This window comes from Corallococcus exiguus (assembly GCF_009909105.1).
Taxonomy (GTDB): domain Bacteria; phylum Myxococcota; class Myxococcia; order Myxococcales; family Myxococcaceae; genus Corallococcus; species Corallococcus exiguus.
Genome location: NZ_JAAAPK010000020.1, coordinates 1 through 55,708 on the forward strand (window position 1 = coordinate 1; position 55,708 = coordinate 55,708).

The following is a 55,708-nucleotide window of genomic DNA, read 5'->3' on the forward strand; positions in this document are numbered from 1 at the left end:
GGCCGGGTGATGATCACGAGCGGCAAGACGACGTTTGCCCGGCTCGACACGCCCTTTCGCGACATGCAGCTCGTCGATTTGCGGAAGTTCCTGATGGACTTCGTCCGGATGGTCTACCGCGTGCCACCCGAGATCGTCGGCGACGTGACGAGCAGTAACAAGGCGACGAGCTTCGCGGCACGCGAGCACCTGGCAGAGCAGGCGACGAAGCCGCGCGCCGAGGTCTTTCTCGCCGCGATCCAGAAGCACCTTGCACCCCGCTTCGACGACGACGTGATCCTTTCCTACGACTCGCCCGTTCCCGCCGACCGGGAGCACCGGCTGCGTGTGATGGGCACGCTTCCGAGCGCGTTCAGCTTCGACGAGTGGCGCACCGAAGCCGGGTTCAAGCCTCACCCCGAGCGTCAGGGCTTCGCCGAGCTGTTGCCTGGACAGAAGCCAAACGAGCCGCAGGACACGCCGACGCCGGCTGCGGGCAGCTCGGCCGAAGCGAACGCCGAAGCCATCAGCGGCGACTGAGCCACGCGCGAAATCCGCACCCATTTACCGGGTGCGATGCCGAACCCGCTCACACGCTCTCTTCAGCTCGCCGCCGTTCGGAAGGATGCGACCGCGCTGACCGCCGTCGAGGCCGGTAGCGATCGGCGCGTCTACACGTTCCGGGCGAGCGACGGCGACTTCGATCGCTACTCCGACCGGCTGAACGTCAGGGGTTGGAGGATCGACGGGTACAACGCGAACGGCGTCGTTCTCTTCAATCACGACGACGGCGCGCAGGCTGCACTCACGGGAGCTGAGCCGCCGCTTCCCATCGGCAAGGGGCGCGTCTACGTCGAGAACGACGCGCTGATGATCGACGTCGAATTCGACGACGAGGACGACTTCGCGCGCAAGGTCGAGCGCAAGGTCGCGAAGGGCATCCTCAACGCTGTCTCAGTCCGTTACCTGATGCTTCCGGGCCAGTACCGCGCGAACGATCGCGGCGGCTTCGATTGCGACGCTCAAGAGCTGCTCGAAGTCTCGGTCGTGACGATCCCGGGGAACGCTCGCGCTTTGCGCGCGAAGTCGCTCGACGGTGAAGGTGAAGACCTCGTCGAGCGTATCGCGAAGCGTGTCGTCGAGCTGCTCGAAGAGCGAGAGAGCGACGAGAACGACAAGCCTGACGCGAGCGACGAGCAGGGCGAAAAGCCAAACACTGGCGACGAGCCCGCCGCCCCGAACGAGAGCAAGCCCGATACGGGCGAGCCGCCGTCTGCCGATGCGCCAAAGGCAGACGACGAGGACGACAAGGCGAAGAGTCTCGACGCCGCCCAAGCCGCGAAGGTCTTCGTCGAGGCGTTCAAGGGCTACATCCGAGGGAGTGACAAGGAATGACTCGCAAGCAGATCGCGGAGATGGTGAAGGCACTCGGCCCCGAGGTTGCGCGTGAGCTGATCGACGCGGCGGCCCGAAGCGCCCCCGGCCGCGTGGTTACAGACAGGGCGACGCGCGAGAGCGGCGTCTACGCGAGCGCTGCAAACTTCGGCGCGTTCACGAAGAGCGTCATCGCCTTGGGTCGCCGCACGAGTGCAACCGAGCTGATCGACGCCGCGAAGCGCTTCGGCAATGCCGACGTGCAGAAGGCGGTTCAGCTCAGCAAGTTCGACTCGGCGGGCGTGCTCGTGCCCATCCAGCAGAGCGGCGAAGTGATCGAGTTCCTGCGGCCCGACGCGGCCCTGCTCAAGCTCGGCGTGCGAACCCAGGCGTTTCGCGGCGAGCTGCACATGGGCACGCAGACGGGGACTTCGGTCTTCAAGTGGGTTGGCGAGGGGGAGACCGTCCCGAGGAGCGCGCCGAAGTACGGAAAGATCGTGCTCAAGGCGCACAAGGGCATGGTGCTGACGGACATCAGCAACGACCTGCTGCGCACGCCGGGCGTGGGAGACGCGAGCGTCGGAGAGGACATCCGCGCCACCGCGGCCGATGGTCTCGACGATGCCGGGTTCAACGGTGACGGCACAGGCGCCGCGCCGAAGGGGCTCTTCGTGCAGCTCGACCCCGCGCACTCGTTCGCATCGACGGGCACGACCGCTGCCGCCTACCTCGCCGACATCGACAAGGCGGTAGAGCTGCCGCTGACCGCTCACGTCCGCATGGGGGCTGCGGCCTGGGTCATCCACCCGACGCGGGCAACCGCGCTGATGCAGCTCCAGGAGTCTGGCCTCTTCCTCTTCCGTGGGGAGATGCTCGACAAGGGGACGATCCGGGGTTTCCCGTTCGTGATGACCACGCGCGTCCCCGTGTCGCGGATCACGTTCTCGTGCGACTGGCGTCAATTCCTCTACGGGATCGACGAGGACTTGATCCTGTCCGAGCACGACACCCGCGCCGAGCACGACGAGACGACCATCCGCGCGATCGTAAAGGGCGACTTCAGGCTGCGCCAGCCGAAGGCGTTCAGCTCGATCACCTACTAACCCGACAGCGTGAAACCGCGAAGGTCGCCGACGAGTGGGGAACCCCGGGCTTAACGGTCGCCTTCGAGCACTCCCTCCGGCCTGGCATGCACGTAAGGGCGGGCCGCGAGGGCAACTGTCGGGCGATCGCTGTTGGCGCGGGGCGCACCCTGGATCCTGACTGGATGAAGGGGCGTCCGGGCGGCTGGGAGAACGAGCTGCTCGGCGCGTACCTTCTACCGACAAGGCATGTCGCTGCCTACAGCATGCCGCTTGTCAATGGGGCGTTCGTCTGGGGTGGAAATGTCTAGCGATAGCCACGAATTCTAGCGAGCTTTTGAGGTTGTCAGACCCGACTGGTATGTGGCGGATCGCTGCCGAAGCTGGCGGCTGAACCTGGGGGCCACATGAGAGCTTTCGCAATAGCCGTGCTGATGCTGCTGACGGCCGGATGCGCTACGACTCGGGTCGTCAACCTCAACACGGGATACGGCAAGACAATCAGCTACACGCCCCTCGAGTCCGACCCTGTCGAGATAGGGCGGGATGCCTTCAAGGAAGCGGTCACGCAGCTTGTGCTCGACATGAAATTAGATGTCGCGTTCAAGGAAGCTGAACGGGATGACAGTCGCTCCCTGCTCGCGTCGAGTGGCGGAGTCGTTGACGGTGCTCAGGGGCGAGCTGTCCCGTCGGCCTACGAGCGAATCTGCCAGCGACAGGACGACCCCAACGGCTGCATGGGCATGTTGGCGGGTGGGCTCACGTTCGGGCCGATGGAACGCCGCATGATGGCGCTCTACTTCGCGCTCGATACGGTCTGGGAAGGCGTCGAGGATGCCATCCGAGACATGGTGAACGGGGCTGCTTTACGGGCCATGGTGACGACGATGATTGGGACGGCGCTTGTGATGCTCGTCGCGCCTGAGCCGATTACGAAGGTCATTGCAGTTGCGCTAACTGCATCGTTGATTGCCTATCTCGGCACAGGTCCGGTGTGGAATCTCGGGCGGGGGTTCCTGCGCCTTATGGACGAATCGAGGGACGCCGCGAACGTTTCGGAGCTGGAACGCGCTGGGCATCGCTTCGGAAAGATCCTTGGAGACAACGGCGCTCGGGTGCTCGTGATCGTCGCCCTGTCGGCGCTCGGCGGTAAGAACGCGATGGCGGCTCAGGGGCCGAGAATGCCGGGCTTCGCTCAGGCGGCGGTCAGGGCAGAGGCAGAAGGGGGCTTCGTGCTTGCTGGCGCGCTGTCGGGAGGGGTCCAGTCGATCTCGATCTCGGCTGCTGGGGTCCTCAACATTGCGCTTGCTCCTACTGCTGTTGCCGCGGTCGCCATGGGCCCCGGTGCTGGTGTGGGGACTCGACCTGCCGGGGGCGTTGGGGGAGTAATTCAAGGCGATCCCGACGGCGACGTTCATCACATTTGCACGGACAAGAACGCCGTTTCCGATGCGAACGGTGGGCCTTGGACGCCGCTATTTGAGGAGGTCTTCAGTCGGGCAAGGATGAGCCTTGACGATATTGCGAACAAGGTGCGAATCAGGGGGCATAGAGGCCCACACCCTCGGCAGTACCACGAAGAGATTTATAACCGGATAGACGGAGCAACAAAGGGATGTCGAGAGCCCGCGCAATGCCGAGCGGAATTAGTCAAGGAGCTTGCTAGGATTGCGCATGATATTTTGACGGAGGGAACGAAGCTGCGGAAGTTGATCACGAAGGACTCTGGGATGTGAATTATGGCGCGACGATTCTATAACCTGACGATTGATGTTTACGTGCCCGGCCGGTGGTATCTTGGGGTTCCTATAGACACTGCTTCCGAAAGGATGATCGACGATCCCTGGATGTTCAGTGATGGTCGAGCTGTGGATTTTCATGGGGGCCTCCGCATTTCGATATATCGTCCCGGAGTTCCGCTTGACTTTGCTACGGCCGGGGTGGGGAGGGCCCCAGTTGTGAGCGATCGGATCGCGTCTGTGTTCCGCGAAATGGCGCCCAACGATGTGCAGCTTTTTAAGGCTGCGGTTGATGGACAGCCAGATCCCTATTACGTGCTCAATGTGGCTCGACAGATCCGCTGCATTGACGATGCCGCATGCGAAGAGGTCCAAATCCGTACTGCGGGCGAGTACACAGAGCGCATAGGCGAGTACAGTTCTGTCTCGGGGTTGCGAATCGACAAATCGAAAGTAGGCGACGTGCGTGTGTTCCGAACGTGGGGATGGCACTCACCCCTCATTGTCGACGACGAGATCAAGGATGCGCTGGAGGCGACTGGGATCGCTGGCGGGAAGTTCGAGGAGGTCTGAGCGGCCCCCCCGCAGTCGCTGGACGCGGCTCGGCGGCTTGCGTCGGAGCGAGATGCTCGTTGGTGGGGCGTTCCTCTGGGTTGAGCGCCGCGCTGTTCCTGCCAGTGGCCGGGGGAAATGGCCCCACTGCGCGGGCGTCCGCGATGGTAGCCTTCCCCCTCGGGAGGTCATGCACCATTGCTCCAACCGTTCAGATTGGCCCTAGCGCTCGCGCTCGTCTCGGGAGCTGCTGCGGGGGCTGAGCCCGCACCGGGGGCGCGCGTTGACCGTAAGCGCCCTGTGACCGTCGCCAGCACGCCCTCCGAACCGCTTCCCGTTGTCCATGTCGCGGCGGACACGCCGACGGTGTTCCTCTTCTCTTCGCCGATTCAGCGGAAGACCCTCACCTTCGACGAGTCCCGGATCCGCGTCCTGGATGCAGGCGAGCGCTCAATCATCGTTCAGCCCGTGGCCAATCTCGGCGACGGCGAGCGTCAGGAGATCGGGGTCTTCTTCGCCGACGGCCGAGCGCCCGCCCGCGCCGCCTTCGTGCTCGTGACCGACCCGGCCGAAGTGGACTTGCGGATCGACGTGCAGCGTCCAGCGCCGCCGAACGACGCCTGTCCGACGGACGCTCACGCCCCGGTGCCGAAGCCCGAAGACTTCGTGTTGCTCGGCTACCTAGATGGGAAAGGGGTCACAACAGCCAGCATCAAAGGCAAGCATGATTCTGCTCGGGGTTTCGAGTCAACCAGCACTTTTTCTTATCGGGGCAAAGGCTGGATTCTGTTCGACGTGACAATCTGGAACGAATCCAATCGGCCAGCCTGGACACCACGAGAGGCGACATTTACGGGGCGTGTCGGCATGCCCCTGCGGGCGCGGATCGTGACAGACAGAAAAGGCGCAATTCCTCCTGGGGAGACTGGGCGCGTGCTCGCGGTCGCTGAAATTCAAGAGTCAGACGCGGGCCTTGTTTTCACCGTGGAGTTGCGAGGGGACGGGGGCCGCGACTTTACGATTCCTGACGTGCGCTTTCCGAAGCCGGGGACGGGGGGCACCCAATGACGGCAACGCCGACAGGGACGCCGCCCGCCACGCTCATTGACGGATGGCAAATTTCCAAGGAACTCGGCAACGGTGGCTTTGCCTTCGTCTTCCTCGGAGAAAAGAACGGCAAGCGCAATGCGCTCAAGGTAGCGCGGCACCGGGAGGCGAGTGGCGACCCGAAGCAGACCCATGCACGAACGTTGCGTGAGCTGACGGCGCTTCTCATGCTGAATCATCCCAACATTGTACGGACGCAAGGGCATGGCTACACGGAGACCGGCAACGCGTACCTTGCGCTTGATTACGTGGAAGGATGGACGCTCGCGGAGTGGGCCGAGCGTAAGCACCCGACGATCCGCGAAGTCCTGAGCGTCTTTGAAAAGCTCGCGGGTGCGCTGTCTTACATGCACCGTCGGGGCATATTGCATCGGGACCTGAAGTTGCTCAACGTCCTGATCCGGAAGAGCGACGGTGCGCCTGTCATCATCGATTTTAGCTGCGCGACCTATCCCCTCGCCGAAGACTTGACGGATGAAGGCTTGCCGCCTGGAACAAACCGCTATCGCGCTCCCGAGCAGTTTCAATTTCTGCACGAGCATAAGGACGAGCACCGGGCCCGCTATGCCTTCCAGGTAGCCGACGAGATTTTCGCTGTCGGCGTCATGCTGCATGAGTTGCTGACCGATCCGCGACCTTCGGAGTTCCGCGTCCGCTTCGACCTAAACGGCTCGTTCTCTAAGCCGCCGCCGCCCCGGCTGGTGAACGCTCGCGTTCCAGAAGCACTGAGTGATCTCGTCGAAAGCATCCTGTCACGAGACCCGTCGCGGCGGCCCGTAGATACAGAGGCGCTACGTCGCGAGCTGGCGGAACTCCAGACTGACCCTGTCGCCGACTACGACGTGCCGGCGCATCCACCGTCAGAACAGCGTCAGATGGGGGCGGCGCACGCGGAGTTCCCTGCGGCGTTGGCGATGCAACCCCCTCCCCTAAAGCAGCGCGTTGCCGTGCTGGAGCGCCCGCGCGGGCAGGCATGGTGGCTTGCGGGCGTTGCTGGCGTCGTCGCGATCGCTGTGGCGGCGGGCCTCTGGAGCTACTCCGGTGAGGTTCGCGCCCCCGCAGCCGAATCGCACGTTGCCGCGAGCCCGACCCCTCCCAGCCCCAGCCGTTCCGTACCGCCGAAGACAGCCCCTCCTGCTATGTCACCCCCTAGCCCCTCGCCCGTGGCTCCCCCAGGGCCGACAATCGCCGCTGTTCCGAAGGAAGGATCCGCTTTGAAGAACCCCGCCCCCGAAGTCCTGATCCAAGGACGCACACTCCGCCTGCCGAAGAAGTCCGCCGCTGTCGCTGAGTGCGCGTCGCTGTCGCTTGTTGCGGCGCTGGCGGCGGGCTGTCCTGCTGCCCAGATCCGGCCCGAGTCCTTCACCTGCCCGGCTGGAGCGGAACGAGCCATGCGGGAGAATCTCCACTGGACGGACGGCGACTCGTTCTCGCTTGTGCTCGACGACCGCCACGGGCGCGAAGAGGTTTGGTTCGCGGCTGGCGCGGAGGTGGTGGGGATCGTCCCGAAGGGCATGAGCGACAGGAGGCAGCGAGAGGTTGCCCCTGTCGGGACACGCTTCTACGGGAAGGCTTACTACCTGTCCGAAAAGATGGGGCGCGCGGACGGGCCGGCACTCGTCGTTCGGTATGACCGCGTGAAACTTCCGGGACAGGACGAGCAACCCGTTTGCTTCGTGGTTGAGGGCACCGCCATAGCGTTCAAGGACGGCATGGTGAAGGCGTACAACTTGGACAGCGGAACCGTTGTGGACCGCTGGCCTTGAGCGCTTCCCGCGTGTGACGTGACAGGTAGGTGGTCGATTTCGACATGCTGCCCGCAGAACGTGACAGGACCTTCTAGGGTAGTTCCCTAGCGGACCATCCCCCAGGTAACATTCGCCCGGCCGCGTTGGCCTCGATGCCCGCGCGAATGTGAGGAGGGGCGTTCATGAAGGCAGTCGAGTTCAAGGTTCCACGAGGGGCGATTCTCTTCGTGAAGGACGGCTTCCAGTATGAGTTCCGCGACGATTTGGGAGAGACCCACCATGGGCTGAGCCTCTTTCTCGCGAGGCGTCGCACGCTGGAGGGGCACATTCGGGGAAAGGTGCTGCTCAAGGCGGTGGGGCGTCCCACTGTCGAGGAGGGGGCTCGCGTCAAGCGCGCTCGCGCGAAGTTGGAAGAGCAGGTGCGCCTTGCGACGTACCTCAACCATCCGGGCATCCTCCGCGTTCACGGGCTGCACAAGGCAGGCGGGTGCTGGTACGTCATCACCGAGCACCCGTCGGGTAACAGTCTGAACGACCTGATCTCAGTCGCCGGGGAGTGCAAGCGGCGTCTTTCGCCCCTCTTTGTGCTGTACGTGGGGGCGCAGGTGGCGGCAGCCCTTGAGCATGCCCATGAGGCCAAGGACGAGCAGGGGAAACCCCTCAACATCGTTCACAGGGCCCTCGACGTTGAGCACATCTTCGTGGACTGGCAGGGCAGCGCGCAGATCTCCGACTTCGGGCTCGCCCTGTCGGACCTGCCCGGCCGCGTTTCGTCTACGGTGCGTCGCCCGCTGGGTGAGGCGTTCTACTCGTCCCCGGAAATGCTCCTGACGGGCCGCGTGGATGCGCGCTCGGACCTATTCACGCTCGGCAACATCATGCTGGAGCTAGCGACGTGGAAGAACGTCCTCGATGCCCCGGACGATCTCACCGAGGGGGTCAAGGACTCGCTTTCGAGGCGGAACCGGGCGCGTGTTCGGCGCGCCATCAGAAGGGCACGGCTGGCGGGAAGCTCTCCCCTGGTTGAAGACGCAATCTGGCGCGCGGCGACCTACACGCAGGCGGACCTGGACGCATTGACGGCAGACCTCCCGCAGGGGCTGCGCGTGACCTTAGGTAGGCTTCTTCAAAGGTCGCCCGCCGACCGCTACCAGACGGCGCGCGAGTTGGCGGCGGACCTGCGTCGTTGGATCGGCGAGGGAGATGCCTACGGCCCCAAGGACGCGGAAGCCGAGCTGAAGGAGCTGATGCGGCAGGCGGGCGAAGCGCTGGGGGAGTTGGGCATTCGCGCGCCCCGAAGCCCCTCGACTCCCCAGGACCAAATCAGCACGAACTAGCCAGACAAGCTCTATGTGCCACCCCTCACGGCCCGGGGGGTGGCGCCATGACCGCGAGGCCCGTGTCCGGCCTGGACGAGCCCCAGCGCTTACCGCGAGACTCTCGTCGACGTGGCCCGCCTGGACGTGGCGTGCTTCACCTCATGGCCTTTCCGATAAGGCCGCCAGCGCCAAAGCCCAGCATCCCGCCGACCAGGGCGAAGGGTGCAAGCGGGGTGAACAGGAGGATGGATGCCGTCCCCGCTCCGCCGACCATTCCGCCAATGACCATCCTCGCGTGCTTCTTCTTGACAGGGATGATCACCCCTGCAGCGTTGACGTTTACAGTGTCCTGCTTTCCCGGCGTGATGCTCGACATCTCCAACTCCTCGTGTGACCGCCTCCTCGCTCGATTGCGAATTTAGAGGGGGGACGGGGTAATGAGGGCGAACGAGCAGAAATTCCCCGGTTGGGCATGTCGTTCGGCCGTGCGCTGGGGGAGAGGGCTAGGGGGCTCACCACGAGGCACACGTTATGCGCCCGTCTGCCCGGTTGAGCTGCGCCTAGTCGCGTGGCCCCGCTGGCGTGGCTCCTAGCTCGCCACTCGGCCGAATGTGGTAAGCCGCCGCCGTGAATCTACAGAGGGTCGTTGTCACCACTAGAGCGACGCAGGAGCTTGCAGGGCTCCCGGAAAACCTTCGGCTCTACGTTGAAGGGTACTTAGAGAACCTGGACGCTCTGCTCGACACGGCCCCGCTTCACCGGATCTCCATGCTCTGGGAGAGGGCCCCGAACGGTGCCGGCTTCCTCACCAACGTAGAGGGGGCCTTCGTCGCCTTCTCCGTAGACGAGCTGACGGGAGGGGTCATCGTCACGCGGATCGAGCCCCACGACTGCACGGCGGGTAGATAAGTCCGCGTCGACGGTGGGGCCTGTATCCGCCCCCGCCATGTTGCACGTATGTCGCAGGAGCCTGCGGAATGTGCTGGGACGAGCCGAGACAGGGCGGGATGCGGAGGGAAGTCGAATCCGAATGGTTCCGGGCGGTTGCGCGGTAAGGGCGCGATTCTGCTGGGGTTTTCGCAACGCCGGCCGTGGGTTCGATTCCCTCCGCCTCCACAGTGGGAAGCCCAGCAATCTCAACAGGTTGCTGGGCTTTTTCTTTGCCTGCGGTTCGTCATGTGCCCCCAGTGTGCCCCTGCGGCGTTGAAGCCTCGGCGGCGTAGGTCTGCGGGATGGGGCGGTCGAGTTGCTGCACAGCGCGCTCGCGTGCTTCGGGCGCGAGGTGGGCGTACCGCATGGTCATCTCGATGGTGGCGTGGCCCATCAGCTCCTGGATGACCTTGAGCGGGATTCCCCTCATCGCGAGATGGCTGCCGTAGGTGTGGCGGAGGTCGTGCCAGCCGATGAGCCCTTCCTCGCGGCGGATGCCTGCCCGCGCAAGCGCGCGCTTGAGAGGCGCCTTCATCAGCCCGGCCGTCAGCATCTGTCCGTCCTCCTGACAGAACACCTGGGCCCCGCGCAGGTGCCGATGTTCTTTCAGCACCTGCACGGCTGAAACCGGCAGGTCCACGATCCGCTCGCGTCCGCCCTTGGGGAGGCATGAAGTCCCTCTCCAGATGGTACGTCGGACATGGAGCTTGCCTCGCTGCAAGTCCACGTCGTTCCACTGGAGCCCGATCAACTCGCCCTGTCGCATGCCTGTCTTGAGGGCCACGAAGATCAGCGGCCTCCACTCTGCCTCGGCGTTCGTCACAAGCAGCTCGGCTTCCTCGAAGGTGAGGAAGTCAAAGGCTGGCTTCCGAGTCTTGAAGACCTTGATGCGGGGGACGTGGCTGATGATCCCCTGGTCCTGCGCCAGTACGAGCAGCTTGTGCAGTACCGCGAGCACGTTGTTGATGTACTTGAGGCTCAGGAACTTGGGATTGGAACGCTTGCGCTTGAGGACGGCTGCCCGCGTGGGGGCTGCCTTCCGGAGAAGAGCGTCCGCCGGCTTCTTGCGCATGACGGCCTTGAACTCCTCGATCTCCGCGAGGCCGATAGAGTCCAACGACAGGTGCCCGAACGCTGGGAGCAGGTGGTTGCTCAGGATCTGCCTCTTGCTGGCGACACTGGATGGTTTGTTGTTGTTCTCGCTGTACGTGATGAATCGCGGGACGAACTCCTTGAAGGTTGCAATCCGGTCCTGCTCGTTCTGCGCCTCCTTTCCGAAGGAACCCGAGAGGAGGGCGTGACGGACCTGACGCTCGTACTCTTCGGCGCCCCGGCGGGTGTTGAGGGGCGAAGCCTTGCGGACTCGCTCCACCTTCCCGCTGGGGTGCTGGTACTTCACGTCCACCCACCACGCCTCCTGCACCTTTCCCTCCTTCGACTTCCACTTCCGCAGCCTGACGCTCATCGGTTCTCTCCGAGCGCAGGACCGCCGTTACCCGGAACGCATGCTAACAGCGCGTCGCGGCGCAGGCGGATGGATCGGCCGATGTGAACAACGCCGGGCACCTGCCCGAGCCGGATCGACTCGTAGAGCGTCTTCCGGTTCACGCGCAGGAGGGCTGCGGCCTCGTCGACGGTCAGGAAGTCGGGTGCGCTGGATGCGGAGCACGTGGGCTTGATCATCGCGCGGGGCCGCTTCCATTTCCGGGCGTTGGGAGTGACGCCTTGGACGTGGTGGCGGGTGGCGTGACGGCAGCGCCACGCGAAGCCGTGAGAGGCACGACCTTCGATTCATGGGGCGTTGAGGTGTCGTCCTCCTGATGCCACGGCGGCAGCCAGCCCCGAGCCTTGTTGTCGCGCAGCTCCGTCCAGCCCGCCGACTTCAACGCGGCCAGGAAGGTGCGTTTCTGAGGCGGATGCTTCTGTCCCACCACGCGGCAGAAGCCACAGACCGCCGCGTACAGAGCGTCATTCGTGACCGCCTTGGACTTTCCTACCGTCGTGCCAGTGCTCCGGCTCATCACGTTGGCTTGTGGGCTGCTGAATGCCCAGTCGCGGAGCTGCCCGTCTGCATCTGGGCTCTCGCTGAGTTCGCGCAGGAACTGTTCCGTGACGGGTTCGCTGAGCTGCTGGAGTTCTTCGCGGGAGGCATTCGCATGCGGTCTGCGGACGCGGCGCAAGTCCACGGTGCGGGTATTCATGGCGTGCGCGAACGCGGCGACCTGCCGCATGAACTCGGGCGTGAACGCGTCGTCCTCGCCTGGAGCGTGCAGCGATTCCAAGAACTCCCGATGAGTCATGCCCAAGTCCGGGTGCGCGTACTCGGCGGGCTTGGCCTTGTTGTGGAGCACCGTCCAGCGGCGGTCGCCCTCTTCGATTTCGATGGGTTTCGTCCGGTTGGTAGCAGCGAGGAGCCCCGCGCGATTCGTCGCGGACGTCCGGGCAACTCCCTTGCTCTCCAGGAAGACCTCGCCGTCGGTGATGGTCGCCTTGAGCCCGTCGCCGAGCGAGCCCCCGCGCTTGTGGTTGTCGAGCAGCTCGTTGGCGAAGATCAGGAGCTTCGTGGCGAAGTGGAAGTTGTAGGGCTTGGCCAGATCCGCCTCACCAATCTGGACGCAATTGGAGGGCCCCAGCAGGTGCGCCAGCACGCGATAGAGCACGTTCTTCCCGGAGCCTGGGGGCCCTTGCAGAAGGATGGCTGTGCCCGGCCTGGAGCCCGGATGCTGGACCTTGAAGGCGATCCAGTTGAACAACCAGTCCAGCCCGGCTTCGTCCTCCGCGAGCCAGAGAAGCACGCGACGCACGTCAGGCCATTCCCCTTGCTCAGGCACGAGAACGGGGGGCTCCCAGGTGTTGACCGCGAAAGTCCCGTCCTTGCGCTCAATGAGTACGGGCGCGTGTGGCCTGCACTCCATGGACATGACACCCACGCAGAGGGCTGGAGTGCTCGGCGAGGATGCCAGCGGGCTTGCTCCGCGTGGCCACGTATCGCGCGGCTCCAGTAGCCCGCGCAGAATGAGGTAGTCCTCCGCGGCCTTCTGCGTCAGGAACTCGGGCGCGAAGCCGTGCCCGTCGTGCCGCCGCGCGAGGTATCGCTCCAGCGGAACGATCTTCACCAGTGGCATCTTCGCCACCTGGGCAAGCGCGCTGTCCCTGTCGGAGGCGTGGGCAGACGAGTCACCGGACTGGCTTCCTGCGCTCATCGCTCGCCCCCATTCCCGAGGCTCGGATTGGCCACCAGTTTCAGGGCCCGGAGCCATCGTATGTGCTTGGCCTCCTGGTCAGCCTTCCTCTGTCGTTCCCATTGCGTGAGCTTGGCGCGGGCGCCTCGCAACCCGCGCAGTGCTTCGCCCCACACGTCACGCGAGGGTTCCAGGTGTGCGAGGGCATCGAGCGAGCGGCGCGCGCATTCGAGGAGGCTTTCCGAACTCTCGTCGGGCTTGGCCACCCAGGCGAGCAGTTCGGTCAGCTTGTTGATGCCCAGGTGCCGCTGCCCGTCGAGCATGAGCACTTCGCCCGCGTCCATCTGCGCGAGCACCGTCACCGCGTCGGAGCGCTTGAAGCGCTGGAGGCGCCTGCGCACGTCACCCGGATTCGCCGCGTGTGTGCCGTCCACCTGCTCCTCGTTGGGCCGTTCGGCGTAGCGCGCGAAGGGCTCCCGCAGCAGAGGGCCGAACTCGGCTTGTACGTCCAACGGCTGGCCCTGGTGATGTTCGGGGGTGGGGCGGGGTGTTGTGTTCGCAGGATCCCAGCTTGGCAGGTAGTAGAGCCGCGCAACGTCCTTGCAGGACGCATCGGCCTTCAACGCGGCGTCGGTCATGTCGCCCAGGCCCACGCACCGCATGAGGCGCGGCCACAGACGCTCCGACCAGCGGCCCGGTGAGCCCACGGGAACGGGTTCGCTGAACGGGAAGACGACGCGATAGCGGATGGGCTTCAACGTGCGCCCGTAGGAGTGCGTGGGGTAGGCGAGGAACCACAGGCCACGGCGGCGCAGGCTCGCAAGCCACGCTTCAAGCGCGGCCTGGGTCTCACCGTCGAAGTCCACGATGCCCAGGGTGACATGGGAGAAGTTCGCGTTGCGGCGGTAGGGCGTGGGCGTGGGCTGCCCGTCCTTGCCTTCGTAGAGGCCATCAGCGCGGGGTGGGCACGGCCTGGCAGGGATGATGGCGCGGCCGTCCTTCTCCTCGCGCAGGAGCGGAGCCACGGCCACCTCCCAGAGCGCGGCCATCAGCTCGGCCAGTGAACCGAACGTCACGACCTCCAGGCCGCCGGGGGTGAACCGCGAGTCCGTCAGGCAGACTGCCCAGGATGCGAGCGCGGGGCTTGAAGCACGGCATGCCGCTTCAACCGTGATGGCGGGTGTGACGAAGCATTCAACGCGGGCGGGCTCCGTCACCGCTCCGTCACCGGGGTTTTCACTCTGTACGTGACGGAGTGACGGAACTTCCTTTTCCTTAGGAGAAGAAGAGAGAGAGGAGAGGGAGAAACGAGCCGCGTCAGTCACTTCGTCACCACCAGTTCCGGGGTGGTCGCTGAGGTGGCAGCCAGCGTCGAGTCACCAGCCCGGGCGAGGGTGTAGACCCGTGGCGCCGCGCCGCGTGCGCCCGGCGTGTGGCGGTAGGACTCGCGCACCGCGCCCGTGGACAGGAGGAGGGTGAGGGTGCGGCGGATGACCTCCTCTCCCGCGTTGAGGCGCGCGCGCAGCTCCTTCACGGTGAAGCCCGTGGGCCCGGCGTCGCTCAACATCGCGATGACATGGGGGCGGTAATGCTCGACGGCTTCAAACATGGTCGTCCTTCGTTGTTGGTGACTCGCCCTCCCTAAATGGGTGCAAAATTTGGCCGTGGCTCACGAGCCGGTTTTTTCGCGGGGAGCCGCCATTGCTCCCTCGCTCGCTGAGACAGGTCGAGGGATCCCCCCCGGCTCCGATTTCCGAAGTGCCGTCACTCGGGACCTTGCTCGGCGGTCCCCCACGCTCGAAAAATTCCCAGGAAAAACGCAGGGGCTCGTTATGTGCAGCGCGCCCCCTGAGTTCTTGCCGAAACGGTCCTCGACCACTGCCAGTACTTGGTGAGAACGCGCGGAACTGGCAGCGCTCGGACCACATCCCGCACGCTGAAGCCCAGGTCCCCCCACTTCGCCGACACGCTTTGACGGGGCACTCTGGGGCGCGTGGGGCGGCTCGCCTTTCAGCGGGGCAATCCAACAGTCATCGATGTTCAGCGCGCCTGTGTGCCACTCCAGGACGTTCGCCGCGACCGTGCCTCTCAAAGGGCGGGCGACTCCATGTGGTCATGCGTGCGCTTGAGGCCGATAGCCTCAAAGTAAGAAAAACAGATGGACGGGGTGGTGAAGTGTGGTTCCTTCGTAATTTCAGATAGTTGCTCCAGGCAAGAGATGCGCGGCCACGCTCCGAAGGCGCTCCAGGCCGAGCAGTCGGAGGGGCGGATCGCGCTGCTGTCGGGTTTCTGTCGCCCTGCTGTCGTGGTGTGCCGAGCCTGCACTGGTGAAACTCAGGGCATCAGGGGCAAAGGAGAAAGCCACTTTGAACGAGGTCAATGCATTGAACGCGGTCATTGCAGAGAACGTCCGACGCTTCCGGGAACAAAAGTCCTGGAGCCAGGAAATCCTCGCTGGGGCAGCGGAGATCAGCGTCCGAACGGTCCAGCGCGTGGAAAAGGGGGAGGGCGCGGGTAAAGAAGCTCTGCTTGCAATCGCTGGTGCGCTGGAGGTTTCCATAGATGACTTGCGCACAGATCCAAGACAGGAACTTGCACAATTGTTTGGTGTCGCGCCGCATGAAGTCACGCCGGAATTCATTGCAAAGAAGACTGAGGAGACAAAAGAAAAGTACAATATTGTCTCGCTCGCCATTGTGAGCACGGCCGATGAACTAGAGGCGATTTTTGATATTGATGCGATGCGGTTTGAGTGCGTCTCAAGCCTGGAGGCAGTCAGGGATGTGGCGGCAGAACTGGAGGAGTTTCTTACGGATTTGCTGGATATTTCCGGGGAGTGCGGGCCGGTCCATCGCCGTAAATACGCGAAGACAGCATTCGAGATTGTTCAGCAGGTTCAGGAGTTAGGTTCTGTCGTGTCAATTGGTGTTGACCGCCATCTACTCTCAGTAGCCAAGAGTGAGCCTGTGCCTTGGCGCTCGCTGTACGTAGTGGTCGCTCCATCGGATCAGGCAAAGACGGCCGTGATTGTTGAGCGCAATGCGAGTGTGAATTTTCGCGTTTGAAGTGATAGCGGCCTTGGCGCGCTGTTGTTGCCATTTCCTACGCCGTGAGTCCCTAGCCGAAAAACCGCCTGGGTCGCGAACATATCCGAATTTGTCTCGTCTCGTTTCTGTCGGAGTGTGTAATGAGTGTTTTTGATGCGTTTGATATGGCCATGCAGGCTGCGCTGGAGTTGAGTCTCGCCAAGGTGTTTGTTGCCCTTGTTGTATTTTCGTTTATCTGCCTGTGGGCCATGGTCTGGAGCGCATGGCAGCGGCATGTCACCGGTGCTGCGATCTTAAGGTCGGGTAGGCGTTCTGGGCGTAGCAGGAAGCTGCCCCGCTAGGGGGCCTCTTGCTTGATCCAAACGACATGATGTGGTCATTGAGTAGTTCATCCACGATGACATGCGGTGCCTTTGACGACGTTCAGGGAGGGGGCGAGCAGTTCGCCTCGCTTTCGACGGGCGCGTTCCGCAGCTCGTCGGGCAGGTAGTAGACGAGCGGCCGGACTCTATTCTCGCTGCGGCGCTGACCACGTGTGAACCGCAGTGCCTTGAGCGCGGTTGCGATCTCCCTTGAGATTCGCTGGTCGATTTGTGCTGGGCGAGCGCGAAGCGTTGAACACGCTACGCGGTGTCCCCGATGAAGAGCGCCGCGCGGTCGGTGATCAGCTTGCTTTGCATGCACGCTAAATGCGTGCGGTTTCCGAGGGTGGTTCAGCAAGACGTGCGTAGTGCAGTCCTAACCCTTCTGGCGAAGCGCAAATGCCGCATCTGCGTCATGAATCATACGCTCGACACAGCCGATAGCGGTGCGTGCACATTGGCGGGCGAGCAAGAGATTGCCTGAAATGGTGGCGCTTGCCATGTAGTCGCTGACGATGATTGGGTCCTCGTCGTTGTTTGAGAAATGAGCTATTGCGTTTCGGAACTTCTTTTCCAGGTAGTTGTCGAACGTCTGTTTGATTCCTTTTCCAATCCACTTTCGCGCGTCGCCTTGTATTCCAGGATCCTCTTCCACGCGAGCGGTGAATCGTGGGGCGTCCAACCCATTTTGCTTGGCCCAGTTAATGATCTTTTGATGCGTCTTTCTGAATATGCCTTCGAGTATCTTTGAGTAGCACAGGAATTGATAGAAGACGCTTGGGTTTGTCATGCCCTCTCGATAAAGGGCGTAGTACGGCCGCAATAGCTCAATGTAGACTTGTTGGTCGCCTCTCAGCGTTACTCCAATAAATGGGGCAACGTATGAGGCAGTTACTATATTGTGCTTTGGGTCCCAGATTGCGACCTCGCGAACATGGATTGGCGTGTTCATTTGGTATGAGAGGTTGTCGATCAGGGGGGCGACTACCTTGCTGTATAGGCCAAAAACATTGTTGTAGTTTGTGGCGCGACACCAAAGCTCAAGCGCTGAGCATTCTCGCGCTGAGTTGAGATGCATGCTGACCTTCCCAGATGGAGTCTCAAGGGCAAGGTCGACTGCTTCAGGAGGTGCGTAAATGAGTGACGCACCTTCTGATGGCTCAAGAAATATCTTGAAATCCCCAGAGGATGAGTTGGGGACCTTGCTTAGGTGTACCAATAGCCGAAAATCGCGCTCTTCTGGATCGAGAAACCGCTGCTTGTCCTGTTCTGAATCGGGCGAGTCGCTGGCCGCTAAATGCAACTGATGAAGAATGCCCGGCGGCCCTAACTTTGCGGAGTCCAGCGAAATAGTGGTCGCCAAATGTTTTTCTTGCGCCGGCGCGGGCTCCGCGTCTGGCTGCAAGCGCTCCCGGTTCTCGTCTTTGGCTGCTTGCCTGCGTCGCTTTGCTCGCTTCAACTTGGAGTTTCTCGACATGCTTTTCCTCCACGCTGGCTAACGTTCTTCAGGGGATTGGGTTCCGAACTCCTGTTTGCTTTGGTACCTGTTCCCCTGTGCCGGGATGCTGCTCTACTGAGGCTATAGAACCTCCCGCGATCACGTCTAGCTGCGGGCGCCGTTCGCCGCGCTTCTTGATGGACGTGTGCTTCAGCTCGTCGGGCAGGTAGTAGTCGAGTGGCCGGCTTCCGTCGTCCATGCGCCGCTGACCGCGCACGAAACGCATCGCCTTGAGTGCGGAAGCAATCTCGCGCGAGATCCTCGGGTCAACCTGCGCCGAGTTGAATGCGAAGGCTTCGACGCCGACCTGAAGAATCGTCACGTCAGCCGGACGCTTGTCGACGGGCATTTCGAGCAGCCATCGCAGGATGACTTCCTTTCGCCCGTCGCCGGAGTTCTCCGCACGAAGCGCGGCTTGCTGCTCAGCGCTCGCCGCCTGTTCCGACGTGAGCCACCACGTTTCGCCCTGGTGGTAGCGCACGACAGCTTCGGCCCAAATCTGTTCCCGGTCGCGGGTCAGGGCGTCGGTGTCAATGCGCGTGCACTTCACCGGCCAGAAACGCCGATGCCCGGTCGGGTCGCGAAGATAGTCGTCGTCGTTGGTCGTACCGACGAACACGTAACGGCGCGGCGTCTTCACATTGGTTCTGCCGTAGGGCGGCCGATAGGTGTCTTCCGTGCGGCTGATGAGCGCCTTGAGGGCTTGGTCTTCACTCTTTCGGAAGGTGCTTAGTTCGGCGAGTTCAATGAACCAAAACTGAGAGGCAAGCATCGCGCTGTCTTTCCCATACGAGCACGGCGAAGAAGTCGGCGACCGGGTCGTAGCTGTTCCACTTCGCGACCGCGAGGATCTGCTGCGCAACGGTCTGGGCCTTCGGTTGCAGCCCGGGCTGTCCGTAGCTGTTGCGCTGGAGCCAGTTGGCCACGAGCACGTCGAGGGTTTCGCGATCTGCGCTCGTTCCGCGTGGACCGCCTTCGACCTCTAGTTCGGTGGTTTGTAACTGTGAGCCCGCCGAGCAACCTTCGGCGCAAGCCACGCTGTTAGGGTTCGCGATGCCTCCCAAGCTCCAAAGAGCCTGCTCGCGGGGGGGTGGTTTCCTCCTGCTGGGCGGTGGCGAGCAGGATGCACGGAATGGTTCCTCGGCTACTGTTTGGGGCTGACCCAGAGGCGGGACGAATGCGGATTGGGCCGCCATGACATCCCAGCGAGCGGGGGGCACCCTGAACGAGGCGATGAGCCACAACGCGCACGCTCAGGCTGTCGAACACGACGGCCAAGAGGGTCGATTGCTTCCTGGGCCCACCACCTTTTCGGGCATGCGCATCCCTGGAGGAGCCATGCGCTACTGGGGCGCTTCCTCATGTGAATAGGTGCACCGCCGCTCACATGGGACGGTGTCCCCTCTAGGAAAGAGCCCCACTGCGCGCTCTCTCTCGATGGTAGCTTTCCCATTCGGGAGGTCACGCGTCCTTGCTCCAACCCTTCAGATTGGCCCTTCCTCTCGCGCTTGCGCTCGCGTGGGGAACTGCGGCGCACGCCGAGCCACCACCTGGCGGCCGCGTCAGACGGGAACGGCCTGTCGCCGTCGCGAGTACCGCAGGTGAACCTCTGCCCGTGGTCCACATCGCCCAGGACACACCGACGCTGTTCCTGTTCCCCTCTCCGATTCAGCGGAAGTCCCTTACCTTCGACGAGTCGTGGATCCGCGTCCTGGATGCGGGGGAGCGGTCGGTCATCGTTCAGGCCGTGTCCGACCTCCGGAAGGACGAGCAGCAGGAGATGGGAGTCTTCTTCGCCCACCGGCACGCGGCACCTGGTGTGCGCGAGCGGCGAGCAGGGCAGGCGCCCCAACCTCCGCGCTGGGCTCTGCCGGTGAGGCGCCCTGGTGGCCCTGCGCGAGGGCTCGCTCGTGCTGAAGGAGACGACTCGCGGGACCAGCTTCCAGAAGAAGTGGCTGGTGCTGTGCCCGCGGTGCGCGTGAGCGCCAGTCAGTCCAGGTCCTCCAACTCCAGCTCCGCCTGCTCCCGGTAGAGAGGCACCACCTCCACGGCGAGCAGGTCCTCCAGCAGCTTCCGGGCCCCGGCTTTATCGCCCGCCTTCGCGAGGTCTCCAGCCAGCATCCTTGTGCGCGCCAATCGCATGGATCCCTCGCGGATCCGCGAGCGAGCCTCGCGCAGAAGCGCGGTCGCAGTAGCCGCGTCCTGGACGGCGGCCTGTGCATCCGGCTCAGGGATGGCCACCTCGCGCGCAGTACGCAGCAGCAACTCGCGCACGTCTGCGGTGAGCGCGAGTGCTTCGCCAGCCTCGACGCGCGCGGCGAGTGCACGCACCTCGTCCCAGTTGATGTCCTGCCCCATGCCGCTACCGCCCCTTCCGTTGCCGGAAGCATCTGTCGTGCGGCCATTCCCCCTGCTGGCCCTCACAGAGGCGGAAGCAGTCGTAGCAAGAGCCTATCCAGTCCTGATTCTGGCACTTCTCGTACTCGTTCATGCAGTAGCGCTTCCACTCCGGCAGGTCCTCGCGGGCCAGCTCCTTGGCGACCCTGGCGCCGAAGAGGATTTCCTCTGCCTCGAAGTCCGTGGCCCCGCAGCGCGCGGGGTTGCCCGGGTGCGTCTTCACGCAGCAGCTCACCGTGGAGTCCTGGGGGCCGCACTGCGCCTGGGCCAGGTACACCGCAGTGGCGCTGGGCTCGGTGTTGCTCGCCCGCGCATGGGCACCGCCACCACAGCCCGCCCCCACCAGCGCGAGCGCCGCCACGAGCATGCCCAGGAATCGGGTGTTCCGACTGTGCATGCATGGCTGTCTAGTCTCGTTTTTCTTGTGCTTCAATCCTTCTCAGGAGGGAGCCGGAGCCGCGCATGAAGGCCGGCCCCGGAGCACGCCGCCTCTACGCGATGAGCGCGGGCAGCCCGTCGAGCGGCGGCACCTTCTCGCGGTAGGCGGCGACCTCAGGGGTGCCAGGGGAGACGGGCGTTACGTTGTTACGCTGCTTGGCGTCGTCCAGCGCTCTGGCGCTGCTGCTGGCGCCCTTTCCAGAGGGCACGTGAAGGGAAGCGCGCGATTCTCCAAGCCCAGGTCGGAGGGGTCGATTCCCTCCGCCTCCACAGTGAAAGAGCCTGGCAATCCAGTACGGGTTGCCAGGCTTTTTCTTTGCCGCCCCCTTTTGTCGTGGGTGGGCACGGCGCGGACATCGCACGCGCGGGCACGAGCTCCGAGGGTGTCGGTTCTACCGACCTCCCTGGCTGATGGCTTCCGTCGCGCTCTGCCGCCCAGAGGATGTGGTCGCGGAAGCGAAGGGCCAGGAGCGCTAGAGGCACCACTCCTGGCTCTTCGAGGCCATCCCCGAGCCGGCAAACTCGGGTGCAACCAGCCCTCCCGCAAACTACCTCCGACCGCAACGCCAGGCGAGGGCCTACCGGGTGATGTCCTGGATGCCTCCAGCCACAACGTGGCGGCTCGGGCGCCGCGCGATCACCGTGCAGGTCCGGCGGAACTCCTGAAACGACAGAGCTCCTTCTTCAAGGCCTGGAGGGGCGGGGAGGGGACCTCAGTGGATGCGCGCCGGCGTCTCCTGTTCCCTCGCCGCCGGGTATGCGCGTGGCACGGCGGCCGGGGCCTTGGGCGCGTGGGCCACGCCCTCCTCTCGGTAGCGCCGCACCAGCGTTTCCAGGTGCCCTCTGTCCAGGGAGGTGTGGAGGGCCTGCGCGGCCTTTTGAAGCAGGGCCCGCTCGGGTTCGGTCACGGCGAGGTCCGCGGCGGCGAGCGCGTTCAAGGACTCCTGGAGGACTTCACGCGCGCTGGCCGGTGCCGAGCGCAGGCGTTGGAGCCACTCGGACTCATCGTCCACGAAGCGCACCAGCGTCTCCCGGCGCCGCGCCGGGGTGAGCCGGGAGAGCTCGTGGGTGAGCACGGCGGACTCCTCCTCGCGGAGGCGGCCGTCGGAGACGAAGAGGAACCACGCACTCTCCAGCAGCAGGCTCTCGTTCCGCGGCGCCACCTCGCGCAGGGCCGCGTCGGCGTCCTCCAGCGCGCGGCGCAGCCGCACGTAGCGCAGCATGGAGTCGCCCAGCCGCCGGGTGCGCCGCCAGTTGTCCACGGAGGACGTCACCACGTTCAGGAAGGGCACGATGTTGCGCGCCACGCTGTCACCCAGCAGCTTCGCCCCCAGGTCCTCGCCCAGGTCGGTCGCCTTCGCTTGCGACAGGTGCTCCACGCGCTCCAGGCCGAGCGGGTCGTCTTCCTCGTCGTGCTGCCCGCCACGGAGGAGGGCGTAGAGTCGCGAGAAATCCGCGGGGTCCTCCGGGTCGAAGCGGATGAGGAAGGCGCTGGCCAGGTCGCACGCCAGCCGCAGGTGGATGAGGGCCCGCACGATCATCTCCGCCGTGACGACAATCCCCGATGCGGGAAGGGCCACCATCAACCCGGCGACGCCCGCGTCCGCCGAGGCCGCGGTGATGCCGGTGGTGACCGAGCCACTCCCCGCGCCGGTGAGGAAGGCCGCCTCGCAGGCCTGCCGGATGAGGGTTTCGGTGGTGTCAGCGCCCGTCCCCTTCGCCGCGGCGACCGCGTGCAGCCGGTGCGTGTCGTAGTGCCGCAGGTAGATGGACAGCAGCTGGGTGAACCAGCGCCCCGTGCGCAGGTCCCTGGGGGACAGCTCCTGCAGCAGCGCCCTCGTCAGCTGCCAGGAACGCAGGAGGACCGCCGCGCCTTCCTCGCGCTCCCGTGGGACGACTTCCAGTGTCTCCGTCATGCTTCCTCCTCGCGGACTCGCAGCCGCAACTGAAGGATGTGGAGACCTGGCTGGCCTGACACCCGGCCCCCTGAAGTCCCCCCAGACCCGCGCGAGCGACCGCCGCGCGGATTGGCAAGCAGCACGTCCGTCATTTGGAGCGCTTCCAGGCCCGGACGGTAGACTCCCGCCCCACTCGAAAGGGGTGCCGTCTTCCATTCCAACCCCTTGGGGAGAACCTTCGTGCCGTTTCTTCGACGTGCCCTGTGGCTCGCGGTGTCTGGAGTTGTCATCAATGGATGTGGTGGAGAGGTCCAGGAGCCCGCGCGGGAGCCGGACCTCTCCGTGAAGTCGGATGCGCTCTATTCCGAGAACGCAGTCCAGCTCTGGTCGCTCACGAACCCGGTCATCCCGGTCTGCTGGCTGACCCCCGGTTACGACGTGGACAAGCAGCTCATGAAGGAGTCCCTCGCGCGCACCTGGGAGTTCGAATCCCAGGTCCAATTCACCTGGACCGAGGGGTGCCCCACCACGGGCACCGCGAAGTACGTCCGCCTCGAGCTGATACCGAGCGCGCCCACGGATAGCGGAGGAGGCATTGTGAACGTGGGGATGGCGGGGGCCTTTCGCCTGCCATCGCAGGGCAGATCGGGCTACATCGACCTGCCCGGGACCAACTTCTCGGGCCGGCTCAGCCGCCTGCAATATCTCGCCTCCCACGAGCTCGGGCACGTGATGGGCTTCAACCACGAGCAGCACCGCGACGACGCCCAGCTCCCGTGCAGCGCGAATGTGAACCTCGGTCAGGCGTACACCCGCTACGACCGCCACTCGCTCATGCAGTCCATGAACGCCTGCAACAACAATATGTCCGAGGACCTGAGCGCGTTCGACAAGGTGGGCGTGGCCAGCGTGTATGGCCCGAGGCGCTGGACCGATCAGTTCGGGACCCAGGGTGAGACCCCCGGGGAGATCCTGCGCCAGTTGGCGGACGTGGATGGGGACGGAGCCGACGAGCTCATCTACTTCCACGGCAACGGCGTGCGCGTGGCCGCGGCGAACGCCTTGCAGCGGACCTTCCAGGTGGCCCAGGTCTGGCTGGCGGACTTCGGAACCAGCGCGGGCTGGAGCGGCACCCTGCACCCCCGCTCCGTCGGCGACGTCAACGGAGACGGCCGGGCCGACATCGTCGGCTTCGGCGAGAACGGCGTCTCGCTCTCCTACTCCACGGGCTCCAGCTTCACGCCGGGCGCCTTCAGCTTCGTCGGCTTCCACCACGCCAGCCCGAACTGGCCGAGCGCCCTGGCCGCGCCGCGCATGCTCGCGGACGTCAATGGCGACGGCACCGACGACATCATCGGCTTCAACGACAGCGGCACCGTGGTCTCGCTGTCGCAGTGCACGGGAGCCCTGTGCACCGCGAGCACGCAGTTCGCGGCCCCCGTGGTGGCCCTGGCCGCCTTCGGCAGCTCCGTCGCGCAGGGCGGCTGGGACGGAGTGCGCCACCCCCGCCGGGTCGCCGACGTGAATGGCGACGGCAAGGCGGACATCGTGGGCTTCTCGGAGTGGGGCGTCATCGTGGCGCTGTCCACCTCCACCGCGACCACCGCCTCCTTCGCGCCGCCGGCCCTCTGGGTCGCCGACTACGGAGCGGACCCCAGCGTGGGAAGCTGGGCCACGGCGGATTACCCGCGGTACCTGGGCGACCTCAACGCGGATGGCCGCGCGGACATCATCGGATTCGGCCATGACTACGTCTGGGTCTCGTTCTCCACCGGCACGACGTTCCTCCCGGCGCAGCGGGTCCTGAAGAACTTCACCGTCACCGGCGGAAGCTGGCAGGCCGCCTTCCCACGCTTCATCGGAGACGTGGACCACGACGGGAAGGTCGACCTGGTGGGAAGCAGCCCGCAGGGCACCCAGGTATTCCTGGGCAAGACGTTCGACGCGAACGCCCTCGCGCCGTAGCCCCCTCGGAGTCACCGGAGCGGCGCCGTCCTCGCGAGGACGCCGCTCCGGGTAGCACTCGCGGAGCATGGGAAGGACAGGAGCCCTCTTGGGCGTAGCGGGCGGGAGCAGCGTGGGACGTGAGGGACGCTGACGGGTGCCCATGAGCCGCACTCCGGGCCGGCGCAGAGGCCATACACCTCCAGCAGACACACGCCAGATTGGCTCCTCTCCGCGTTCACCGTCCACCGCGGCGCGGTCCATCCGGACGCGGTCAGCGCGCAGGGAGCTGCTGGAAAATCCCGGGAAATTCAATGAGCCAGGGAAAAACGCCCACTGCGTATAGGGGGGGCCGGGTCTGGGCTGAGGCCCGGCCGTCAATCCATTGCATACCCCCGGGACCGTCATGTCATTGCGCCGTCTGTCGTTGTTGCTCGTTCCCTCCTGCGCGGCCTGGCTGGGCTGCGCGGAAGCAGGGCCTCCCTCGGATGAGGTGAAGGGGCCGGACGTCGTGTGGAGCGACCCCCGCGAAGGCACCGCGACGGTCAGCGACGGGGACCTGCTGCCGGGCTGTGGCGAACCCGACGCGGGGCCGGTGGAGCCGGACGCGGGCGTACCCGACACCTCCGTGCTGGTGACGGCCGACTCCCGCTTCCATGCGAGCACCGGCGTGACGGTGGTTCCCCAGGACCTGTCCACCCGCGACCTGGAGCTCCTCGTGCCCGACCCGAGCGGGGTGGGCTTCGACCGGCGCTCGGGCACGCCCGTTCCGGGCGGCATGCGCTTCGAGAACATCCCGGACGGGGAGTTCTTCGTCCGCTCCAACCACCTCTACTACCTGACCCGGGAGCGGCGCTTCGACCTGGGCGTCAACCGCGTGGGGCGTCCGGACGCCGTCTATTCGCCGGTCACCTACACGCCCGTGACGGCGGACCTGTCCCAGATGGATCCCTGGCAGGACTACGAGTCCATCAGCTCGCCGGGCACGTTCTTCCAGGTGGTCAGCGGCGACGTGGACCTGGCCGCGTCGCTCGACTTCACGGCGTGGCCCTCGGCCGGCACCACGTCCCATCAAGACCCGGACGCCTTCCTGACAGGCTTCACCGGCTACCCGCTGCCCGTCCTGGACCCGGCGAAGGGCGACCGGGTGTACGTCAACCAGCTCAATGCCGTGCCGTCCGGGACCCTGCCGAGCGGCGCGCCCATGGCCTACACCACGGTGACGAGCAGCCAGCACCTGCCGTCCTTCGCGTTCACGCCGGATGGCACCACGCCCCTGTCGCTGACGAGCAGCCTGCGGCCCACGCCCCGGAGCGAGTTCTCCATGGAGTGGCGCCTGTCCGAGTTCACCCGCTGGCGCGCGGACGTGAACCCGGACTCGACGCTCAGCCTGCCCATCTTCCAGGTGCTGCCCGTGCCGCACGGCCTGGAGGATGGCTGGGTGGGCTACCAGGGAGAGTTGCTCAATCTGACCCTGCCGCGCGGTGAGAACGGCGTCATCACGCGCCGGATGGCCTTCGGCAATCCCTATCCCGCCTCGTGGGGCGTGCTGGGGTACGCGACCTATACGTTCCGCGCGGGGGCCCCGGTCGTCGTGGGGGCCAGGGGGCACTACCCCACTGGCTCCATCACCGTCGTCGACCGGTTGGAGCACTTCATCGCGGGTCCCATCGTGCCGAAGATCTCACCGCCGCGGGAGGTGCGCATCGACGGTCTGGATGCCTACGTGTCGCGGTCGGTGGGCACCACCCAGCCGGTGGTGAGCTGGCAGCAGCCGGTCCTGGGCACGCCCCGGGCCTACAGCGTGACGCTCACCCAGCTCACCGACAGCTTCGTCACGCCGCCCGCGAAGCGCTTCTACGTGCCCGGCGACAGGACGTACCTGCGCCTGCCTCCCAACGCGCTGGAGCCCGCCTCCACGTACTTCCTGCGTGTGACGGCGGATGGCTCGCCGGGCTTCGAGCCCTGGCGTGCGCCCTCCATCAGCATGGAGCGGCTGCCCGGCTCCAGCGCGTCCACGTTCAGCGCCGCGTTCACCACGCCGTAGCCCGCGGAGTCCCGGGCGGGCCCGCCCGCTACCGCGCCGTCTGGCGGTGGCGGGTGAGGCACTGCGGGTGGCGCACGTCCACGGACCCGGTGAGCTTGCTGACTGAAGTTGCCCCGGTTCCGCAGAGCGTTCCGCGCTTTCGCCCTCAAGCGGCAGCGCGGTGCTGCTTCTCGTGAGCGTCCCCCTCGTCCGTGGCTCTCCCGCACTTCGTGTGGACGATGCGCTCAAATGTCGAAGCTGGCGGCCTGATGACGACCCACCAGGTGTCTCCACAATCCGGTGCGGTACGCACCCTCGAACGCGAAATAGAGGTGAGGAGGAAAAACCGTCCCGCACGTTACTTCGAGCGGAAATGCGGAAACGCTTTCCGGAGCCCCACGCCCATCCCGGGCGCGGAGGCCTCAGCCAACGGCATAAGGGGACAGCACAATGAAGCGAGCGTTCATCGTTGTTTCGGCGGTGATGATGTCGGTCGGATTTGCCAGCACGGCCCTGGCGGCCCCCATCACCGTGAATGGTTACGTCTGCGCGGCGACGTACACCCGGCAACCCAACGTCACCTACGGCCAGGGCTACGTGGTCGTGCAGGTGAACACCGGGGCGAACTGCACAGGGAGCTTCGTCGGCAACTACTACTACCTGGGCTCGGGCGCCTCGTCCGCCGGCTACCAGTACAGCGAGGCCGAGCGCCTGGGCCTGTTCGAGCGCGCCACCCAGGCCGCCACCCAGGGCACGTCCGTCAGCCTGTACGTGGAAGGCGCGGGCATCGGCATCCTCAACACCACCTACCGCGGCAACTGACGGCGGACGGGCTATCGCGCTCCACTGACGAGTAGCCGCGCGGGGGACCGGCCTCGTTTCGGACCGGAAGAGTGATGGGAAGTGGTCGCGGGAGGGCACGTCAGCCCCCTATGTCAGGAAAGTTGTCGCCTCGGGGCTACGCGCCGAGCTGACGATGCCCTCCGCGCGCCTCGCTCACTGGCTTCGACGAGAGCATGGGAAGGGCAGGAGCCTTCTTGGGCGTAGCGGGCGGGAGCAGAGCGGGAAGTGAGGGACGCTGACGGGGAGCCCATGCGCCGCACTCCGGAGGCGCAGAAGCCATTCATCTCCAGCGGACACACGCCAGCCCAGCCCAGCCGCCTTCCCATGCGGGACGCGGCAGGGGCCTGGCCCTGGCGGCTTGACCTTCAACACCCCGCGGCCTGGAGTGGCGGCCGATGAGCGCGACCCATGCCGTGACCGAAGAGCTTCGACGCACCCTGAAGGCGCGGAGTGACCCTCGCCTCGCCGAGGCGACGCGCCGCTACTTCCCCACGGACATCCGGGCCCTTGGGGTACGCAACGCGGAGGTGCGGCGCATCGCCGATGCGCTCATCCAGGAGAGGGGCCTGTCGCCCGAGGACCGCCTGGCGGTGACCGAGGCGCTGCTCGCCCAGGCGACCCACCACGAAGAGGTGCTCCTGGGGTTCGCCGTGGTTCGCAAGGTGGTCGGGCGCTCGTTCGACGAGGCACTGCTGGACCGCTTCCGATACTGGTTGGAGCACTCCGTCTGGAATTGGGCCCAGTGCGACGACCTGTGTCTGACCGTGCTCTACCCGTTTTTCCTCACCCGGACGCCCGCGCTCACCCGAATCCAGCACTGGACCAGCTCCCGCTCCCCCTGGTGTCGGAGGGCGGCGAACGTCGCGCTCGTGAAGTTCGTGAGCCGCAGGATTCGATCCTCCAGGTACATGCTGCCCCTCGAAGTGATTTTCGGAAATGCACACCGGTTGCTATTGGATCCAGAGCCGTATGTGCAGAAGAGCGTGGGGTGGCTGCTGAAGGTCGCGGCGGACCACCACCGGGAGGCGGTGGTGGCGTTCATCCAGGAGAACATCTCCGGGATGCAGCGGGACACCCTGCGCTATGCCATTGAACGGCTGGAGCCGGAGCAACGGAAGGCGCTGCTGGCCGTGAACGCCGACGCGCTCATTTCGAGAAAGTAATGGCGAGTCGGACTGCCTGAAAGGCCCGGACAAGGTCCGGCTGCTGATACTTCCGCGCTGCCTGATACTCGTGGTGTCCGGACCTGCTTGTCATTCGCGGCGCCGGCCTCCAAAGCTTCGTGGACGGTTCGTGGCCACGCGGTCGCGGATGGAAAGGTTCCGTTCCCATGAAGGAAGAACTCTTTCGCTTCGTCGTGCTCCGCGCCGCCGAGCCGCACCGTGGAGAGACCACCGAACTCGCCGCGGAGACCGTGCTCCAGGCCTCGCTCGCGAAGGCCGGTGGGAATGCCAAGGCGGTCGAAGCCGCCCTGCGCCACTTCCAGGACTCGCCTGCCGGAGCTCCCCAGGACTCGAAGGAATTCCTCATGATCGCGACCCGGGTGCAGGCTCTGGATGCCGCGCTCCTGCGGCAGCGTCCCATGTCCTCGCCCGCCGTCCGTGAGCTGCTGGATGCCCACTATCCGGATCGCGCGAAGGATTCGGCACGTCCGGGGTGGGCCTCCGTGGAGGCGTGGCTCTGTGATTGGCTCCTCGTCCATGGGCTCTCCCGGACACCCGTCCCAGGGGACGCCGCCAGGCTCGCGCGGTGCCTGCGGCTGATGCGGCTCATCCGGCGCCTGGAAGCGGAGCCCTCGCTCCCCGACGCCGCCGTGACAGCCCTTCTCTTCGCGCCGCTCCGTTTTCCCCAGGGCCTCGCGTCCGGGGCTCCACCGGTCCTGACGGACACGCCACCCGAGCCAGCCTCGGAGCCCATTCCCACGGTGGAGGCTGGGAAGGTCGGACGCATCGCGCTCGCGCTCGCGGAACTGGCCCGCCTGCCGGCCTCGTCATTCGCGGTGGCGGAGGCGCCGCGGCTTCCGCCCCGGAAGGGGGAGGTGATTAGCGTCAGCTCGCCGGATCCCCTGGCGAGTCTCCGGCTCTCTCCCCGTGGCATCGCCTCGTTGAGCGAGGCCACCTCCACCGTGCTCGCGGAGCTTGGACTCAAGCCGAAAGATGAATCCGTCCCCAGGCTCCAGGTGGAGCTGCGTCATGCGCGGACCCAGCAGTTGCTGCGCTTCTCTCCGGAGCTGCTGGGGCGGTGGGTCCTGCGGGGCGGCGTGTTCCTCGCGCCTTCCGCTCCCACCACTCCTGAGCTCCCACGCTCGGTGGGAATGCTTCGCAGGCTCGGGGTGGGTGAGCTGCTCGTCGTCCGGCAGGAGCTGAGGGGCTACGTGGAGGCGGACCTCGCCCATATCGAGAACGTCATGCCCGGGGAGGCCCGGGTTCGTGAACACCGGCGGCGCCGGACGGTCGAGGAGTTCTATTCGGAGGAGAAGGAACGCAGCGAGGCCGAGGAGAAGGAGTTTGGGGCCACCGACCGGTTCGAGCTCTCCTCCGAGGTCGCGGAGACCGTGCGGGAGGAGTTCTCCGTGCGCGGCGGGCTGCGGGTCAAGGCCAGCTACGGGCCTGTCGTCGAGGTCGAGGCGAACGCGGAGGCGGGCTACGAATCCTCCAGTGAGCGCTCCAGGAAGACCGCCTCCCAGGTCGGGCGGGAGGTCGTCCAGAAGAGCGTGTCGCGGTTGGAGGAGAAGGTCCGGACCCTGCGCAGCACGCGGACCACCGAGGAGGTGGAGGAGCGCAACAGCCATACCCTCACCAACCCGGAGGCAACGCCGCGCCGGGGCATGTATCAGTTCGTGACCAAGCGCTACGAAGCCCGGACCTTCAACTACGGCCTCCGGGAGATGTATGAGTTTGACGTGCCAGAGCCCGGGGCCTACCTGCTGCGCGCCTTGAAGGAGGACCTGGCGGCGGTCTCGGGCCTGAAGGAGCCGGACGTCTTCACGCTCCGCCCGGATGACATCGCCGACGTGACGTATCAACGCCACGCGGCCGACCATGGCGCTACCGCGGACGTGGAGCCGCCCCCGCCCGACTGGGTCATCAGGACGTGCTCCTTCACCCACGAGGACCTCAACGAGGAGAACCGCCCCGCGGGGCTCGCCCAGCAGGCGGAGATCCAGGTGGGGGAGGGGTGGGAGGCCGTGGCCTGCAAGGTGGTGGCCCTGCATCACGGCGGGCAGTTCTTCTGCACCGTCGGGCCCCACATCTTCGATTTCACGGAGAGCTCCGGGGTCCAGGAGTGCCTGCTCGGCACCGAGGATGGAGTCGCATATCCAGGCGCGTTGAAGGTCGGCGCCATCGGCATCGCTCCGCGCAACGTCCTGGTGACCGTGCATGTGTTCTGCCGGCCGACCGCGCGCGCACACGAGGCCTGGCGGCTCAGGACCTATTCCGCCATCCGGACCGCCCATGAACGTCAGGTCCAGGCCTACGAGGACGCGCTGGCGGCCCGCTCCGTGGCCCGGGGCGTGAAGCTCCCCGAGCGCGGTGCGGAGGAGGCGCACCGGCTGCTCATGGATGAGCTCAAGAAGGCATGCATCAGCATCGCCACCGCGCAGCACTTCGATGCGTTTGGCGCAGTGGAGACGGACGGAGCGATGCGTCCCCAGGTCGCACTGGCGAGCGCGGCGGAGCAGGGGCCCTATGTCCGCTTCTTCGAGCAGGCCTTCGAATGGGAGAACCTGCAGTACGTCGCCTATCCGTACTTCTGGGGGCGCAAGTCCACGTGGGAGGAACGGGTGCGCATGCCGCTGGGGGCCGACCCCGCCTTCACGGAGTTCCTGCGGGCCGGTGGCGCGCGCGTCGTGGTGCCGGTGCGAGAAGGCTTCGCCGCCGCGCTCGAACACTTCAAGCGCACGGGGCGGGTGTTTGGCGGGGATGGGGTGGTGGTGATGGGGGACGATGACTTCCTGGCCATCTCCGAGGAGCTGCGCGCGGCCACCGACCGGGACTACGGCCGTCCGGTGCCGGTCGGCGAGCCCTGGGAGGTTCGGGTTCCCACCTCGCTGGTCAGCCTTCGCGAGGACGCAAGCCTCCCTCACTGGGATGGGGCGCTTCCCCCTCCAGGAGGCGTCTGAGTTCGAACTCTGCTTCCGCGGCCTGCTCCACCGGTCCAACGATGGGGGGAAGGTAGTTCCAGCGGGCCCGGTCGAACCGGCTCGCGTCCAGCGGCGTCAGGTGCAGGGCGTCGCGCACCGCTCCTTCGAGGCGATCCGAGTCCGGGGAGCGGATGCGGGGGCCCGGCAGCGACGGCAGGAGGATCTCCGCGGCTTCGTCGTCATGCCGGATGGCGTAGACGATGGATTCGACCATGTCCTCGCGGATGGCCTGTTCCAGGACGGGCGACAGGTTGAACTCGTGGCAGAGCACCCAGCGGGTGGCGTCGAGCATCTCTTGATACGAATACGCCCCCTCCAGGCGCCACGGCAGCAGCTCGCGCATTCGCGCCGTCTTCGAACCGACGCCCTGATGGATGTAGTACCAGGGGGCGACGGACGGGAGGCTCGCGAGGTCCGGGAGGCCAGGATGTGAGGCTCCACGCGTGAGTTCGCGGAGCTTCCGGGTCATGCGGTAGTGGACCACCTCGTTCGCCGGCACGAGGATCGCGAGGGCGTCCTGCATCAACCGGGTTTCGGCGAGGTGCTCCGCCCCCCAGTCGCGCTCCAGCGCGCGCTGCGCGTCGCCGGACGGCAGCGCGTACTCCGGGCTGCGCACGGTATGGCCCGCCGGACCATCGCGAATCATGCGGTGCAGCCGCTGCTCGATGAGGTGGTCGCTTTCGAGGATGCGCCCCAGGGGGCCTCCCCGTTTCGCCGCGACGAGCGCTTCGTGCGTTCCGAGCAGCGCGCCGTCCATCAGGAGCTCGAGGTAGGCCTCCGCCTGCCGTGCGTCCACCTGCCACCGCAGGTCCGCGGCAAGAATCTCCTCGACAGTCAGCTCACCGAAGCGCCGTTCCACCAGGCGGCGGAGGGCTGGCGTCTGGGCGATGACTTCATACACGTCCGCTCCTCGCTCGATCTGCCGCAAGGTCCGGGAGTGCCCGGCGAACAACGAGGACCGGGCCGAGGGCTCCTGGATGAGGGCACGCACAAGCCTGCGGCCCAGGCTCTCGGCGCTCATGGGGTCCTCCTCTCCAGCAGCAGCACGTCCCGGAGCTGTCCGTGGTCGATGACGTGGTGCGCCTGCCGGCTCTCCAACAGCGCCCGCCGTGCCTGCTCACCGCTTCCCGCGCGCAGGGCGCTCGCGAGACGGGGACGGGTGGCCTCCAGCCGTTCCAGGAGGCTCGCGGGGGTGAGGTGGGCCTCGCGGAGCGTTGCGCGAGCCGCCTCCGCATGCGCCTGGAGGTGCCTCGCGGCGGAGGGAACGGAGGGCAGCAGGGCGAGCGCGAAGAGGACCATTTGATCCGGGGACACCTCCCGGCCCTGGAGGTCCTCGCCGGTGAGCAGGACCTTCACGAACGCCCCCAGGTCCATCAAGTCCCCGGCGATGGGAACGAATCCCAGCAGCAACTCGGCGGTGTCCAGCAACTGCTCCACGCGCTCATCCCGGAGGTGCGAGACCTCGAGCCCGAAAGGAAGCGCCCCGCTGGAGACCGACTCCACGGAGAGCCGGTGCCGCGCACCGGGACGGGGCACCTCGGAGGTGCGTCCCGCGCTGCCCATCCGGAAGTCGACGAAGCGCTCCAGCCAGGACAGGAGGACCGCCTGCTGGACGCTGTCGCCCAGGTTGCCCGCGAGCCCGCCCAGGAGGGCGTTGATTTCCAGCCGGACCCGGACATTCCGTGGCGACACGACGAGCTCCACGCGCATGCGGCGGCGGGCGTCCGGCTCTTCCGACACCTGGTAGCACCAGCCCGCCGGGTACTCCGGGTTCCATGCCGTGACCGTGAGCGTCGCGAGGTGCGTGACCGTGAGCGGGAGCAGGGGCCGCCCGTCGGACATCGACGTGGTCGCGGTGGAGAACACGAGCTGGACGCCGGTGGGCAGCCACCGTTCGGTCGCTGTCACCTCGACGGGCAGCACGTCCGCTGCCTGGGATGGCACTCCCTGACGCCATTGTCGCGGCAGGGCCTGGAGCCCGAAGGCATCGGTGGCCGACTGGGGAACCTGGGCCTCGAGCTGAAAGCGGTGGAGGTGGAGCCGGAGGATCGCCTGGGGGGTGATGCGCGGAATGGAGAAGGGGACCTCCCAGTCATGGCCCAGGAGGATGACGTTGTCGTAGGCCGTGAGTCGCCGTGCATTGGGGGGAAGGACCACCTCGACTTCCCGATCCAGATACAGCACCAGGTCCTCGTCTGGCGTTGGACCGGGCTCGCTGTTGCCGTGGAGCTCGTAGAAGTAGGGCAGTCGCCCGTGCATGGGCTCGCGCAGGTGGCGCCCCAGCCGGAGCCCGATGTCCAGGTGGGGCCTGTCGCGGAGCGGAGGTGCTTCGAGGGGCGGGAAGTAGGTGAGTGTCACCTCGGGCGAGGAGCCAGTCACCGACAGGTCCCGGAGCGACTGGATGAAGCCCGTGCGCTCGGGGCCGGCGCCGCGTGTCCGGGGCATGCGCTCCAGCCCCGTCATGGGATGGATGCGCCTGTCGGTCGGTGGAGGCATGGGGGCTGTCTACCGGAAGTCCCCACGCCATGGGCAAACCGGTCACGGCGGATTCAGCGGGATGTATGCACTTGCGAACGCACGCATGGGCACATCACCTCCGCGCTGATGACTGCTTGACCGACCCAAGGGGCTGTCTGCGGTTGCAGGAGCCAGTTGTCGGTTGTGTCCGCGTCACCGCGAGGGGTAGCTCTCCTGGTTCTGCCGCCGCTGCCGCTCCTGCTGGCGCTGCTGCTGCTCATACTTCGCATTGCCCTCCGCTTCAGCGGCCCGGCTCTTCTCCAGGGCCTCGGAGGCATCACGCGCGACGATGGGCGCGAGCTCTTCCAGCCCCGCGACCAGGACCGGGAAGGGCACCGCTTCCGTATCCACCAGGATGGACCATTCGTCCTTCACCGATGAGCGTTCCGCCTTGAACGAGAGTGCGTCATGCGACCACTGCTCGGGGAGCACCACCTTCGCGCTCCTGGGAACGAGGCCCTTCGCATCGCAAGACGTGATGAAGACGTTTCGCCGGTGCATCTGCCGGTGATGGGACCGGGTCCACTGGTTGTACTCGATGAGGCACGCATCGACCGTGCGCAGTTGGGCCTGCACCGAAGCGAGCGCCTTCCGGTTTCCGACGTCGGTCTTGCCCGCGCCGCTGCCGAGCAGCTTCACCGCCGCGAAGACGCCGCCACCCATCGCCAGAACCACGCAGCCAAGCATGAGGAGGATCCTGGCCCCACCCGACTTCGAAGCAGCTTTCTGACTCATGGCGCGACATCCTAGCAGTGCGCGCATTCGCGGGGAGCAAGCCGTGGTAGGTGGCTTCGCTTCAGACCTTCCCTTCCGATACGGAGCGAGTCATGCGAAGCCTCATCCCCTGGGTCCTGGTGTTGTTCTCCACGACAGCCCTTGCCGCGGAGACGCGGCTGGTCGTGAGGGCTCGCGCCCGGGACGGCAAGTTCATCGGGACGTCCATGGGGGGCGTCCGCGTGGTGCTCCGGGATGGGCAGACCGGCCAGATGCTGGCCAGCGGCGTCACCGCCGGCTCGACAGGCAACACGCAGACGCTGATGAAGCAGCCCCAGGTGCGGGGCGCACCGCTCGCGGATGAGGCCTCCGCGAAGTTCACGGCCACCCTGGATATCGCCGAGCCGCGGCTGGTGACGGTGGAGGTGTCCGGGCCTCTTGCGCAGCGGCAGGCGCTCGCGACCAGCACGACCCAACTGTGGCTCCTGCCCGGCAAGCACATCGAGGGCGATGGTCTCATCCTGGAGCTGCCTGGCTTCGTGGTGGATGTGCTGACGCCGTCCGCTCACGAGTTCGTCAAGCTCGCGAAAGACAAGAAGCTCACCCTGCCTCTTCGCGCCAACCTCACCCTCATGTGTGGCTGCCCGACGGAGCCCCAGGGGCTCTGGGACTCCAATCGGTATGAGTTGCAGGCCACGGTGAAGCACAATGGAAAGCCGCTCACCCAGGTCCCCCTGAAGTACGCCGGGAAGACCAGCACCTTCGAGGCAGAACTCTCCGTGCAGCAGCAGGGCGCATACGAAGTCACGGTGACTGCGTACGACCCCGTCACGGGCAACACCGGAGTGGACTCCACCACGTTCATCGTCGAGGGGTGATGAGGCAGGGGGCGTCGACTCCGCTGCCGGAGGACTCAAATCCCTGACAGCTTGCGGTCCTTCACCTTCAGCCACGCCTGCTTCCGGGACAAGTAGGTGGAGCAGATGCGCCGCCACGTCCACACGTCGCTTTGCTTCCACCAGTCCCCGAGCGGCTTGTCGCCAAGCAGGTCGACGCCCAGGTCCCGCAGGTTGCCGAGGTTGCGGAAGCCGACCCCGTTGAGCCCTTCATAGGCATTGGATTCCAGCACCAACACCTTGTCCGTCTCCACGTGGTGGTCCACGACGAGGAAGGTGTGGCCGGAGTCCCACTGCTTGCGCCAGCCCTGGATGAGCGTCCACGGGTGGGGAGGCGAGGCCTCGGACGGAGCGAGCAGGGCCATGCCGCTCTCGATGGCGGCGGTCACCGGGGAGAAGAGGTCCTCCGTGGAGGCGATCATCATCTGCCGGTGCCTGCGCGCGTCCCAGTTGAACGCCGCGCCGTGCACGTCCGAGAAGGCCTTCACGGTCAATGCCTCCACGAAGGTGCAGCAATTGTTCTTCTGCGGAGGCGCCAGCGCGACGCGGATGCCGGGGAGCGGCCACGGGTAAAACGCGTGGTCCAGGTCGTAACGATAGGCGGTGAAGTCATTCAGGAGCTCGACGAGCTTCTCCTCGGGCACCGCGAGGGGATCATTGTCGAAGTTCTGCCGGATGACCGGCGGGGGCTTGGTCTCGGGGAGGATCACCGCGTAGGACTGCGACTTCCAGCGCGTACAAATCCATGTGTCGAGCGCGCCCAGCGTTGGCACCTCCAGTCGCGCGTAATCCATGTCTGGCGTCGGGTATCCCTTCCTGTGCTCGAGCACGAAGTAGGTGCCGGGCTCGACGTAGCCCTCGAACTGCGAGTCCGTGTCTGGCAGCACGAAGCCACGCAGACGGATGGAGAGCTTCGCGACAAGTCCGGTCTCCGCCATGGTGCGTTCCCCCCGCATGAGTTGAAGCCTGTGCAGCGTACCGCATGCCAAAAGCCCTCTGGGTAGTATCCGTTCTCCATTCAATCGGCAGTGAGAGGGCGAAACATTTCTGAACTTGATGAGTACATCCGGCTTTGCGGATGGGTCGATGGAGCCAGCAACAATCAGGTCGTAGCCTTCATGTTTCCATACCTCGAAGTCCATCCAGATCCACGCGAGAACGGGAACGAGGTTGGGTCGTCTAGTCTTCCTGGAACACCCTCTCCAAGCGAACCAGGGCTCCTGTTCCATCAAGCGTTGCGACGAGCTCGAGCGGCTCGCTGCCTTGCTTGAGTTCTTCACCGAATCGCTCCTTCAAGGTCCTGACGGCCTCGTTCACCAAGCTGGTGCTCTCGGAAAGATTGCGCTCCACCTGATTCAGCAAGCCGCGCAGCGCTTGCTGGTGCTCTGCATCGGTGGAGTCCCAGGACCATGCCCCTTGCAACTCAGGCACACGGCGGCTGAGCAATTGGAGGAAGTCCTGCTGCCGTTCGGCTTGCCGCTGGAGGTCCGCGCCGAGTCCGTCAAGTCGAAGCCGTGCGACTTCTTGCGTGAGCGGGAGCGCGGAACGCACTTGGATCGCGGCGCCTCGCACAAACGCAGCGAGATGGAACTCCTTGGCGCGGCGCTCGAAAACCAGCGCCTGTCCCTGAGCCGCAGCCGAATGCTCCTTGAGGCCCCTCCCGGTAAGGTTCATCCTCTGGGCCTCGACAAAGTACTGGTCGAGGGGGGGCTCCAAGGACGCCATGGTCTGCTGGGCCTCGCGCTCGATGGACTCAATCTGACCGGCGAAGGCGAAGATGTCAGCCTCGGTGAGGTCGCTGCGATGAACGGCCTCCGCCAGTTGTTTGAGGTAGGTCAGGCTGCCCTGAAGACCGCCGAGCCGTTCCTGCTCAAGCCATTCTTTCAGGTCCGAGATGCCGCGCTCAATGGAAGCAAGCCGTTTGTCGATGTCCGCGAGGAATTTCTGCGCGGTGATGATGGCGAGTCCCTGCCATACCGCCAGGGTCACCGCGCCGGCTTTCGACACAGCATCAAGACTCGCCTGCGAGACGACTCGCCCCTTTTCATTGATGACATTGGCTCGGATGCCCCCCAGCTTCGAGGGCATCATTTTCAAGGAGCCATCGACCAGCCCCTTGGAGGCCTCAGCTGTAAAGCGGAGCGTGTAGTTATTCGTGAGCATCTGCCCTGCCGATGAGGCCAGTGCAGGTGCCCCGTGAAGGAGCCCCTCCACACCATCACGCAGCGCCCGATTGATGACCATTTCTTCACGCCGTGTACCTGCCAGGTTGGTGAGACGGGTCACCGTGCCGAGCTTCATCGGCCCTATCGACCACTCGATGGCTGTACCCGACTCGCTGTCCCCAGATGCCGCTTCCGGCGCGGCCACGATTTCGGACGGGACATCCAAACGCGCCGCCTGGATCTCCGCGACCGCATCCCTGCTCCCTCTGCTTGGGCGTTCAGCAAGCCTTACGCCTTCTTCTCGACGGAGTCTCCTCGTCATGGCCCACGCGACGGAGCCTGTGACGCCCACTCCCACAAGCAGCCCGAAAAACAAATACATCCAGGTGTGCACCAGCCCCCCTTGGCAGCGTTCCTGCATTCTTACCAGGAAGGCCCGAACGCACGCGCCCCATCAAGATGCAATTCCATCGTATATGCGGGATAGAGGCCATGTGGAGGACGAGGGCCGCTGACGGGGCCCGCCCGAGCCGTGGGCCCTCTCGCCACCAGCCTGCCCGGCTCAGGGGGCCTCACCGGGTCCTCACACAGCCGCCTCCTGGCGAAGCCTCCGCGCGAAGAAGGACAAGATTTCGTCTCGCGCCGCGAGGGTCGGCTCTCCGGCCGCGTCGATGAGGTGCGCGGTCACGACGCTGTGCGCACCGCAGACGATCCGCTCGAAGAAGGGTGGGGGCCTGGGGTTCGCGGCCGACGACGGCAGGACCCTGGGGTGGAAGCGGGGCCCCAGCGCTTCGGCGTAGGCGGCGAAGCGTTGCGCCGTGCAGAAGCGATCGCCGTCGAAGCGGTACGCGAGCACCGTCAGGTCTTCACGTTCGAGTCGCTCCTTCACGGCCGCGGCTTCCTCGGGGGCGATTTGAATCGCTTCCGGATGTTCGAGCGGCAGTGAGGGCTGGCACAGGACGGGCGCCAGCACCGCGGGCTCGAGCATCATGCTGAGCGCGAAGTTGCCGGTGAAGCACATGCCGATGGCGCCGACGCCGGGGCCTCCACATTCCTGGTGCGCGAGGCTCGCGAGCGCACGCAGCCACTGCGTCACAGGGCTTGATGCATTCGCCGCGAACGCACGGAACTCCGCGCTCACGCAGGCCTTCTTCATCACGGCGAGCCCCGCCTCCGCCTGCGGATAGGCTCCATCCCTCCCGAACAACGACGGCAGGTAGACCGTGAAGCCAGCATCCCGGACCCAGCGTGCGAAGCGCGCGACGTGAGGGCTGATGCCAGGCATCTCGGCCATGACGATGACCGCGGGACCTCGACCTGCGACGTAGACGGCGCGCGGAGTCGACTGAAGCGTGATGGCGCGCCGCTCGAAGTCATCCAGGGGATCGTCGGCGGTGGGCTCGGGGGCGGAAGGAGTCATGCCCGGACGATGCGGGAAACCCTCCCTTGCGAGCCAGTGGCGACGTTGACAGCTTTCGGTCTACTCTTGCCAGACATGATCCTGCATGTCGTGCTGGATGGCGTGGCCGAGGGCCCGCTGGGTGTCGGCCTCGACGTGATCAACACGGCCACGCGCCTGCTGGAGTCAGGCCTTGTCCCAAGCGCTCCACGAGGAGCGAACCCACTGCGTCAACGTGTGGTGTCGCTGGACGGCCGCCCGGTCCGCTCCGGCACGGGGCGCTCCGTCTGCGTGGACGGCGCGCTCAGCCTGCGAAGCGTGAAGGCGGGAGATGTGCTGCTGGTGCCCGGACTCTCCGCGGCCAGCGAGCGCGCCGTCGAACAATTGCTCTCCCGCGCCGACACCGCGCGCGGCATGGAGCTGCTCGCGCGAGCGGCGGCGAAGGGGGCGATGGTCGCTGCTTCGTGCTCGGCGACCTTCGTCCTGGCGGCGGCGGGGCTCCTCGCGGGACGGGACGCGACGACGACCTGGTGGCTGGTGCCCGCGTTCGTGCGCCGCTTCCCTCAGGTCACCGTCCGCGCGGACCGGATGGTCATCGAGAGTGACGGCGTCCTCACCGCGGGATCGGCCTTCGCGCACGCCGACTTGATGCTGGCCATCGTCGCGCGCGTCGCCAGCCCGTCACTGGCGCACCTGGTGGCTCGCTACCTCGTGCTCGACGAGCGCGTTTCGCAGGCCCGATACATGGTGATGGAGCATCTGCGCGTCTCGGACCCGGTGCTGCGCTCGGTCGAACGGTTCATCACCGCGAACCTCGGCCGGCAGTTGACGCTGGCGGAACTCGCACGCGCCGCCGCCACGTCACCGCGCACGCTCGCGCGGCGGGTCCAGGCTGGCCTGGGCATGACGCCGCTCGAGTTCGTGCAGCGGGTCCGCGTGGCGCATGCCTCCCACCTCCTGGAGACGACCCGGGACTCGGTCGATGACGTCGCCGCCCGGGTGGGCTACGCCGACGCGGCTGCCTTTCGACGCGTGTACCGGCGGTACGCCGGCGAGAGCCCCCGCGGCAGACGGCCGAGGGGCTCCCGTCAGGGATGAGTTCCGAGCCAGTGAACCCGGCTCAGTTCGTCACCTTGGCCGTGCCCATGAGCGCGCGGTGATCGGAGCACGTCTCTCCGCGCAGGGTGGCCTCGATGTTGTTCCTCCCCGTCCAGTTGTACGAGAAGAACACGTAGTCGAGCTTCGAGTTCCACGGCTGGTTGCAGGCCGGGCTGTACTGACGTTTGGTCTCGCGGGGCGCCTTGAAGTCCGCGTCGATGAACGGGTCACCGTTGCCCAGGTGGTTCAACGTCTGGATGACGGGCGAGCTGGGCGCCGCGTTGAAGTCTCCGCCGACGATGACCCGGTAACCCGAGTTCATCCAGCTGGTCGCCCAGGAGCGGATTGTATTGGCTTGAGACAGCCGCGTGTTGTCGTCCGGGCCCGAGCCAGCGATGAGATGGGTGCTGCAAGCCCGGAAGGCCCGGCCCTGCTTGGTGAAGTCGATGCAGATCATCCCGTGGCCTGAGTTCCCGGGGAGGTCGAGGTTGTATTGCACGGAGGGGCCGTACTCCGTCCGCACGGCGATCAGGTTGCCCTGTCGAAGTGGGCCTCCAGCTTCACGTCCGAGTAGGGCGTGCGGGCCACGAGCATGAGGTAGTAGTAGGCGCCAGTGGTGGGGGAGGGGACTTCCACCGTCTCGTCATTGCCTGGGAGATAGGGCCGGTAGTCATACACGGTCTGAGAGGGCCAGGTGTCGCTGCGGACATACAGGTCCGCGTTGCCCGTGCCGCCGCTTGCCACGAAGCGCAGGTTGCGCGCGCCGGGAGGCACATAGAGATAGAAGTAGAGCAGCGTGCCGGTGGAGGCCAGCGGGCCCCGGTAGCAGTCATTGTCGAGCTGCTGCGGGTTGGATGCCGTGCAGGCAGGAATCGGCCCGGGGCCGGAGCCAGGGGGCACGCAGACACTCGGGTCCGCGGCCCTCGCGACGCAGTCAATCCACTGGTGGAACTCCGTGTCGTTCGCCGTGCCCAGCGCGTCCAGGGACTGGCGATAGGGGGTGTAATTGCCCGCGCGGAACTGTGCGAGGAAGGTGTCCACCTGGTCCGCGTGCCGCTCGAACATGAACCGCGTGGACAGATAGCCCCACGAGTACACGCGGTCGGCGCTGCTGCTGTAGTTGTTGCGCAGGACCTCGCTGAGCTGGAAGGCCTTGCTCTTGCCCAGCGTCACCGCGCTGGCGTTGTCGTTCTTCTTGGAGATGTATTCGGCCAGGCCCTCGATCCACCAGACGGTGGGCTGGCTGGTGCTCGTGTTGAAGTCACCCTTCATGTTGTAGCGGCCATCCAGGTAATGGACGTATTCGTGGCGCAGGTTCCAGACTTCGAAGGTGGGCCGCAGCCACTCCGCCTCGTAGGAGATGAAGCGGGCCTGGTTGCCGGAGGCGGCGGGGTCCCCTTCCAGGTACATGCCGCCATTGTTGGTATTGATGCCAAACAGCACGCCAGCGTAGTTCTGATAGTCGAGGCTGCTGTCGAAGATGATCACCTCCAGGGACGTGTTGTTGTCGCTGGCCACGGGCACGCGGTTCGTCTTCAGCGTGTCGTGGAAGTACGTCTCCTGCGTGGCGAGCTGGTCGCAGCTCTGCGTGAGCTGGGTCGCCGTCATGTGCTGCGCGCGCATGCGCAGGGTGGCTCCACAGGTGTGGGTGATGCCGAGCACCGTCTGTTCCACCGTCCGGCGGAAGTCGCAGGTGCCGTAGTACGCGCAATTGGCTTTGTCGTAGAAGTCGACCATCTCCGCCGCGCCCACCCAGAGGCCCGCCGAGGGACCTGTCATCGAGTGGTTGTCGATGACCGCCTTCACCTTGGGGCGCGTCAGGGTCTGGAGCGGTCCGGTGTGTCTGAGGAAGCGGGCCAGCTCGCGCGCCGCGTTGACGGTGAGGTACTGGTTGGAGGTGCCCAGCAGGTGTTCGGTGCGGGTGATGAAGGACTCGAGCGACTGGAGGATGGACGTGTCCGCCTGCACGGCCGCCAGGAAGGCCGCGTTGGAATGGCTCCGGTAGAGGACCTGGTAGACGCTGTTGGTGGCGCCGCTCATGTAATAGGACGCCTCGGTGGTGGCATTGAAGCGGTCCAGCAGGCCCCGGAGCGTGCCCAGGTGCTGGGCTGCCTCCACCGCGCTGTCGATGAGGATGACGAACTCCCGCAGCACCGCGCCGTGTGCGTCGTTGACGTCCGTGAAATGGGTATTGGCGACGAAGGCCGCGAGGGCCGGACGGATGGCGTCGCGCAGCGAGGCGCCGTAGCTGCCCACCGTGCCTGACTGGTAGAACTGGACGTAGTAGCCAGCGCGCAGGAACAGGATGAGCTGGAGTGTCTGCGCGGAGTTGTTGCCCGCGTACTGCTGGGCGCTGACGGTGAGCGCGTTGGCGATGGTGACCATCTTGCTCTCGATGAAGATCTGCCCGGACTGGGGGGCCGTCGCATAGAACAGCGAGTTGAGACAGTCCTCCGTGGAGCCCTTCACCCGTGAGACAAGCTCCATGCCGCTGGCGGACGCGAAGGCAGCCGGCTCACAGGCCACCAGGGTCTGCGCCCGGAGGACAGGAGCGTGCTTCTGTCGCAGTCGCTCTGGGGCCATCTCCGGCTCGCGCTCGTCGGGCTGGATGCGTTGATGGGGATGTTCCAGCCCGTGGACCCCCCAGGAGGACTCGGCGGGTGGGGGCGCACCAGGGCGGGCGAGCGCGCTCGTCGCGCACAGGATGAATCCGACAGCGAAGGCGATGTTCCAGCGACACCAATCCGTGACAGGACCGCGCATGGACTCATGCTCCGGGTGGGGGGGGGCTTGGGTTGATTCGTGTTGAGCATGAATTAGCAGCCAGGTCTGACAGGCCTGACGCATTCGAGGGATGGGGGCCCCGTTGATGCGAAAGAAAAAGGGACGCGCCCGGGGCAGACTTCCCCGGGCGCATCCCTGGAGTGTTCCCTGTTTCGACCGCGCGCGGCTCAGCGCGTGGGACGGGAGGGGACGCGGGTCGCGCCCGGGGTGGCCACGTCCAGCCGGCCGTACAGGCCCTGGCTCTCCTCCGCCGGACCCGCGGTGAAGAACAGCGTGCGGGTGGGCTGGTTCATGAGGCCGTTGCCAAACGCGAGCGCCCAGAGGCCGTCGATGACGATCGGCTTCCCGTTGGTGCCCTGGAGTTGGGCATCCAGGGTGCCCGTCACGGTGTCGAAGGCGTTGATGGTGCCGTCGCCAAAGTTGCCCACCAGCAGGCGCCCGGCGAACCGCCCGAAGCTGGCGGGCGCCACGGCCATGCCCCACGGCGCGTTCAGGCTGCCCGCGGAGATGAGCCGGCGGATCAGGTTCCCGTTTGAATCGAAGACGTTGACGTAGCCCAGGCCCGCGCCGTGCACGTCGTCCTTGCGCTCATCGTCCTGCTGCGCATAGCTCACGTAGAGGTCGCCGTTGATGTTCTGGATGCCGAACGGCGCGAAGCCGGCAGGCAGGTTCGGGTCCGTGAAGTTCCCGCTCAGCGTGGCGGGCGCGAAATTGCTGTCGAAGACGTCCACCTTTCCGTTGTGGAAGTCGGTCGCGTAGAGATAGGCGGCGGTGCCATTGTTCGCCAGGGCGACGCCCTTGTAGATCGCGTTGCTGCCGGAGTTGTCCACCGTGAGGATGGCATTGGCTGGGGCCGCCAGCGGAGACCAGCCAGCCACGACGCCCTGCTCCGTCACGAAGATGAAGCGAGCAGCCCCACTGGCGCTTCCCGAGGTGACCACGAAGCCCTCGGAGCCGTTGAAGACGACGCCCGTGGGGCTCGACGGAGCCGTGGCTCCCGTGGGCACCGGGATGGTGACCACGAGCGACTGCGCGTTCCCATCGCCGTCATAGAGGGTTGACACCCCTGTCCCGTTGTCGGCGACCCAGGCGGCGCCGAACGGGTTGAAGGCAAGCCCCCAGCTGTTGATCAGATTGGGATCCGGATGCTCCGCGGCCGCGCTGCCATCGGAGACAAGGTTCCTCTGGGTGTACGTGTTGGGAAGCCCGCCCGGTGCCTGGGCGATGGCCGCTCCAGGCAGCGCCACCACGGCAAGCGACAATCCAAGCACATATCCCCCACACCGCCGCCCCAGTTCGCGAATCGACGTTGTCTTCATGATTCCCCCCTTGAGCTATCGCGCTGCTGTGACCTTCTCGTCTGACTGAAACCTGAGAAGAGGAGCACTCCACCGCAACAGGCCCTTTTGAGCAGGGAAATGACTGCCAGTGCTTATTGCCCGGCTTCCAACGCGTCATCCGACCCCGGGCCGGGCGCTATCCGCCGCGGCCTACGTTGCTCACCGTGGCCGCGTGACACGCGAGCAGGTCCGGGATGTTGCTGTGGACGCTTGAAGCAATCTTGCCGTGGAACTGCTGCCACCGGGTCGGCGGCACATGGAAGATGCGCGGGTCTCCGCCGGTGGACTGGTCATAGAGGATGGCGCCCACCTCTCCCGCTCCGTAGGGAGGTGTCCCGCCGACGCCGTCGAAGTCCCAGATCTCCCGCAGGTACCGGGACAGGCTGGGGGCTCGCGCCCGGATGTTCCGCATCAGGCCACGGCCAAAGCTGAAGTCGGAGAGCACCACGTCCTTCAGCACCACGGGAAAGGGGTCGGTGCGTTGCCGCGCTTCCGCCCTCACCTCCGTCAGGATGTCCAGGACGATGTCCTTCCAGTTCGCACCGAAGAGGCCCGTGCTCGAGTACGACGCATTGTTGAAGAAGGGGACGATCGCGACCTGGTCGGAGCCGGCGATGGCGAACTGGGCCCCCATCATCTGCGCGTAGCGGAACAGGCGCGGCCACGAACCCGCGCGCGTCGGGTAGTCCCGGTCCGTCATCCCGGCGGTCCCCGGGCTGGGGTGACAGAAGATGTTCACGGAATCGAAGGACTGGATGCCCTTGCGAAAGCTCACGCCAAACCAGTTCGGCGCCTCGGCACCCTCGATCTCGAAGGACGTGACGTGCACCGCGAACTTCTTGAACAGGAACTCAAGAGGCGTGCTCGCGTGACTGTTGCCCACGCTCAACGGAGACACGACGTGTCGTGCGTCCTCGATGAGGCCGGTCCCGCCGTGCTTGACGTCCCCCGCCGTGAGCGCGGGAAACGGCTTGGAGATCAGCTTGTATTTTCCCATGGTGGTCGTGGGCTACCCGTAGGGCGTCTCTTCATGGCGCTTGAACGGGTACGCCAGCTGGCCCAGGTAGGTCTCCGGCGGCTGGAACTTCGTGGTGCCGTACTTCGAGGGCCAGTGGGACGGCATGTGCGCGGTGCCGAAGATGACGTCGATGAATGACAGGAAGACAGCGAAGTTCTTGTCGATGCCTTCGTCATCGGATGTGTGGTGCCAGTGGTGGAACTCCGGCGTCGCGAAGATCCAGCGCAGGTACGGCCAGCGGTGGTTGACGTTGGCGTGGATGTACACCGCGTGGAAGGACACGAACACGAGGTAGCCGTAGATGGCGGACGGGTGGAATCCGAGCAGGAACACCGGCACGAAGCCCGCGAAGCGGTTGACCAGGATGTCCACCAGGTGGCTGCGCGAGCTGGCCAGCCAGTCCATCTGCAGCGTCGAGTGGTGGATGGCGTGGAAGCTCCACATCCACCCGACGGTGTGGAAGGCCCGGTGCACCCAGTAGCTCACCAGGTCGATGACCAGCAGGATTTCGAAGAACTGCAACCAGATGGGCTGCGCGGCGACGTGCGCCTGGAAGTCGAGCTTCACGGCCCAGGACAGGAACACCTGCACGGGGATGAGCACCGCGAAGGAGATGAGCTGCACGCCCACGTGGCTGACGAAGAAGTGCTTGAGGTCGGTCTGCCAGCCGACGCGGAAGATCTTCTGTTCGTTCAGCCCCCACAGCCGCTCCATGGGGATGAACACCAGCCCCAACACCAGCAGGTCCAACGCGAAGAAGTCCAGGCCCGCGCTCATCGCGCGCGGCGTGTGCGTCAGGGGCTCCGCCTCGCTGCCTCCCAGGAGCAACGCCACCAGCGCCAGCACCATGGCGATGCCGCCGTGCGCCTTGGAGCGCAGGGTCATCACGCTGAAGGTGCCCAGCAGGAAGGTGGCGATGATGGACACCTGGAGGATGCTCCGGAAGACCTCCAGGTGCTCCACGTAGAAGGCCCGGCCATCGTTGGACACGAGTACGTGGGGAAACAGGAAGCAGAACTCCGCGACCACGCAGAGCACGCCCAGCAACCCGCCGGTGACACCGGCGCGTTTGCCCAGGTCGATGCGCCGGGCGGGAGCAAGAAGCATTTCCAAGGAAGACCGTCCAGAAGGAGTGCGGCGAGGCGTGAGCCTACACCACCCGGGTGACGGCGCAGGCCCCCCGGCGGACTCGCGCGTTGCTGTTCGCATCCCAATGCGTCAAGAGGGGCGGCATGGACCTCACGCTGCGGGACGAAGTGAACAGGCTCCTTTCGCCCGACATGAACATCACGGGTCTGGGTGACGTCAGCGTGGATTGGCAGTCGCAGGGCGCCGGAGTCCAGGCCCGCTTTCCGGACCTCCACGGAATCAGGCAGGAGATCAGCTACATGTCCCTGTCAGAGGCGAAGCAGGCGGGAATCACCCTGTATGGTGATGCCTCGTTTTCCATCGACGCATACCCGGTGGAGCGCTTTCAAGGCTTCGCGCATTTCGTGGCCTCGGTGATTGTCCATGAGGCCCATCGAGGTCGCTCCCTCCGCGGTATCGAGCTGGATCCGTTCATGCCCGAGAAGGGCTGGAAGACGCTCTTCGGACGCTTCGCCAAAGGGGTGGCGGGGAACAACATCTTTTCTGGGCGGAAGCGTCTGGGAGTCCCGAGCCGCGCCTGCATGATACTGTCGACCGGCAACGAGCAGTTGTATGCGCTGGATTGCAGCGGCAGCTACGGCACCCTCATTTTGCAGACGTCATAGGACCCCGACGCATGAAGACCGTGGATGAATGGAAGGCAACGCTGCGGGCCGCGATGAAGGAGGCCCTGCGCAACCGGAACGCGCCCGCTTCGGCGGTGCTTCGGGAAACGCTCGCCGCCATCGACAATGCCGAGGCGCCCGATGTGAGCGTCGCTCCTGCTCCGGTCTCTGGTGGCATCGCCGGCGGCGTGAGCGGGCTCGGAAGTGGAGAGGTGGCCCGGTTGCTGTTGTCGCCGGAGGCGGTGGATGCGCTCGTCCAGCGTGAAATCCAGGAGCATCGCGACGCGGTGGCGCTCTACACCCGACTTGGCAAGCATGAAGAGGCCCGGACGCTCCAGGCGCAAGTGGATGTGCTGCTGGCGCTTTGAGCGCTGCCGGTCAGCCAGCGGAGCCCCTGGATGACTCGCGGTAGGCGGTCGGCGTCTGCTCGTGGTGCCGCCTGAAGAGCGCGGTGAACGTGGCGGCGTTCTCGTAGCCCACCCGGTGAGCAACCTGTGAGACGGCTTCGTCGCTGGCGTTCAGCAACTCCCGCGCCCGAGCCAGACGGACCTCCGTGAGGTACGCCAACAGCGTTCGCCCTGTCGCTTCCATGTCTCGCGCGGTCACGAGCCTACCCGTGACAGAGATGCGCAGGTCGCTCGTCCAGTCGACCCCGGGATACTGATGCCTGCAGCGTCCAGGCTGGCCCAGTGGGTCGTGGCCGTATGGCCATGGAGCAGGCCTGTCTCCGCGAGCTGGTGGAGCGCGGTCCAGGGACCGCTCGCGTCCGCCTCCCGGTGTCCTCTCGCCGGTTGAACGGGCTTGGGACGCCGCACGGCGCCTTGATCTTCGCGCTGGCCGACATCGCTTTCGCCACGGCTTGCAACTCGCATGGCCAGACAGCCATCGGCATCCAGGCCAACATCACGTACCTGACCGCGGCGAATGACGGTCCCCTGGAGGCGACAGCCCGCGAGCTTTCACGCGGCAGGAAGCTGGCCACGTATGAAGTGCGCGTGCTCGACTCCGGGGAGCGGCAGATCGCGGCCTTCCAGGCGACTGCGTATCTGAGGTGAAGAGATGACCCCGGCTGGAGTTGGGATGAACGAACGTGCGAGATTCATCCGGAACTCCTTTCACGAGGTGAGGACCCCATGAAGCAACTGCTGGCAGTGGCTGCGTTCCTGGCGTCGGGTCTGGTTGCGTGCGGAGGCGATTCCAGCCTGGAAGGCACCGGGAACGAAGTCCGGCAGCCTTCGCTGGTCTCCGAGTCAGGAGGCTCAGTGAAGGCGAGCGCCTGCACCCAGCATTACGTCCCCAGGCTCACCACCTATTGGACCTCACTCCCCATGCAAGCCGATGGGCAGGTCGGTGAGTGCGAGCTGGATGCGTCCTGCTATCCCACCTGCTGGGGCGTGGAGAGCGCCTATCCCGTCTATAGCGACTACTTCTACTGCACGCATTGTCCCTGAGGCCCTCGCTCCCGCTGCACAGCGCGGGAGCGTTTGGCCTACCTCGCCTGGGCGCGTGGAGGCTGCAACGCCAGCACGGACGGCACGAAGTCGGGCGCGGCCAGGCGCAGGAGCCCCATCCCGATGCCGGCAAGTCCCAGCATCAATCCTGGCGCCTCGGTGAACCTCGGCAGGCCGCAACGCCACGCTCCGTCCCGGCCCTGAGCCAGCACCCGCGCGGCCCGTGAGCGCGCGGTCTCTTTCCATGCCTCGTCGCCCAGCACCTCTCCCGCCAGGTGCAGCACCTCCAGGTTGCCTACGTCGCCGTGACAGAGGCAGTGGCTGCCGCCGAAGCCTTCCCGCTGCACGGTTGCGAGCCCCGCGCGAAGCTCGTCGCGCAGCCGCACATCGTCCAGGTGGCGCAGCGACAGCAGCCGGGCCAGGACGCCGCCCGCGGCTCCGTTGCACCAGGCTGTCATGAAGCCACCGGGCACCAGCGGCTCGCCTTCCTTCGACGTGCGCAAATCCTTCCAGTTGCCGCGCTCCGGGACGAACAGGGCCCGCTCGAAGGCCAATCCCTGGCGTGCGGCCTCCCGGTATCGCGCGTCGCCGGTGAGCGTGGCCAATTCCAGCAGGGCCCAGACGAAGCCGGCCGCGCCGTGGGCCAGGCCTGTGAGCGCGCGCCCTGCGGCGGGCACCACCCACGCGCGCCCACCGTGTTCGGAGTCGCTCGCTGTCTGGAGCATCCGCTCCCCGCACTTGCGCGCCAGCCGGAGCGCCTCCTCGCTGCCGGTCTGTTGGTGGAGCCGCGTCAGCGCCAGCGCGGTCCCCGCGACGCCCGCGACCAGATCCAGCGCCGTGTCCGCGTCGATTCTCGCCTCCAGCGAACCCAGACCCGCGTGGACCTCGTCCAGCATCGCGGTGTCGCCCAGCGCCACGGCCAGATGGCTGAGGACGTAGATGTTCGCCGCGCGCCCCGTGAACACCCCCACGCCGGAAGGGTCCTGGGACTCGGGCGCGCGCCACTGCTCGCGTACCGGCACGGACGCCCTGCGCGCCAGCGCCGCGAAGTCCTCCCGGCCTGTCACCGCCGCCAGGTAGCCGTAGAAGAGCGCCACGCCCCCCACGCCGTCGAAGAGGTCCGTGCGCAGGGGTGTGAGCCCCCAGCGACGGCGCTCCAGGTCCTGGATGCCCACGCCAATCCAGCCGACGTCGTGGGCGCCCTGGATGGCTCGGGCCGCCAGTAGTTCGCCCAACTGCACCGCGCCCGCCAGACACGCCTCGGCCGTGGCGGGCGGGGGCAGGGCATCCCCGGCGGCAATGCCCGACGCTCGGGGCGTAACGGTCTCCTGCTCGCGCTCGAGCGTCACCAGCGACTGGCGGATCAGCGCCACCTGGCCGGCGCAGTCCTCGGGGCCCAGGTCCTCCAGCAACTGGCGCGAGCCCTCCAGGCCGGCGCGCGGCAGGTGATCCGGGATGCAGCGCCCCCGGCTGTCCCAGACGTGGCGGGACCCCGGTCGCGCCGTGAAGACGGGCACGTCCCCCAGCCGGAGGTCTTCGTGCTCGGAGGGCGTCAGCGTCGCCAGCGAAGGGCGCACGCGGACCTCCGCCCACAGCTTGTCGAGCAGCTGATCCCGGTCGAGCGCGTCGCGCAGGAAGTCCGGGTGCAGGCCCTCTTGGAGAAGGAAGCCGTAGCGCATCGTCGCCCGCGCGATGTGGCGCACCTCCACGTCGCGGAACCCCTCGAGTGTCCGCGCTACCGCCTCGCGGTGCTGGAGAAGCAACGCGTAGGTCTCCTGGAAGCCCTCCTCGATGCACGCCCCGAACGCAGTGACGTCCACGGGCTGGCCCTCGAGCAGCGGGCGGTTGTGGGCCGCCGCGGTGGTCGGCTGCCGACGGACGACGTGCAGGGTGTCCCGGGCGCGGTCCTCCAGCGTGGGCGCGGCGTGGGGGAAGAGCTGGCCGGCCTCGCCGCCCAGGCCGCTCAGCTCCACGCCGGCCCGGCCCTCCCTGCCGAACATGAGCGTGGGCAGCAGGCCGCTGCTGAGCACGGACCGCTCCAGGAAGCGCGCGGCGCGGGACACCGCCGTGTCGTCAGCGCGCGGAGCGGGCAGCTGGTGGAAGAGCCCCTCCAGGTCCACGAGGACGGGGAACTCTCCGGCGGCGAGGAGGTTGCCGGAGTGCAGGTCCACTCCGCGCAGCAGATACAGCAGCGCCAGGTGGCTGCCCTGGCGCCAATAGAAGCGCGCCACGGCGTCGCGGTCTGCGCACCCGCTGGTCTCGACGTGCTCCACCCAGCCATGTGACTCGCGCGTCAGCACCTTCAGCCTGCGGTGCGGATGGCGCAGGCCCCAGCGCTCCAGCTGTTCCAGCAGGTCCTGGTAGCGGGCCTCGACCTCCAGCGACCGCGGCTTGTAGACGACCCTCAAGCCGGAGCGGAACGTCAGCAGCGCCACGCTGCGGCCCTCGCGGTGCGGATCTCCCGCGCCGGTGCGCGCCTCCACGAGCGGCCCTGGATCCACGTCCGCGCCGAGCACGGCCACCAGGGCCTCCCGGTCCTCCGCCAGGTGTGTCAGCAGCTCCAGGCTCGTCTGGATCCATCGCTCCAGGGACGTCACCAGGAGCCGCGCCAGCACCGGGTACTCCTCCAGGAACGCGGCGAGCCGGCCCGGGGCCTCCAGGTGGTGCAGGGCGAAGTGCTCGAAGCGCGCCTGGGGTGTTTCGCCTCGCAGTTCGCCGCGCAGCCGGGCCACGTTGAGCTCCAGCACCAGCGACCGGGTCGCGGTCTGCATCAGCCGCTGCTCCAGCGCGTCCACGAGCCAGGCTTCGGCGCGCGCGTCCAGCAATGCATCGGCGGCCAATCCGCTCCGGGTGGCCAGCGCATCAACGCCAGCCCGCAGCCGGCTCAGCCCCAGTTGGAGGAACCGGCGCGTCAGTGCGGGCACGCGCATCCGTGGGCTTGGATCCACGGGGGAGGGGAGGGCGACGTCGGCCGCGCGGTCCGACAGCACTTCTTCCAGGAGCGGCAGCCACGTCAGGGCTTCCGGCCGCGTCGTACTTCCCGCGAGCCTGCGCACGAAGGACGCCGCGTCCAGCCCCACGCCGCGAAGGCGCTCATCGAAGGACGCCTCATCCCCCAGCGTGCTGCGCCGCCACGCCTGGAGGCGCGACTCGGCTTGCTGGAGCGACGGGGCGGAAGGGTCCTCTCCCGCGGCCTCCCGCTCATGGAGGAAGGCAGCCCGCTCCCACGCATCCATCTTCAAGCCCTCTCGCATGCGCGCCCTGCACGTCCGTCTGGACTTGGAAAAAGACAGGCGCGAGGACCGGAGCCCCCGCGCCTCGAGTGAAACGGGACGACTCCTCGTGGGAGTCGCCCGTCACACACCGTCCATCAGCACAGGGAGAACGTCAGATTGGTGCAGATGTACTCACAGGAGTTGGTGGCGGTGAAGCCGATGTCGATCCTGCCGCCGACCACGTCCATCAGCTCGGTCTCGCTCAGCTCGTTCAGCGTCGCGCCAGAGGGGTTCGCGGGCAGCTGGGTGCGCTGCTCGGCGGTGAGGCTCTCGCGGAACGACGGGTCCTTCCAGGCGCGGATGATCATGTCGGGGGTCATCATGTTGAGCCGCCTCCTTTTTTGACGGCCCACCCAGGCTAGCCCGCGAACTCCGGCTGCTTCAAACGTCCGCGGCCTTTTCATGTATCACCGGGTGATGCCGGTGTGAGTCGCGGGCGCCCCATTTTCCCTGGCGCGTGGGAGGGTAATCACGCGTGGTGAAGAGCCATGCGCCGAGACCCCTCCAGGACTACGTCTCGGGTGGGGCTTCGGGGGCCTTCTGCATCGACTCACGTGCGCGAACCCGCTCCTCGCGCTGCTTCTCGACCAGCGCTCGTGCTTTCTCCTTCTGAGGCTCCTCCAGGAGTGCTTCGACCTCGCTGTACGCCGCTGTCTCGTTGGCCTCCATCGCCTGGAGCAGGAGCTGTTGCCGCTTCAGCGCTTCCTCGCTCACGGGTTCGGGAGGTTGGGCCGGCGGCCTGTACGGAGGCCGGCCTCCCCGGCCCGCGGGGCCGACCCTGACAGGCATGGCTCCCGGCGGCGGATTGCCTCCCATGGGGGGCGTCCAGATGGCCCGGAGCTCTTCACGCAGGGGCCTGTTGGTCACGGTCAGTGCTTCGTCCCGCTGGCCTATCTTGATCAACTGGTCGGTGCTCAGCCCCAGCTCCTGATAGTTCTCGAGCAGCAACGCGAGGGGCGACTCGAAGAGGATCCTCGGGGGCGGCTGCCTTCGCTGCTCCACCGGTGGGGACGATGCGCAGGCAGTAACAAGGGCCACCAGCAACAACCACGGCGCGAGATGACGCGGCGACATCTGTCCTCCTTGGGGCGTGTGCCTTCTCTCTATTTTGATATCGCGTCCCATGGAAGGACCACGAGGTCCTGGTGTCAGCAGCACTGACGTAGAGTGCACGGGTGATGTCCCAGCCTGACGACTCCTCCGGCCTGAATGACGGCTACGTGTACCGCGAGTGGATTGGCGCCGCCTCCGTGGGGCGCACCACGCTCGCCCACCTGTCGGACAAGTACCGGCACTCCACCGAGGAGGAGTGGCGTGCGCGCTTCGTGCGTGGCGAGGTGCGACTGGACGGCCTCATCGCGACCGGCGACGAGGTGCTGCGGGCCCACCAGGAGCTCTGCTGGCACCGGCCGCCCTGGCGGGAACCGGAGGCGCCCGACAGCTTCGAGTTGGTGTACGAGGACGCTGCGCTGCTCGCGGTCATCAAGCCGAGCGGGCTGCCGACGCTGCCCTCCGGCGGCTTCCTCAAGCGCACGCTGCTCTCGCTCGTGCGGCTGCGCTGGCCGGAGGCGTCCGCGCTGCACCGGCTGGGGAGGGCGACCTCGGGGCTGGTGCTCTTCTCCCGCACGCATGAAGCCGCCGCGAAGCTCTCAGGCAACTGGCGCGAGGGCGACGTGGAGAAGCGCTACCGGGCGCTCTCGGACGGGGTCGCGGCGCAGGAGTCCTATGACATCCACACGCCCATCGGGCTGGTGCCGCACCCCGTGCTGGGGGCGGTGCACGGGGCGACCGCGAAGGGCAAGCCGTCACACAGCCGCGCGGAGGTCCTGGAGCGGCGTGACGGACAGACCCTCTTCGAGGTGCGCATCCACACGGGCCGCCCCGAGCAGATCCGCATCCACCTGGCGGCCATCGGTCATCCGCTCACGGGAGATCCGATGTTCGCCTCGGGAGGTCTGCCCCGCGAGCACGCGCCCGGCCTGCCCGGAGATGGAGGCTACCTGCTCCACGCGGAGACGCTCGCGTTCACGCACCCCATGACGGCGGAGCGCCTGCGCCTGTACGCCCCACCTCCGGCCGCGTTGAGGATGGCGTCGGAAGCCTGAGCCCCCACACGCAATGGCCTCAGTAGGAGCCCCACCGTGACGGAAGCGGGCCACTCCATTGCGTCTTGAGCCCCGGCGTCGTCAGCGGCGCGGTGCCATTGATGCGCATGATGCTGGAGCTCTCGTTGAGGCTGGACCAGTCCGCGGCGATGTTGCGGCAGTAGCGGTCCTTCGCGAAGCCGGTGGTCATGTCGTGGATGCAGGGGGTGGCATCCCAGACGCGGTCCGCTTGAAGCCGCTGGACGGCGGCGACGATGGTCAAGGGCATCTCTCCGGAGGCTCGAACGAAGGGAACGCCATCGACAGGCACGCCCTTCGACGACAGCAGCTCGAACGCCTTGCCGGAGTAGCTCAGCGTGCCAGGCATGCTGAAGTCCCAGGCACTGGCGCTGAAGGGCGCGGTCTGTCCACAGGATGCCGCGTTGCTGGGAGCGTCGGTGCAGGCGCCGCCGAGGTGAAGCACCAGCACGGCGCCCGTCTCCACCGTGTAGCCCTGGGGAAAGGTGAAGGCGAAGTCGGAGTTGGTGAGCTCCTGGAGGGAGATACCGGTCAGCGTCCCGCCGGTGACGGCCACCAGTTCGATGAGGTCCTGCGGGGCGTCTGGGTTGATCTCGGTGATGCGAAGCGAGGCTTCCGGCGGAGGCTCACCGCCATCCAGGGTGCCCGCATCCGAGTCCCCGGCATCCGGAGCGCCCGCGTCGCCGGAGCCCGCGTCGCCGGAGCCCGCGTCCCCCGAACCCGCGTCGTCGGACGTGCCTGCGTCCACGCCCGAGTCACCCGCACCTGCATCTGGCGAGGACGCCTGAACGCAGCGTTCCTCAACGCAGACGATGTCGGGGCCCCGGGACGCACAGTCCGCTGTGTCCGTGCACTCTGGGTCGGAGCAGGCGGAGACGAGTGGGAGCAAGGCAAGGGCTACGAGTCTCGGGCGGAGCATGGGGAGGACCTGGATGCGCGGTGGGGGGAGCGCACTGAACATAGGCGAAATGGCAGCGCTGTTGGGGAGGTGAGCGCTGGCCCGGCTCCTGGCCTCCCGTCACCTGGAGATGGAAAGTGGCGTCGCGCCCCGCCGAAGTACAATGCGGCACTGGTTACGACTCGCCTCACCGTCCTTCGATCCTGCCCCTTTGAGCCCGTGCGAGCCGCCCCCCGCATGACTTCTGTGTGATGTCACGACGCACGACATGGATGATGGGCCTGGGCGCCCTGGTCTTCCTGGGGGCGCTCCTGCTCATCCGGTGGCACGGCGGCCGTGGAGCCTCGGCCGTGGCCCGGCCGGGAGCGGCTGTCTCACAGGAACTCGTGCCCCGCGTGATGGAGCCTGCGTCCCGCCGTGAGGGCTTCCTGGGCGTCATCGTTGCCAGCGGCAGCGTGGACGTGGCCGCCAGGCTGGAAGGCACCCTCGAACGCGTGAACGCGCAGGTCGGAGACACCGTGCGCCAGGGCGCGGTCCTCGCCCAGCTGGACACGCGGGCCCTCCAGCGCGAGCTGGCGGTGGCGCAGGCGTCGCTCCAGGCAGGGGAGGCGGAGCAGCACATCGCCTCCATCGCGCTCACGGAGATGCAGGAGCGGCTCCAGCGCCG

The 55,708-nt window shown here is 66.3% G+C and carries 52 protein-coding genes and 1 pseudogene (1 of these 53 cut by a window edge); 24 read left to right on the forward strand and 29 right to left on the reverse strand.

All coding sequences use genetic code 11. The features are described 5' to 3' along the window. The 8 genes from GTZ93_RS41280 to GTZ93_RS41315 all read left to right on the forward strand — a co-directional run. Positions 1 to 519 (forward strand): phage portal protein (locus GTZ93_RS41280; protein WP_161663355.1); only part of this gene is annotated, 519 nt, incomplete at its 5' end. A 36-nt stretch (positions 520 to 555) separates the two neighbouring features. After that, a complete protein-coding gene (locus GTZ93_RS41285) occupies positions 556 to 1,374 on the forward strand; it encodes an HK97 family phage prohead protease (protein WP_161663356.1) in 819 nt (272 codons plus the stop codon). Further along, positions 1,371 to 2,456, forward strand: coding sequence for a phage major capsid protein (locus tag GTZ93_RS41290; protein WP_167548749.1), 1,086 nt, complete (start codon positions 1,371 to 1,373; stop codon positions 2,454 to 2,456). The genes GTZ93_RS41285 and GTZ93_RS41290 overlap by 4 nt, the downstream gene beginning before the upstream one ends. 386 nt (positions 2,457 to 2,842) lie before the next feature. After that, positions 2,843 to 4,171, forward strand: coding sequence for an AHH domain-containing protein (locus GTZ93_RS41295; protein WP_139923192.1), 1,329 nt, complete (start codon positions 2,843 to 2,845; stop codon positions 4,169 to 4,171). A gap of 222 nt (positions 4,172 to 4,393) precedes the next feature. Beyond that, positions 4,394 to 4,747 (forward strand): imm11 family protein, encoded by a 354-nt coding sequence (locus tag GTZ93_RS43360; RefSeq protein ID WP_315967418.1) that lies wholly within the window; start codon positions 4,394 to 4,396, stop codon positions 4,745 to 4,747. 177 nt (positions 4,748 to 4,924) lie between these two features. Then, positions 4,925 to 5,794 (forward strand): DUF2381 family protein, encoded by an 870-nt coding sequence (locus tag GTZ93_RS41305; RefSeq protein WP_139923196.1) that lies wholly within the window; start codon positions 4,925 to 4,927, stop codon positions 5,792 to 5,794. Continuing rightward, the gene (locus tag GTZ93_RS41310; protein WP_161663357.1) at positions 5,791 to 7,599 is read left to right on the forward strand and encodes a serine/threonine protein kinase; all 1,809 of its coding nucleotides are present in this window, start codon (positions 5,791 to 5,793) and stop codon (positions 7,597 to 7,599) included. Before GTZ93_RS41305 ends, GTZ93_RS41310 begins: the two co-directional genes overlap by 4 nt. 164 nt (positions 7,600 to 7,763) lie before the next feature. Next, entirely contained in the window at positions 7,764 to 8,918 is a 1,155-nt protein-coding gene (locus GTZ93_RS41315) for a serine/threonine protein kinase (protein WP_139919222.1), read from the forward strand. A gap of 136 nt (positions 8,919 to 9,054) precedes the next feature. Here GTZ93_RS41315 and GTZ93_RS41320 read toward each other — a convergent pair whose 3' ends face one another. Beyond that, a complete protein-coding gene (locus GTZ93_RS41320; protein ID WP_139919221.1) occupies positions 9,055 to 9,276 on the reverse strand; it encodes a hypothetical protein in 222 nt (73 codons plus the stop codon). Between the two features lie 251 nt (positions 9,277 to 9,527). On the opposite strand from GTZ93_RS41320, the gene GTZ93_RS41325 reads away from it, so the two are divergent. Then, entirely contained in the window at positions 9,528 to 9,809 is a 282-nt protein-coding gene (locus GTZ93_RS41325; RefSeq protein ID WP_139919220.1) for a hypothetical protein, read from the forward strand. A 265-nt stretch (positions 9,810 to 10,074) separates the two neighbouring features. On the opposite strand, the gene GTZ93_RS41330 is transcribed toward GTZ93_RS41325, so the two are convergent. The 5 genes from GTZ93_RS41330 to GTZ93_RS41350 form a co-directional block, all read right to left on the reverse strand. Then, positions 10,075 to 11,295, reverse strand: coding sequence for a tyrosine-type recombinase/integrase (locus GTZ93_RS41330; RefSeq protein WP_139919219.1), 1,221 nt, complete (start codon positions 11,293 to 11,295; stop codon positions 10,075 to 10,077). Continuing rightward, positions 11,292 to 11,513 (reverse strand): helix-turn-helix domain-containing protein, encoded by a 222-nt coding sequence (locus tag GTZ93_RS41335; RefSeq protein WP_139919218.1) that lies wholly within the window; start codon positions 11,511 to 11,513, stop codon positions 11,292 to 11,294. The genes GTZ93_RS41330 and GTZ93_RS41335 overlap by 4 nt, the downstream gene beginning before the upstream one ends. Then, positions 11,510 to 13,033, reverse strand: coding sequence for a primase-helicase family protein (locus GTZ93_RS41340; RefSeq protein WP_139919217.1), 1,524 nt, complete (start codon positions 13,031 to 13,033; stop codon positions 11,510 to 11,512). Before GTZ93_RS41340 ends, GTZ93_RS41335 begins: the two co-directional genes overlap by 4 nt. Next, positions 13,030 to 14,088 (reverse strand): hypothetical protein, encoded by a 1,059-nt coding sequence (locus tag GTZ93_RS41345; RefSeq protein WP_139919216.1) that lies wholly within the window; start codon positions 14,086 to 14,088, stop codon positions 13,030 to 13,032. Before GTZ93_RS41345 ends, GTZ93_RS41340 begins: the two co-directional genes overlap by 4 nt. A gap of 245 nt (positions 14,089 to 14,333) precedes the next feature. After that, positions 14,334 to 14,621, reverse strand: a complete 288-nt coding sequence (locus GTZ93_RS41350; protein WP_139919215.1) for a hypothetical protein — start codon at positions 14,619 to 14,621, stop codon at positions 14,334 to 14,336. A 757-nt stretch (positions 14,622 to 15,378) separates the two neighbouring features. On the opposite strand from GTZ93_RS41350, the gene GTZ93_RS41355 reads away from it, so the two are divergent. After that, complete coding sequence (locus GTZ93_RS41355) at positions 15,379 to 16,077, forward strand: helix-turn-helix domain-containing protein (protein WP_161663358.1); 699 nt, start codon at positions 15,379 to 15,381, stop codon at positions 16,075 to 16,077. Between the two features lie 720 nt (positions 16,078 to 16,797). On the opposite strand, the gene mauJ is transcribed toward GTZ93_RS41355, so the two are convergent. Genes mauJ through GTZ93_RS43155 form a run of 3 tightly spaced genes read right to left on the reverse strand, consistent with a single transcriptional unit; the run spans position 16,798 to position 18,983 of the window. Further along, complete coding sequence (gene mauJ, locus GTZ93_RS41360) at positions 16,798 to 17,898, reverse strand: methylamine utilization protein MauJ (RefSeq protein WP_139919213.1); 1,101 nt, start codon at positions 17,896 to 17,898, stop codon at positions 16,798 to 16,800. Positions 17,899 to 17,926: 28 nt separating this feature from the next. Then, positions 17,927 to 18,691, reverse strand: coding sequence for a virulence-associated E family protein (locus GTZ93_RS41365; RefSeq protein ID WP_257979244.1), 765 nt, complete (start codon positions 18,689 to 18,691; stop codon positions 17,927 to 17,929). Then, on the reverse strand, positions 18,663 to 18,983 hold the full coding sequence (locus GTZ93_RS43155; RefSeq protein ID WP_257979243.1) for a hypothetical protein: 321 nt from the start codon (positions 18,981 to 18,983) through the stop codon (positions 18,663 to 18,665). The genes GTZ93_RS41365 and GTZ93_RS43155 overlap by 29 nt, the downstream gene beginning before the upstream one ends. 407 nt (positions 18,984 to 19,390) lie before the next feature. Here GTZ93_RS43155 and GTZ93_RS43160 point away from each other — a divergent pair. Next, positions 19,391 to 19,729: pseudogene (locus GTZ93_RS43160) on the forward strand (DUF2381 family protein); the annotation flags it as partial. Positions 19,730 to 19,908: 179 nt separating this feature from the next. Here GTZ93_RS43160 and GTZ93_RS41375 read toward each other — a convergent pair. The 4 genes from GTZ93_RS41375 to GTZ93_RS41390 all read right to left on the reverse strand — a co-directional run bounded on the left by GTZ93_RS41375 (position 19,909) and on the right by GTZ93_RS41390 (position 22,670). Continuing rightward, positions 19,909 to 20,277: a DUSAM domain-containing protein gene (locus GTZ93_RS41375; RefSeq protein ID WP_139919211.1), complete on the reverse strand. Its 369-nt coding sequence runs from the start codon at positions 20,275 to 20,277 to the stop codon at positions 19,909 to 19,911. Positions 20,278 to 20,281: 4 nt separating this feature from the next. Then, positions 20,282 to 20,713 carry a hypothetical protein gene (locus GTZ93_RS41380; RefSeq protein WP_257979242.1) on the reverse strand — a complete coding sequence of 144 codons (432 nt, stop codon included), beginning with the start codon at positions 20,711 to 20,713 and terminating at the stop codon, positions 20,282 to 20,284. A 94-nt stretch (positions 20,714 to 20,807) separates the two neighbouring features. Next, a complete protein-coding gene (locus GTZ93_RS41385) occupies positions 20,808 to 20,963 on the reverse strand; it encodes a hypothetical protein (protein WP_161663359.1) in 156 nt (51 codons plus the stop codon). A gap of 504 nt (positions 20,964 to 21,467) precedes the next feature. Further along, positions 21,468 to 22,670, reverse strand: coding sequence for a hypothetical protein (locus GTZ93_RS41390; protein WP_139919210.1), 1,203 nt, complete (start codon positions 22,668 to 22,670; stop codon positions 21,468 to 21,470). 222 nt (positions 22,671 to 22,892) lie between these two features. Here GTZ93_RS41390 and GTZ93_RS43365 point away from each other — a divergent pair, with 222 nt between their 5' ends. From GTZ93_RS43365 to GTZ93_RS41415, 5 genes are all read left to right on the forward strand, one after another. Further along, complete coding sequence (locus GTZ93_RS43365) at positions 22,893 to 24,617, forward strand: FG-GAP-like repeat-containing protein (protein ID WP_139919209.1); 1,725 nt, start codon at positions 22,893 to 22,895, stop codon at positions 24,615 to 24,617. Between the two features lie 385 nt (positions 24,618 to 25,002). Continuing rightward, complete coding sequence (locus GTZ93_RS41400; RefSeq protein ID WP_139919208.1) at positions 25,003 to 26,643, forward strand: hypothetical protein; 1,641 nt, start codon at positions 25,003 to 25,005, stop codon at positions 26,641 to 26,643. A 429-nt stretch (positions 26,644 to 27,072) separates the two neighbouring features. After that, positions 27,073 to 27,444, forward strand: a complete 372-nt coding sequence (locus GTZ93_RS41405) for a hypothetical protein (RefSeq protein ID WP_120593320.1) — start codon at positions 27,073 to 27,075, stop codon at positions 27,442 to 27,444. A 416-nt stretch (positions 27,445 to 27,860) separates the two neighbouring features. Next, positions 27,861 to 28,628 (forward strand): DNA alkylation repair protein, encoded by a 768-nt coding sequence (locus GTZ93_RS41410; protein ID WP_139919207.1) that lies wholly within the window; start codon positions 27,861 to 27,863, stop codon positions 28,626 to 28,628. Between the two features lie 167 nt (positions 28,629 to 28,795). Beyond that, entirely contained in the window at positions 28,796 to 31,588 is a 2,793-nt protein-coding gene (locus tag GTZ93_RS41415) for a hypothetical protein (protein WP_161663360.1), read from the forward strand. Here the strand turns inward: GTZ93_RS41415 and GTZ93_RS41420 are convergent. The 3 genes from GTZ93_RS41420 to GTZ93_RS41430 form a co-directional block, all read right to left on the reverse strand. Then, positions 31,521 to 32,630, reverse strand: a complete 1,110-nt coding sequence (locus GTZ93_RS41420) for a hypothetical protein (RefSeq protein WP_139921502.1) — start codon at positions 32,628 to 32,630, stop codon at positions 31,521 to 31,523. The two genes, GTZ93_RS41415 and GTZ93_RS41420, sit on opposite strands and share 68 nt — an antisense overlap. Continuing rightward, the gene (locus GTZ93_RS41425; protein ID WP_139921504.1) at positions 32,627 to 34,105 is read right to left on the reverse strand and encodes a hypothetical protein; all 1,479 of its coding nucleotides are present in this window, start codon (positions 34,103 to 34,105) and stop codon (positions 32,627 to 32,629) included. The genes GTZ93_RS41420 and GTZ93_RS41425 overlap by 4 nt, the downstream gene beginning before the upstream one ends. A gap of 174 nt (positions 34,106 to 34,279) precedes the next feature. Next, entirely contained in the window at positions 34,280 to 34,813 is a 534-nt protein-coding gene (locus tag GTZ93_RS41430; RefSeq protein ID WP_139921506.1) for a hypothetical protein, read from the reverse strand. Between the two features lie 140 nt (positions 34,814 to 34,953). Here GTZ93_RS41430 and GTZ93_RS41435 point away from each other — a divergent pair, with 140 nt between their 5' ends. Further along, the gene (locus GTZ93_RS41435; protein WP_139921508.1) at positions 34,954 to 35,718 is read left to right on the forward strand and encodes a hypothetical protein; all 765 of its coding nucleotides are present in this window, start codon (positions 34,954 to 34,956) and stop codon (positions 35,716 to 35,718) included. Positions 35,719 to 35,753: 35 nt separating this feature from the next. Here the strand turns inward: GTZ93_RS41435 and GTZ93_RS41440 are convergent, their stop codons facing one another. The 3 genes from GTZ93_RS41440 to GTZ93_RS41450 all read right to left on the reverse strand — a co-directional run bounded on the left by GTZ93_RS41440 (position 35,754) and on the right by GTZ93_RS41450 (position 39,321). Next, the gene (locus GTZ93_RS41440) at positions 35,754 to 36,674 is read right to left on the reverse strand and encodes a hypothetical protein (protein ID WP_139921510.1); all 921 of its coding nucleotides are present in this window, start codon (positions 36,672 to 36,674) and stop codon (positions 35,754 to 35,756) included. 241 nt (positions 36,675 to 36,915) lie between these two features. Next, positions 36,916 to 38,037, reverse strand: a complete 1,122-nt coding sequence (locus tag GTZ93_RS41445) for a hypothetical protein (protein WP_161663361.1) — start codon at positions 38,035 to 38,037, stop codon at positions 36,916 to 36,918. A gap of 447 nt (positions 38,038 to 38,484) precedes the next feature. Continuing rightward, positions 38,485 to 39,321: a dienelactone hydrolase family protein gene (locus GTZ93_RS41450; RefSeq protein WP_139921514.1), complete on the reverse strand. Its 837-nt coding sequence runs from the start codon at positions 39,319 to 39,321 to the stop codon at positions 38,485 to 38,487. 75 nt (positions 39,322 to 39,396) lie between these two features. Here GTZ93_RS41450 and GTZ93_RS41455 point away from each other — a divergent pair, with 75 nt between their 5' ends. Beyond that, positions 39,397 to 40,398 carry a GlxA family transcriptional regulator gene (locus tag GTZ93_RS41455; RefSeq protein WP_121777985.1) on the forward strand — a complete coding sequence of 334 codons (1,002 nt, stop codon included), beginning with the start codon at positions 39,397 to 39,399 and terminating at the stop codon, positions 40,396 to 40,398. A gap of 22 nt (positions 40,399 to 40,420) precedes the next feature. Here the strand turns inward: GTZ93_RS41455 and GTZ93_RS43370 are convergent, their stop codons facing one another. From GTZ93_RS43370 to GTZ93_RS41480, 5 genes are all read right to left on the reverse strand, one after another. Next, positions 40,421 to 40,921, reverse strand: a complete 501-nt coding sequence (locus GTZ93_RS43370; RefSeq protein ID WP_368733421.1) for an endonuclease/exonuclease/phosphatase family protein — start codon at positions 40,919 to 40,921, stop codon at positions 40,421 to 40,423. 5 nt (positions 40,922 to 40,926) lie between these two features. Further along, positions 40,927 to 43,161, reverse strand: a complete 2,235-nt coding sequence (locus GTZ93_RS41465) for a M9 family metallopeptidase (protein WP_139921519.1) — start codon at positions 43,159 to 43,161, stop codon at positions 40,927 to 40,929. Between the two features lie 188 nt (positions 43,162 to 43,349). Further along, positions 43,350 to 44,501 (reverse strand): TIGR03118 family protein, encoded by a 1,152-nt coding sequence (locus GTZ93_RS41470; protein WP_139918535.1) that lies wholly within the window; start codon positions 44,499 to 44,501, stop codon positions 43,350 to 43,352. A 157-nt stretch (positions 44,502 to 44,658) separates the two neighbouring features. Further along, on the reverse strand, positions 44,659 to 45,519 hold the full coding sequence (locus tag GTZ93_RS41475) for a hypothetical protein (RefSeq protein ID WP_139918537.1): 861 nt from the start codon (positions 45,517 to 45,519) through the stop codon (positions 44,659 to 44,661). A gap of 12 nt (positions 45,520 to 45,531) precedes the next feature. After that, entirely contained in the window at positions 45,532 to 46,647 is a 1,116-nt protein-coding gene (locus tag GTZ93_RS41480) for a sterol desaturase family protein (RefSeq protein ID WP_257979178.1), read from the reverse strand. Between the two features lie 125 nt (positions 46,648 to 46,772). Between GTZ93_RS41480 and GTZ93_RS41485 the strand changes: the two genes are divergently transcribed. Both GTZ93_RS41485 and GTZ93_RS41490 read left to right on the forward strand, forming a co-directional pair. Further along, positions 46,773 to 47,294: a hypothetical protein gene (locus GTZ93_RS41485; protein ID WP_139918541.1), complete on the forward strand. Its 522-nt coding sequence runs from the start codon at positions 46,773 to 46,775 to the stop codon at positions 47,292 to 47,294. Positions 47,295 to 47,305: 11 nt separating this feature from the next. After that, on the forward strand, positions 47,306 to 47,662 hold the full coding sequence (locus GTZ93_RS41490; protein ID WP_139918543.1) for a GatB/YqeY domain-containing protein: 357 nt from the start codon (positions 47,306 to 47,308) through the stop codon (positions 47,660 to 47,662). A 10-nt stretch (positions 47,663 to 47,672) separates the two neighbouring features. Here the strand turns inward: GTZ93_RS41490 and GTZ93_RS43175 are convergent, their stop codons facing one another. Continuing rightward, a complete protein-coding gene (locus GTZ93_RS43175; RefSeq protein ID WP_257979174.1) occupies positions 47,673 to 47,900 on the reverse strand; it encodes a helix-turn-helix domain-containing protein in 228 nt (75 codons plus the stop codon). A 98-nt stretch (positions 47,901 to 47,998) separates the two neighbouring features. Between GTZ93_RS43175 and GTZ93_RS41500 the strand changes: the two genes are divergently transcribed. Then, the gene (locus GTZ93_RS41500) at positions 47,999 to 48,349 is read left to right on the forward strand and encodes a PaaI family thioesterase (RefSeq protein ID WP_139918545.1); all 351 of its coding nucleotides are present in this window, start codon (positions 47,999 to 48,001) and stop codon (positions 48,347 to 48,349) included. Between the two features lie 78 nt (positions 48,350 to 48,427). Further along, positions 48,428 to 48,745, forward strand: coding sequence for a hypothetical protein (locus tag GTZ93_RS41505; protein WP_139918547.1), 318 nt, complete (start codon positions 48,428 to 48,430; stop codon positions 48,743 to 48,745). Between the two features lie 38 nt (positions 48,746 to 48,783). Here the strand turns inward: GTZ93_RS41505 and GTZ93_RS41510 are convergent, their stop codons facing one another. The 3 genes from GTZ93_RS41510 to GTZ93_RS41520 all read right to left on the reverse strand — a co-directional run bounded on the left by GTZ93_RS41510 (position 48,784) and on the right by GTZ93_RS41520 (position 53,094). After that, positions 48,784 to 51,999 (reverse strand): type 2 lanthipeptide synthetase LanM family protein, encoded by a 3,216-nt coding sequence (locus GTZ93_RS41510; protein ID WP_139918549.1) that lies wholly within the window; start codon positions 51,997 to 51,999, stop codon positions 48,784 to 48,786. Positions 52,000 to 52,115: 116 nt separating this feature from the next. Then, positions 52,116 to 52,343 carry a mersacidin/lichenicidin family type 2 lantibiotic gene (locus GTZ93_RS41515; protein ID WP_199753706.1) on the reverse strand — a complete coding sequence of 76 codons (228 nt, stop codon included), beginning with the start codon at positions 52,341 to 52,343 and terminating at the stop codon, positions 52,116 to 52,118. Between the two features lie 187 nt (positions 52,344 to 52,530). Further along, on the reverse strand, positions 52,531 to 53,094 hold the full coding sequence (locus GTZ93_RS41520) for a hypothetical protein (RefSeq protein WP_139918551.1): 564 nt from the start codon (positions 53,092 to 53,094) through the stop codon (positions 52,531 to 52,533). Positions 53,095 to 53,198: 104 nt separating this feature from the next. On the opposite strand from GTZ93_RS41520, the gene GTZ93_RS41525 reads away from it, so the two are divergent. Further along, positions 53,199 to 54,125, forward strand: coding sequence for an RluA family pseudouridine synthase (locus tag GTZ93_RS41525; protein WP_139918553.1), 927 nt, complete (start codon positions 53,199 to 53,201; stop codon positions 54,123 to 54,125). Positions 54,126 to 54,144: 19 nt separating this feature from the next. Here GTZ93_RS41525 and GTZ93_RS41530 read toward each other — a convergent pair whose 3' ends face one another. Next, positions 54,145 to 54,891 (reverse strand): hypothetical protein, encoded by a 747-nt coding sequence (locus tag GTZ93_RS41530; RefSeq protein WP_257979176.1) that lies wholly within the window; start codon positions 54,889 to 54,891, stop codon positions 54,145 to 54,147. A 401-nt stretch (positions 54,892 to 55,292) separates the two neighbouring features. Here GTZ93_RS41530 and GTZ93_RS41535 point away from each other — a divergent pair, with 401 nt between their 5' ends. Next, a protein-coding gene (locus GTZ93_RS41535; protein WP_139918557.1) for an efflux RND transporter periplasmic adaptor subunit crosses the window boundary here: on the forward strand, positions 55,293 to 55,708 show its 5' end (the start). The gene runs 526 nt beyond the window's last position; the window shows 416 of its 942 coding nt (coding positions 1–416); the start codon lies at positions 55,293 to 55,295; its stop codon lies beyond the right edge, outside the window.

Excerpts from the sequence above, each read along its gene's own strand:
- GTZ93_RS41285 (WP_161663356.1), top strand. The coding sequence starts at position 556 with ATGCCGAACCCGCTCACACGCTCTCTTCAGCTCGCCGCCGTTCGGAAG.
- GTZ93_RS41290 (WP_167548749.1), top strand. The coding sequence starts at position 1,371 with ATGACTCGCAAGCAGATCGCGGAGATGGTGAAGGCACTCGGCCCCGAG.
- GTZ93_RS41295 (WP_139923192.1), top strand. The coding sequence starts at position 2,843 with ATGAGAGCTTTCGCAATAGCCGTGCTGATGCTGCTGACGGCCGGATGC.
- GTZ93_RS41310 (WP_161663357.1), top strand. The coding sequence starts at position 5,791 with ATGACGGCAACGCCGACAGGGACGCCGCCCGCCACGCTCATTGACGGA.
- GTZ93_RS41315 (WP_139919222.1), top strand. The coding sequence starts at position 7,764 with ATGAAGGCAGTCGAGTTCAAGGTTCCACGAGGGGCGATTCTCTTCGTG.
- GTZ93_RS41320 (WP_139919221.1), bottom strand. The coding sequence starts at position 9,276 with ATGTCGAGCATCACGCCGGGAAAGCAGGACACTGTAAACGTCAACGCT.
- GTZ93_RS41330 (WP_139919219.1), bottom strand. The coding sequence starts at position 11,295 with ATGAGCGTCAGGCTGCGGAAGTGGAAGTCGAAGGAGGGAAAGGTGCAG.
- GTZ93_RS41335 (WP_139919218.1), bottom strand. The coding sequence starts at position 11,513 with ATGATCAAGCCCACGTGCTCCGCATCCAGCGCACCCGACTTCCTGACC.
- GTZ93_RS41340 (WP_139919217.1), bottom strand. The coding sequence starts at position 13,033 with ATGAGCGCAGGAAGCCAGTCCGGTGACTCGTCTGCCCACGCCTCCGAC.
- GTZ93_RS41350 (WP_139919215.1), bottom strand. The coding sequence starts at position 14,621 with ATGTTTGAAGCCGTCGAGCATTACCGCCCCCATGTCATCGCGATGTTG.
- mauJ (WP_139919213.1), bottom strand. The coding sequence starts at position 17,898 with ATGTCGAGAAACTCCAAGTTGAAGCGAGCAAAGCGACGCAGGCAAGCA.
- GTZ93_RS41365 (WP_257979244.1), bottom strand. The coding sequence starts at position 18,691 with ATGCTTGCCTCTCAGTTTTGGTTCATTGAACTCGCCGAACTAAGCACC.
- GTZ93_RS41375 (WP_139919211.1), bottom strand. The coding sequence starts at position 20,277 with ATGGGGCAGGACATCAACTGGGACGAGGTGCGTGCACTCGCCGCGCGC.
- GTZ93_RS41380 (WP_257979242.1), bottom strand. The coding sequence starts at position 20,713 with ATGCACAGTCGGAACACCCGATTCCTGGGCATGCTCGTGGCGGCGCTC.
- GTZ93_RS41390 (WP_139919210.1), bottom strand. The coding sequence starts at position 22,670 with ATGACGGAGACACTGGAAGTCGTCCCACGGGAGCGCGAGGAAGGCGCG.
- GTZ93_RS41400 (WP_139919208.1), top strand. The coding sequence starts at position 25,003 with ATGTCATTGCGCCGTCTGTCGTTGTTGCTCGTTCCCTCCTGCGCGGCC.
- GTZ93_RS41405 (WP_120593320.1), top strand. The coding sequence starts at position 27,073 with ATGAAGCGAGCGTTCATCGTTGTTTCGGCGGTGATGATGTCGGTCGGA.
- GTZ93_RS41410 (WP_139919207.1), top strand. The coding sequence starts at position 27,861 with ATGAGCGCGACCCATGCCGTGACCGAAGAGCTTCGACGCACCCTGAAG.
- GTZ93_RS41415 (WP_161663360.1), top strand. The coding sequence starts at position 28,796 with ATGAAGGAAGAACTCTTTCGCTTCGTCGTGCTCCGCGCCGCCGAGCCG.
- GTZ93_RS41420 (WP_139921502.1), bottom strand. The coding sequence starts at position 32,630 with ATGAGCGCCGAGAGCCTGGGCCGCAGGCTTGTGCGTGCCCTCATCCAG.
- GTZ93_RS41425 (WP_139921504.1), bottom strand. The coding sequence starts at position 34,105 with ATGCCTCCACCGACCGACAGGCGCATCCATCCCATGACGGGGCTGGAG.
- GTZ93_RS41430 (WP_139921506.1), bottom strand. The coding sequence starts at position 34,813 with ATGCTTGGCTGCGTGGTTCTGGCGATGGGTGGCGGCGTCTTCGCGGCG.
- GTZ93_RS41435 (WP_139921508.1), top strand. The coding sequence starts at position 34,954 with ATGCGAAGCCTCATCCCCTGGGTCCTGGTGTTGTTCTCCACGACAGCC.
- GTZ93_RS41440 (WP_139921510.1), bottom strand. The coding sequence starts at position 36,674 with ATGGCGGAGACCGGACTTGTCGCGAAGCTCTCCATCCGTCTGCGTGGC.
- GTZ93_RS41445 (WP_161663361.1), bottom strand. The coding sequence starts at position 38,037 with ATGAAGCTCGGCACGGTGACCCGTCTCACCAACCTGGCAGGTACACGG.
- GTZ93_RS41450 (WP_139921514.1), bottom strand. The coding sequence starts at position 39,321 with ATGACTCCTTCCGCCCCCGAGCCCACCGCCGACGATCCCCTGGATGAC.
- GTZ93_RS41455 (WP_121777985.1), top strand. The coding sequence starts at position 39,397 with ATGATCCTGCATGTCGTGCTGGATGGCGTGGCCGAGGGCCCGCTGGGT.
- GTZ93_RS41465 (WP_139921519.1), bottom strand. The coding sequence starts at position 43,161 with ATGCGCGGTCCTGTCACGGATTGGTGTCGCTGGAACATCGCCTTCGCT.
- GTZ93_RS41470 (WP_139918535.1), bottom strand. The coding sequence starts at position 44,501 with ATGAAGACAACGTCGATTCGCGAACTGGGGCGGCGGTGTGGGGGATAT.
- GTZ93_RS41475 (WP_139918537.1), bottom strand. The coding sequence starts at position 45,519 with ATGGGAAAATACAAGCTGATCTCCAAGCCGTTTCCCGCGCTCACGGCG.
- GTZ93_RS41480 (WP_257979178.1), bottom strand. The coding sequence starts at position 46,647 with ATGCTTCTTGCTCCCGCCCGGCGCATCGACCTGGGCAAACGCGCCGGT.
- GTZ93_RS41485 (WP_139918541.1), top strand. The coding sequence starts at position 46,773 with ATGGACCTCACGCTGCGGGACGAAGTGAACAGGCTCCTTTCGCCCGAC.
- GTZ93_RS41490 (WP_139918543.1), top strand. The coding sequence starts at position 47,306 with ATGAAGACCGTGGATGAATGGAAGGCAACGCTGCGGGCCGCGATGAAG.
- GTZ93_RS41500 (WP_139918545.1), top strand. The coding sequence starts at position 47,999 with ATGGCCATGGAGCAGGCCTGTCTCCGCGAGCTGGTGGAGCGCGGTCCA.
- GTZ93_RS41505 (WP_139918547.1), top strand. The coding sequence starts at position 48,428 with ATGAAGCAACTGCTGGCAGTGGCTGCGTTCCTGGCGTCGGGTCTGGTT.
- GTZ93_RS41510 (WP_139918549.1), bottom strand. The coding sequence starts at position 51,999 with ATGCGAGAGGGCTTGAAGATGGATGCGTGGGAGCGGGCTGCCTTCCTC.
- GTZ93_RS41515 (WP_199753706.1), bottom strand. The coding sequence starts at position 52,343 with ATGATGACCCCCGACATGATCATCCGCGCCTGGAAGGACCCGTCGTTC.
- GTZ93_RS41520 (WP_139918551.1), bottom strand. The coding sequence starts at position 53,094 with ATGTCGCCGCGTCATCTCGCGCCGTGGTTGTTGCTGGTGGCCCTTGTT.
- GTZ93_RS41525 (WP_139918553.1), top strand. The coding sequence starts at position 53,199 with ATGTCCCAGCCTGACGACTCCTCCGGCCTGAATGACGGCTACGTGTAC.